Here is a 42,179-nt window from a genome sequence, read left to right on the forward strand (position 1 = left end):
ACAATCTCCATTAGTTGAATTATTTTTTTGGCTCATTAACTATCCTCCTTTCTTTGAAACTTTCTTACCCTCTATAGTATTCTGCATACGGCATTCGTGTATAGGCGTATATAAAGTCATATAAAAGATTTTTTATAACAAAAATGGAGTGAAGTAACCGTATTGCTAACTGAACTGCTGTTTAAGTTTATACCATTTTCATCATTCTCATTAGAGGTGTTTCCTTTAATTATGTTGCTATCTGAAGAGGATAATAATAAAATCCCATTAGCCCCATTCTCATTGACGATGCCTCAAGATTGGAAAATTTATAAGACTCAATTACAAAAGCTGTTGGGCAGAAGAAGACTAGACACCGGATGGAAAAAACTAGTTGAATGCAATTATTTGGTTGGATTTAGTTGCTCCATAGAAGGGGAACAAGGAGACTAGATGAAGCATACACACAAGACCAGTTTAATAAGGGGAGGAAAAAACTAAACCAACCAACGTAAAATGAAATGGTCGATAAATGATCTATTGTCACTCACTTTAATTATGCTGGAGAATCCTTTATAATTTTCGCATAGACACACGTATCAATTAACTCATTTGTTTCTTCATTAATCCCATTATTCTCTAAAATTCCGTCTAATCCAAATCCCAATTTTTCCGGAATGGCACGACTTCTATCATTTTTAGTGTCGCAACGAATTTCAATTCTACGAGCATTCAGTACGCCTATCGCAAAATCTGCAATTCCTTCCACAGCTTCTGTCATATATCCTTTTCCACTAAAACGGCTATCAATCCAATAACCAATTTCAAACTTAGGTACATTCCAATCGATTCTATGTAATCCAGATGATGCGACAAATTGACCTGTGTCTTTTAAAAACACGTGCAATCGTAAGTCTTCTCTTGCTAAAAATTTAACATATGAATCTCTTATATTCGCCTCTACTTCTTCTATTGTTTGCTCTTTAGAAGCAAAGGGAAGCCATGGTTTTAGTTCATTTTTTGAAGCATTTATCGCCTCATAAACAACTTCACCATCACCGGGTTTCGCTGCACGTATAAGTAAACGATTTGTCGTAAATTCATCTGGAAAATCAAGTAATAATAGATTCAATGAACATACCCCCACTCTAAAATGATGATCTCAAAAAGCTGAACCAACTTTGGAGACAAGGCAGTTTTGCCCGCTCCAGCTGGTCCGGTGGTTTCATTTGATTACACTATTTTTCATGAACTACAGACTAACTCGCTCTTCACTCCAGTCCCACAGCTCCTCAGCCACCCGCTCATCCTTAGCTTCAGCAGACACATCGGTTTCTTTCATTTTATAAAAATACTTTCCTGTTACATTACTAACCTCATCGCTCGTAGCAAGGTGAATGGCCGTACTCGCGCCTTGAGCTGGTGTGAGGTAAAATGGTTTGAGCATCCGAGTGAACAATCGACCAAACTCCGTTTTACGATCAACACCGATATTCGTCGCAACAGCCCCAGGATGGAGTGCATTTACTGTTACATTCGTGCCTTCTAATCGTTTCGCTAACGCTTTTGTAAATAACACATTTGCAAGCTTTGAACGCCCATACCCTTTGGCTACATTGTATCCCCTTTCAAAATGAGGATCCTCAAAGTCCATTTTCCCCCATTTGTGTGCCCCGGAACTAACAACCACAATTCGTCCCGCTTCTGCCCGTTTGATTTCATCTAACAGCAAGTTTGTTAGTAAAAAGTGTCCAAGGTGATTCACACCAAGCTGCGATTCAAATCCGTCATTCGTTACTTGTCTTTTAAACGATATCAGACCAGCGTTATTCACCAATACATCCAGATGATCAAACTTTTCTTTAAATGCAGCGGCAAATGCTCGAATACTCTCCATTGAACCAAGATCAGCATTCATTAACGTGATTTCCTGCGAACCACTCTGTTCTTTTGCAGAAATCCAAGCCACCTTCCCTCTGCGGGGATCTCTACAAAGCATCACTACATGCATCCCTTGTTTGGCTAACTCTACTGCCGTTACCAATCCCATTCCAGAATTAGCTCCCGTTACTAACGCAATTTTCATTCCAATCACCTCTTGAAATTAGTATACAGGTTTTAGGTAAGAGGTAGAAGAAGGAAACCCAGGAAAAAACACCATACCCTCTTCGTTCAGTCCCCCTAGCCACCAATTGATGAATCTCCTTGAACTCAAAATAAACCAAAGAAAAACAGCCAACCCACCGGCTAGCTGTTCTCATCACTTCCTATAATCCTGCCGCAACCTCATCCACCATTCCTTGCACGGAAGTCAAGCCACCATCCGAATAGTACCAGTAGCTTGCGTCTAGATAAACGATATGATCATCTTGGGAGGCAGTGGTTTGTTCCACAAGCTCATTTTCCAAGTATTGCTTTGCAGAGGATGATTCGCCACCGACAAGTCCATCTTTGTCCACAACGAACAAGTATTCAGGGTTTTCCTCTACAATATATTCATACGAAATATTCTGACCATGCGTTGATTCGTCAATGGTGTCATCCAATGGCTTGAAGCCTAACACATCATAAATCATCCCAAAGCGTGAACCCGCTCCGTACGCACTTATTTTTCCATCGACCGCTAAAGTCACTAACGCACTTTTATCTTCAGCTGCAACTTCCTCATGTAGCTCATCAATCGATGCTTGAACAGCTTCTAACTGGTCTGCGGCTTCCTCTTCTTTGTCAAAAATCCCTGCTACTGTCATCACGTTTTCTTCAAATGACTCCATGTAGCGCGTCGTATCTAGACCCATGTAGATCGTTGGAGCAATGTCCGTGAACTCATCATACATGTCCGATTGACGCCCTGAAATAATGATCAGGTCTGGATCCATCGCATTAATGGCTTCAAAATCAGGTTCCTTCAACCCACCAACATTCACGTACTCATCATCTATATAGTGGGACAAATAGTTTGGGACTTTTTCATTTGGAGTTTTTGGTATTCCAGCCACCTCGACATCCAGTGAATCAAGTGTATCAAGCGTTCCGTAGTCGAATACGACAACCGTTTCAGGATTTTTTTCGACTGTCGTTTCACCCAGCTCGTGTTTAATCGTGATTTCTTCTTTATTATCATTAGTTGCATCTGACCCTGTCGAATCGTCCGTACCACAAGCGGCTAAAGTTAACGTTAGAGCTGCAATTGGTAAAAGAAATGTGTTTTTTTTCATCTTCTAGTTCCACCTTTATTAAGCGTAGTACACGCAAATTTTATTGTTGCATATATTTTCAATCTCGATATCCATCTCATAAATTTCTTTTAATACGTTTGACTGTATGATTTCTTGCACCGTTCCCTCACGCACCACTTTTCCGTCTTTCATCGCAATGATTTGATCGGAATAACACGAAGCAAAATTAATATCATGAATGACAATTGCCACCGTTTTTCCCCTTTCATCCACAAGCTTTCGAAGGACCTTCATCATTTGAACCGCATGTTTCATATCCAAGTTATTCAACGGTTCATCCAGCAAAATATAATCCGTGTCCTGCGCAATGACCATAGCTAGATAAGCTCGCTGCTTCTGCCCGCCACTCAGCTCATTTAAATAGGTGTCCTGCAAATCGGTCAATTCCATGTAGCGAATCGCTTCTTCCACATGCTTGTCATCTTCTTTCGTCAATTTCCCTTGCGAATACGGAAAACGGCCAAACGACACAAGCTCCTTAACCGTTAATTTCAGCGTGACATGGTTAGCTTGTTTTAAAATGGACACTTTTTTTGCTAACTCGTTGCCTCGACATTTCGCCACATCCAGCTCATCAATCGTGATTTCTCCTCCGTCAGACGTAAGCAAGCGACTTACCATGGAAAGTAGTGTACTTTTCCCCGCACCATTTGGCCCGATCAACGAGGTGATTTTTCCTTTTTGAATGGTAATCGAAACATCTTCCACGACCTTCTTTTTACCAAAAAGCTTGAACACATTTTTCGCTACAACCATTTACGATCGCTCCCTTAGTAATAAATAGAGGAAATACACCCCTCCGACGAAATTGACAATCACACTGAGTGTCGTGGCAAAAGTGAACACTCGTTCCACAAGCAGCTGTCCACCTACTAACGCAATGATGCTGATAAAAATGGAGGCTGCAAACAAATACGAATGGCGGTACGTTTTCATCACTTCATACGTCACATTCGCCACTAGCAATCCAAGAAACGTAATCGGTCCCACAAGCGCTGTCGCAATGGAAATGAACACGGCAATAATAAGAAATAAATGCTTCACAACCCGATCGTAATCCACACCTAGGTTGACCGCCTGATCCTTCCCCAATGCAACAACATCTAAGTATTTCAAATAAGGCAACATCCATATGACACCTAGTGCAATCGCAATCAAGCCAATCCACACAAGATCCGTGTGAATGTTATTAAAGCTCGCGAACATCTTATCCTGCACCCTTAAAAACTCATTTGGATCTAACAGCACCTGCATGAAGGTTGAAATACTGGAGAAAAACGTCCCAAAAATCAAGCCAAGCAGCAACAGAAAGTAAATATTCGACTCTTCCCGTTTAAATAAAAGCTTATATAACAAACCAGAGAAGACAACCATCACCGCAACCGTAATCATAAAATTCACATTGCGATTCATAATCATCACACTGCCTGATCCAATGATAAAAACGAGTGAGGTCTGTATCAACATGTAAAGAGAATCTAATCCTAGAATACTTGGCGTTAAAATTCGGTTATTAGTAATCGTTTGAAAAATGACGGTTGAAACTGCAATCGTCCCACCTGTTATGACCATCGCAAGAATCTTCATTCCTCTGCGTGGCATAATGTAATCCCAATTCCCACCAGCGTTTGTCAGCATATAAATGCCAATGAGTACAAGCGACAATACAGCTAAAATAAATACTTTCCATTTAAGATTCATGAGACTTTCTCCTAATCAATAAATAAGCAAATATCCCACTGCCAATGACACCAACCGTCAGGCTAATAGGCAATTCATATGGATAAATCACAATACGGCCAATAATGTCGCACACGAGCACAAAAAGGGCTCCAAGCAAGGCAGTATGCGGAAGATTTTTTTTCAAATGATCTCCTTGATAAATGCTGACGATATTAGGAATAATCAACCCAAGAAAAGGAATCATCCCAACTGTCAGTAACACGGAGGAAGAAACAAACGCCACAATCACAAGCCCAATGTTAACCACCGTTCGGTAATTCAACCCTAGACTCGTGGAAAAATCCTCACCCATTCCCGCAATCGTAAACTTATTTGCAAATATGTAAGCAAGCACCATGACAGGAATACTCGCATACATCAGCTCATATCGTCCGGATATCACGAGTGAGAAATCACCCTGCATCCACACAGTCATGTTCTGAATTAAGTTATTTTTATACGCAAAAAAGGTTGTAATGGAGCCAATTATATTACCAAACATTAATCCAACAAGTGGGACAAAAATGACATCCTTGAACTTAATACGATCAAGAATTTTCATAAATACAAAAGTTCCTAGCAAAGCAAAAAGAAATGCAATACCCATCTTTTGCAATGGGCTAGCTGCTGTAAAAAGCATCAACGAAACAAGAACACCGAGTCGTGCAGAATCCATCGTCCCCGCTGTCGTCGGTGACACAAACTTATTTCTCGTCAACTGCTGCATAATCAATCCGCACACACTCATACTCGCTCCCGCAAGTAAAATGCTAATCAGGCGAGGAATCCTGCTCACCCAAAATATATGAAGCTGGTCTTCTGATAAGCGGAATAAATCAAGCGGAGAAATCGCTGACACTCCAACAAACAAAGACCCAATTGAGAAAAGAACGAGTGCACTGGCCAGATATCGTTTTTTCATAATGGAAACCTAACTTTCTGTAAAAAATAGATTAAACAACGATAAAGAGAATCATTCTCAATAAAGATTAAAAAAAAAGAAAACCTCTCTTTTCTTGCCTACATGTAGATACTAAATGAAAACCATTCTCAGCGCAAGTATTTTTAGAAAAATATTTTTCTCTAGTTCATAATCAAGGTGGATATCGAAGGCTGTGAAGAGGGTATCCGCGGATATGGGCCCGATATCGAAGGTTACTCTACACATATCCGCGGTTCATGATAAATTTCCTACTCAAGTGTAAAGATATCTTTACACCCCCAATAGTTTTTATTATATTAAACGTAAAGATATCTTTACGTTTTGATTGGAGGGGTTTTTAATGCCAGTGATTAACCACATCAAAGAAATCAGGCAAAGAAAAGGCATTACACAAGTAAAAATGGCAGAAGATCTCCAGATCACTCGACAAACTGTAAATGCAATTGAGAAAAACAAATACAATCCTAGCTTGGAGCTAGCACTAAAATTGATCGCATATTTCAACGTGCCTATCGAAGAAATGTTTTATCTAGATCACAGAAAGGAGAAATGAGCGTGAAAAAACGATTTCAAGTGTTGATTTATATATTCATGTATGGAAGCATAGTGGCTGGCGCAATTTTAGGACTTTACCTGGTCGAGAGAGTAGAAGGTCCTGGTTTTGTTGACTATCATTTGGTCATTCCCATGTTAGTAGGGATCATTGGTGGAGCGGGTGTCCCCTTTTGCATTTCACTTTGGAACAAGAAGCGAAATAAAAAAGTGCCTGAAGTAGACGAACGCGTAATTTCACTATTACGAAAATATTTTTTAATTGTTCTTTATATCGTGTTGATCGGCAGCGGATTCGCTTTAGTTACCTTATATAGTCTAGGCGTGCACTCAATTGAAACGGGTATGTTAATAGCGGTCCTGTCCGGGTTGTACTCACTTATAGGGTTGGGTTTCCTTATAATAAAACGTCTATAGGAAGAACTATAAGAACTAAAAAAGTGTTCATTTCACCCTTCAATCTTCACGATCCGGTGGAATAAACACTTTTTACTTTTTTATCAATTAACTCAAACCGCTCACAAACGACCAGGATATCATCTGAGAACGTACGTCCAACTTGTTCCAACTCTTTCTTGAAGAACGTTTCATGCGCTTCTTTCCAATAGCGATACGTACGATCCCCTTCCCCCTCAGCAATCGCGAAGTCTTCAGGAACCTCGTTCATCGGCATAATCGAAACGTCTACTGTTTTGATTATTGCTAACGGCTCATCTTTACTACTCAAAATAATGCTATAGTCATTCACCCTAGGTAGCGGTTCATTTTCCATCTCGTAAAAAATATACCCTGAACATGTTGCTGTTTTAATCCTATCCATCACTAGTTGTGCAAGATCATCTGGCTGCGCGCCAAATTGCCAGGAAGTAACGGATGCTGGTCGTGGTTTCTCTCCCCAATACGTTTCCCAATATTGCTTTGCTAATTCATTCATGGATTTCATCCTCTTTTTTCCATCGTAAACTGTATTCTATCACAAGTGTAATGGTGATTTCTGTATATTAAATTTTTATGTTTTGTTTTATCGGCGTTTAGCCCGCTTTTATCGAAGCTTGTCCGGCATTTATCGAAGCCGCTCCCACACTTATCCGCAGGTTTGCATATTTTATCGAAGTCTATCTACACTTTATCCGCACATCATGACAAAAGACCTATACTCAATCTTCTATTTTTGCAGAAACAATACCAATTAATACGCCTAAAAGTGCACCCGTTGCTACTTCGATTGGTTGATGTCCGAGAACTTCATTCAGCTGTTTTTCACGTTTCACGTATTGTAAACTAGGATAGTCTCCTGAAATTTCTTCAATATTATCGTCCAGTTCATTTACTAGTCTAGCGATCTCCCCAGTATGACGTCTAATGCCCTGCGCATCATACATAACGATCGTCCCAAAAACGACAGCAAGAGCCGTTTCCGTATGTCGTGTTCCTCTATTGGCTGCAACATAAGAGGCAAGCGATGCAACACCTGCTGAGTGTGAGCTCGGCATGCCACCTGTCTCAAAGATCTGCTTCCAATCCCATTTCCCCGTTACTTTTTTGTGTGTGAGTATCTTAAGACCTTGAGCAATCCCAATGGCAGATAGCGCTGTCACAATTCCACGATTCATTATCTTCACCCTCAATTCCTTATACATGTGTTGATACAAATTCACCTTTTTACGTCTAATCCCCAACTCGAAAATAACCAGTCCACATATCAACAATTCATCTCTTGATTATTCCCACGTTAAAAGCATTTTAAAAGGTGGTGGTGACATTTGTTCTATTCGTAAAATGGTGATCGAGGGGATTAATGCGTGTTCTGTTCGTATTTATGCACAATTAAAAAGACACCTGTTCTGGTAGATGGTAAGAACCACATGTACAAGAAAGGTGCCTTCTAATCATCTGATGCAATCATGCGGAACAACGCACGAAAGTGATCAAGGATGCTGTATTATTGATCAATTCAATCACTATATTGGTTGGACAAAGTTGACTTCCATGGCTGCTTACCATGACAACGATCTCATTCTCGCGGAACATGGTGTCTTGCCCATGAAGACAACCGTAAAAATTTTGTCATTTAATTGCGATAACTTAATTTAAACAATCTATCACCAAGCCGGCCCTTAGTCACATTATCTACGCAGCTTCTTTGATGTTTTCAACAGCTTCTTTAATATGCTTAACTGAATATGAAATTCCCATGGCAGCACCGAAAAGTAATACTGATAAAATTAAATATCCTGAACCTGCACCAACAATGTCTATACTGATCGTGAAAATGGCAATTAAGATCACACGGATGACTAGTGAAAGTAAATCTAAAGTTATCATTACTCTCCCCATTAGATTTTTAGGAACTATTTCCATAAAAATAGTTTGACTTATTAATCTAGTTGAAGATACAGTCCACCCCATAAATAAATACACAAGGACAAAAGCCCATCCTTTAAGAATTAAAACCATCCCAATTAAAGATATTGAAAATAAAGTTATATTCGTAATTAGGAAAGTGAATTTACAGATTTTTGTTAATATGCGTGTAACGAGAATCCCAGCTAATACAGCTCCTAAAGCATAAGTTATTTCTCCTGAAGAAAAAACACTTACATTTTCTTGTAAATCAATATTAACAAATGCTGGAGCTAATAGATTTCCAACCATAAAAACAACGAACGGAGTAAAAACAGATAACCCAAAAATTATAAAACCTTTCATATTAATGATGAATTTAAGTCCTTTAGTCAATTCTTTATACGAATTTTTTTTAGTCTTCTTATCTTCGTTAACTGTAAATGAATATTTTAAAGGAATTAATAATAAAAAAGCAATTAAATAAGTTATCGAGGTTATGATAAATACAGTATGTAGACTATACTGCACTAATATAAAGACCGCAAACACACCAGCCATTACTTTTACAACCTGATTTTGTACTTCTAAAACACTATTAATTTTTTGATATTTCTTTGGTTTAAATGTTTCTTGAACTAGTGCATATTGAGCTGGAAAGTATATTTGTCGTATAACCATCGATACTACATAAATAATAGTTAGAACTGATGTAGAATAACTTCCCCAAAATATACCCCAAAGTGAAAAAAAACTAAGGATAACTGCACCTGAAAAATTTGCTGTTAATAATATTTTTTTTCTAGAGTACTTATCTATATATATCCCTATATATGGACCAATTAGGATCATTATTGCGGTAGAGAATAATATAGTTATACCGAGTGGGCTTGCCGTTCCAGTACTCTCAACAATGTTCCAAGAAATACCGATAAGTACCATCCCTTTGCCCACACTTGAAAATAGATTAGCTAATATTAATGTTCTCAAAGTATTATTTGTAAAAATCTCACTCAAACAAAAAACTCCCTATTCCCTCAACATAACAAACTCTACCAACATTTATATAATTATCTGTAAATAAAAAGGCAAACTCCATCAATTTCACTCTCCATCTTCATCACCGATTACATCTTTCTTAATGCCGTCCTAAGTGGGATTAAAATGTAGCAGAAATACCTACATTCCAATGTTAGATAGCGCTAGATTTTTCCGTATCTGCTTGCGATATGTCACTTGGCATTTCTCCTTCAAAGTGTTCGGAAACTGCCCACTCATATTTATTCCAGCACCACATGTGATTAGGAGCTTCACGAACTGTTTCATACGTCGTTTATAGTCGCCGTCAACATAGCTGTCAAAAAAAACCCACAGTATAACCAAAGTTGAAAAGACTTAAAATATACTTTTTCTACTCGTAACTACCTCCATAATTAATGCCTCCTTATTTTTTGGTTTCTTGTTCTCATTCTTATTTGCCACCATTAATTTTTCGTCGACGGTGGTAAGATAAAAAAGAACACCACACAAAAGAAAGCGCTTTCTAAAAACAGTTTAGCACAATTTTTCAACTATTTTCTCATTAAATATCCAAAGATGGATTACATTCCATCATGGAAAAAAACACACTCGTATTCCGAGTGTATTTCCATGGAGTGAGCATAGAAAAGTTGTGGGTACCATTCGTTCACCAGCCTTCGACATATGATTATTTTCGTAGAGATTTTTTGGAAAAACCTTTGCCTTAATCATTTGTTATAAAATACGGAAATCCTCTCAGCGAAACTTAAATTTCCATAAAAAAACACACCCGTATTCCGAGTGTATTGTCAGTAAGCATGACGCCCAACCTCTTTATTTCCCCCTCAATAGCTGCATGCGCTCATTGAATAAAGTCGGATACGATAAAAATCCAAGCATGACACTTGTGACGGCGGCGGTTGTTAATAGTAGAAACATAACAAGTAGTTGGAATTGTACCGCTTGAACAGGGTCCGCACCTGCAATGATCTGACCACTCATCATCCCTGGTAATTGAACAAGACCCACTGTTTTTTGACTTTCGATTGTCGGGATCATGCTCGCTTTTATGGCATTCATCAGCTGTGTGTGAATCGCTTGTTTCGGTGTTCCACCGAGTGAGAGAATTAGTTCTGTTTCATCTTGATGCGTTTCCACTTCTGCTGTGAATCGATTGAGGAACAAAATGGAGAGCACCATGGAGTTTCCGACGACCATACCGCTTATGGAAATAATGTATTGAGCTGTCGCGGGTATAATGTTGAACCCAATCAAAATACTCTGCGTCAGTACTTCAACAAACACTAAGGTTATCCCCACTTTCCAAGTGATCCCTCTAATCGATGCGCCTTTTTTCTGCGCATTATGAGTAGCGACGCCGATCATCAAGGCTACCATTAAAAAGATGTAAACCAAACTTTCAGTGTCAAAAACGAATTTCAGAATGTAACCGACTGCTAGAAGTTGAATAATGGAGCGGATCGTCGCAATGATCGTGTCTTTTTCCAAGTCTAAACGAAGTGTTTTCGATAAAATAATCGGAATAAGAACGAAAATAAGAGTAATGGATAACGTTAAAAAACTCATTCCACTTCTCCTTTCACAAACCGCTTCACTTTGTCATTTACAGGTGATTTCAGCAAGTCACTTTTCCCTGTCTCGATAACTTCCCCGTCCATCATGACCCATGTATAGTTACCAATTGTCAGCGCCTGTTGTAAATTATGAGTAATCCAAATAATAGTCGTGTTGTACTTACGGTTGATTTTTACAATAAGTTCTTCGATTTCCTGCAATGATGTCCGGTCTAGCGAAGACGTGATTTCATCGAGCAATAAGATTTGAGGACGGTTAACGAGTGTTCTTGCAATCGATACTTTTTGCCGCTGTCCACCAGACAAATCCCTGATGTTCCGAGACAAAAACTCTTCATCCAAACCGACATCGTGTAATAATTCCTTTGCCTCATCTTCGGGTAGTTGTTTACCTTGCAGCTCCAAAGGCAATGACAGGTTTTTCATCACGGTGCCGTTAATCATCGGTGCACTTTGTAGTGCCATTCCGACAAGCCTGCGCAATTCCACTGGTTCATAACTGCTAATCATTTTATCCTTAATATAAATTTCTCCCGAATCAGACGACAGGAGACCATTACATAATTTGAGCAATGTGGTTTTCCCTGCCCCTGATGGACCAACCAAAGTAGTGATTTTACCCTCGGGAAAAGATCCCATAATCGTGTTTAAAATAGGTCGACCTTCAACAGAGTAGTTAACATGATTAAAATGAATGGCAGGTTTATAGCTCGTTTTCATCTATTTCACATCCTTATTGGAAACAAAACAGCACACAGGCGCCATTTCTATTTTTCCCATTTTTCGTCGAGCAAATTCTTTATTCGTTTACTATGACGTTTTTCTTATTTATAATAATTATCATTTAATATAATATACCATTAAATAGAATAAAGTGCAACTTAATTGAGAATTAATTGTTTTAATTGAGAATAATAATCACTATTAACCATTTGTTAAAAAGCTTACCGGGTTTATTTATTATACAAACGATAATTATTATTAACAATAAACACCTCCACCATAAACATGAATTCATATAAGGAAAAAGGTTCTTTTTTATCACCTCTAAATACTGCCCAACACCGGAGTTACTTTAATCCTTACGACTGCATACAATCACAGCAAATTAGCCGAACCTTTTTCACGCAGAGACGTAGACTAATAACAAATAGTTTTTATTATCATGATTGTTATTACTTGATGAGGATATTGATGGATAGAAAAAGTGAAATGGTGCGATCGAACTCATGGCTTACTAGCCTGTTTGTTGAACAAATGATATTTTGAAAACTGATTAAGGAGTGATTTGAATGGAAATATGGATTCCCGTTATCGTTGCTATTGTTAGTTCTTTGGTTTCTTATTTTTCCGCTGTTGCCAAAGGAGAAAGTGATTTAAAGGCTTTGGAAATTCAGCATCAATCAGATTTAGCGAGACTGGCTAGAGAACAAAAACATGACTTAGATAATCAAAATGCAAGTGAAATTGAACGGGTTGAAAAAATGCTACAAACTGATCTACTAAAAGAAGTAGTAGAGCAATCTATGAAAATGCCTCAAATGCAAAAAGAGGTGAAAAAGGCACTGCTGCATGAAATGCAAGCGAAGAAGTCATCAAAGAGACGAAAACGAGAATAGCCTCATAGCTATTCTTTTTTATTTTGGGAAAGGACAAATTTGAGATAATGTCTGACTGGAACGACATCAGAAGAAATGTAAGTTTTAATCGCGAAAAAATTTATCCGATTTTCTTCACATCCGCTCCACCTAGTTTTCTGTAGGATGAATCATCGTTGCAATCATACCCATTCGCAGTATAAAGATGAACCGAAACACACTCCGTACCTCTTTTGCCGTCTAAATGAACCCGTTCGATTACTAGTCCATTTCTCACAAAACGCTGATATCTTGCTATCAAACTTCGATATAACAAGAGCGAACGCTGATATCGTATGCACAAACTTCGATAAACACCTCGCATCCTTCGATATCCCTCCGCACACACTTCAATTAAACGGTCTCGTATCCGTTAAACTTCTTTCCATAAAAAAAAGCACCGTCCGTGAAAATAAGACAGTGCTCACAAAATCAATCATATTTTTATTGGGCTTAGTGGTCCAACTACACTCGCTTGTTATCCACTCTCCATTACTTTATCCGCATAAACGATCGCTTGATCTAAAAAAATCAGAATCCGCTCATCAATCGGATATAATCCAAGTTCCTCCGATTTTTCTTTCGATTTACGGACCTCCCAAAACTTTTCCATCAATTCTTCATCACCATTAAACGTTTCGTGAGACAGGATCTCTATATCATCGACGATCAATTGAGCTATTTCAGATTGTGGCGTCTCTCCCGTTTGAACACAGAGTTCTATTCTCTTTAATAGGTTCATCCACTTTTTTGTTGTAAGATCATCGTTTTCTAATTTAGGAAGCTGCTCAGCTAAGATTTGATGCTCTTCTTCACTAAAATAGCTCTGCCAATCGCGCTCCTTTTCTTGATTCACCACAAGAGTAAGTAGCGCTTTCCAATCAATTGTTCCTTCAAGTTCTATCGTATGTATTAAGGAGGTAGTCTGTAAAATTGATTGTTCAATTTCAGCTCGTTGCTGTTCGAGAACTGCTTTATGAGCTGTTACTATAGCATGAGTCGATTTTTCCGATAAAATTTTTTTGCTATCTTCCAATGACAGAGATAACGATTTTAATAATAAAATTTTCTCCAACCTTAAAATATCGTCTTCACTGTAAAAGCGTTTTCCGTTCTCATCTTTTCTTGAAGGCGGCACCAGACCGATCTGATCATAGTAACGCAGTGTTCGCACAGAAACATGTAATTGACGAGCGAGTTCACCCGTTGATACCAAGGTCATCAATCTCCCTTCCAAAAAAAGCTTGCAGATGACGTTACGTCACCCAGTAAACTAATTTTACCATATACTTTGGGAGGGATTACGTATGAAAGAAAACCGTTGGACATGGAAAGAATTTATTGTGCTAGTAAGCATGGCAATGATCTTCGTACCTTTAGTCATCGATTGGCAGTTAGCAAGTTGGCTAGACGCTGTTATGCAAAATGATTTGTATAAAGGAACATTGATCGGGCTGATTTTAGCCATTTTATTTACTGGTAGCACTTATTTCATTGCCCTGCGACCCCACGGATATTCGTGGCAAGCCATTGGAGTTGGTTCAGTAAAAAAATCGCAGTGGAAAACCATCGTTTTTTGGACGATAATCTATATTTTTGTTGGTCTCCTATATGTCATTATTTTAGAAGTGATCGGGTTTGGTTCAGCGAACGCGAAAACTGAAGCTGCCGAAGCCAATCTAACACTGTTCGGGTTCATGATCGGTTTTTTATCCGCCGCAGTTATTTCACCGATATACGAGGAATTGTTTTACCGAGGATTTATCTATACATGGCTGCGAAGCCGATTGGGTATTAGGAGTTCCATGTTGATTAGCTCACTCATTTTCACACTCGCCCATATCCCAACCTACAACACCCTCGTACTGAACTTTCTTGACGGTATGGTCTTCGCGTGGGTGTATGAAAAAACAGGGTCCATTGTGTCGAGTATGGTTGTTCATGCGGTGTTAAATGGGATTACTGTTGTGTTGATATTTTTGTTTTAAAAATTCAAGCGGCTGTGGTCTTCCTTACCTATCAAGTATACGATTGGTATATGAATTAACCTTATGACGACTGGAGGAAAGCAACGTGAGTGAAGATTTAAAAGAATTGATCTATCAACTAGAATGCAGCCACTTAAAACCGTCTGTCCGAACGTCTCAAAAGGAACTTTCAGACATCCTAGCAGACGACTACTTTGAATTTGGCAGTTCTGGAAACGCGTATAAAAGAGAAGATTATTCAGGAAAAGCACCACTATTACCAGATCGTCTACTAATCTCCGACTTCGAGATGAATCAGTTATCTAAAGAGACCGTACTGACCACGTACAAAATTAATAATGAAACACGTAACCAAAAGTCTCTCCGCAGCTCCGTTTGGCGTTTTCGAAATGGAAAATGGAAGTTATTTTTTCATCAGGGAACGAAATCTGACTCATTTTAGCCTTTACCTTCCAAACGCAAGATGGACATATATAGCATGTCGCGCAGAATGGTAATTCCCATACGTGTACCTGGTATCAAATTAGACTGCTTTTGTTTAGGGGAGATCTGATCTATTGTGACCGAATACGGATGCACCCTTTCGTATGAAGTAGTTTCCCTTTAATCGGCTGATCTTTGAAGCAATAAAAAATCGTAACCCTGAAGAAGCTAGAGAAGTCATGCATAGGAACTTAAAAGTTGCCATAGATGGCTTAACAAAAAGTTAGTCTTTGAAACAGCTGTACTGACAGTTCTGTACAGCTGTTATTTATGGATTAACATCTCCACTTACCTGTTCAATCTACTAGTTCATTTTTCACAAAACGCCGATATCTTGCTATCAAACTTCGATAAAACAAGAGCAAACGCTGATATCTTATGCTTAAACTTCGATAAACACCTCTCATCCTTCGATATCCCTCCGCAAGAACCTTTTTTATTACTTTAACCTTCCTCATTTTTTACAATTGCTAGAGTTTGATGATCCTCCCATCTCCCATTAATTCTTACATTTTCTTTTGCTATTCCCTCTTTATGAAATCCTGCTTTTTCTAAAACTTTGATTGAACCTTTGTTATGAGGCATGACCCCGGCCTCAATTCGATGAAGTTCCAACTCTTTAAAGGCATAGTCAACAGCAAGTTTCACTGCCTCTGTCATATACCCTTTTCCATTATGTCGCTTGTCTAAACAGTAACCAATCCAACAACTTTGCAAATCGCCTCTGACAACTTCAGATAATGCGATAGTCCCAACTAATTCTTTGCTATCCAATAGGAAGATCCCAAAAGAGTAACCAGTATACTCTTGTACTTGTAAAATATTTTTATTAATTCGTTCAATTTGGCCCTCAAGTGTATAAAACTTCTCACTTCTTAAAGGTGTATACATCTGAAAAAAATCTCTATTATTTAGTTCGAGCTTTAACAAATCCTCCGCATCAGAAAGTTCTGATAGCTCAATCGATATTTGTTGCCTGTTTAACATTCCTTTTCCCCCTTTAGGATCTACCCTTTTATACCTTTCCAAACTGTCCAGCAATCTTTTTCTACAATTTTTTCAGTCGTTGATAGTTGAACATCTATGTAGCCGACCAACTGATGAAGCTCCTCATCCGAAAGTTCATGAAGAATGGAACGACCGGTTCTAGAGCGGATATCCGTTAACAACTCATCTTTTGAAACATACATTTTTCTTGTTTCCCATAGCTTGATTTCTTCAATTGAAGTAAATCCTACTTTTTCTAGAGCACTTACCACTGTTTGACTATCATGTCTTCTGTCCGTTTCAATTTGAGCTAAATGTGGAAACCGTTCGAATATATATCCTCTTATGTGCGTTTGATTTCCTCTAAGCAAACAGTCCTCAGAGGTACGGTCTTGGACAATAATAAGACCATTCTCTCGCAACACTCGATGGACTTCTTTAAAGCAACTCGTTAAATCTTCTATATGATGAATCAAAGCACGTTCCAATACTATATCGGCAAATTCATCTGGCAAGCGGGTATGATCAGCGGGTCCAATTGCAAAATCAACCTGATCCAAGTGAGAGCTATTCGCACGCGCCTCTTCAATCATCACCTCAGAAAAATCAATTCCTGTTACACGCTTGATCCCCATCTCCGCTAAAGCCTTCGTATATATACCTCCGCCACATCCTATATCCACTGCTTGATTTAGCTCGTTGTCACCAATCCATTGCATCAAACATTGCTCCCAATCTTTACTTACTTCTCTTGAAGAATAACTACTTTTTACGTTTGAGTCGTGAAAGTTAATGGCCATTACAATCCCCCCTTGGTCATTTCACTATACTCAGAAAACATCAATAAGAAAATTATATAATCGTTATGATTTTCAATAAGTATTACTTATGCCATTTGCCTCCAACCAATCTTTGAACAACCTTAATAAATTCACTGCCCTCTTTTGATCCTTTTCTTTTTAGTAAATAAGTTGCCGAAGATGGAAGGTCAATCTGGTCCTTGGATATTTCAAGCATTCTGCCTTCTGCCAATTCTCTTCGAACGACAGAGCGCGGCAAGATCGAAAAGCCAATTCCTTCTTCAATAAATCGTTTTGTGACATGAACTTGGGAGACTTTCATAGTCCGGGTAAAGGGATATCGATTTTTCACTTCTATTAATACTGACTCCCAATATTCAGGGTGATTGTGGGTCAATAAAAGCTCTCGTTCCATTAGTTCCTCCAATTCAATAGGGGGTCCATTTTCTAGTTCTCTGCCATCATGTGGCGCAACAATGACGAGTGGCTCCTCATACAATTTTTCACAAGTCAATCCGAGTAGATTCGCCTTCATACTAGACAACCCAAGATCTGCAACCCCTTTCCCCACTTCCTCACTGATCACATCTGATTCGACCGCTCGAATAATGACTTCCGTCTCCTTATGTCCACGCAGAAATGTCTTCACCCAATATGGTAAGTACGTTGAGGCAATCAGAGGTGAGACCGCTAGCGTAAGGGTCTGTTGGTAGCCCTGTCTCAATCGCTCAATTTGCTTGTTTCCTCTCTCCACCTCTTCAATAATCGATTTCGCATGACTAAGAAATTTCCTTCCAGCCGAGGTAAGCGTGACGACTCTTCCTTTTCGTAAAAACAATTCAATGCCCAATTCTTTTTCCAGCTGTTTGATATGGACCGTTACCGTTGGTTGTGATAAATACAACACCTCAGATGTTTTATGAAAATTTTCATAGGTAGCTGCAGAAATAAATGTACGGAGCCAATTGAGATTCATGAATGATTGCCCTCCCTCCTCAATTGATTACAATATATAATCATTATCACATTAAATGAATATTTTTAATAATCAATTTTATCCTATACAATAAACGTACGATAAAAAGGAGAGTGATTTACATGAATACAACTCAATGGAGTAAAGGGCTTGAGGGTGTGATTGCCGCTGAGACAGCAATTAGCTTAGTGGATGGAGAAAAGGGGAAGCTTATTTATAGGGGATACGACGCCAAAGAGCTTTCACTGAATCATTCATTCGAAGAGATTTGTTTTCTTTTATGGTATGGTCGTTTGCCAAGTCACAAAGAATTAATGACACTTTCAAATGCTTTTCGCAACGATCGAGCGTTGCCTGAGCACCTACTACACATCATGAAACAGCTACCTCCAGAAATGTCAATGATGAGTGTGATTCGAACACTTTTATCTGCACTTGAAGACCCGTCTTATCAATGGCCACCTACAATTGAACAAGCGATCCGACTCACGGCCGTCGTACCCACCATCATTGCTACGCGTACCGCCATCCTTAAAGGGAAAGAACCAACAGCACCGCACCTTTCACTTGACCACATTGCAAATTATTTATATATGATTCACGGTACTTCACCATCTTTAGCACATGTAAAAGCCTTGACTACCTACGCTATCCTCACAATGGAGCACGGAATGAATGCATCCACTTTTTCATCCCGTGTGATTGCCTCTACCGAATCCGATTTGATTTCATCTATGACGGGAGCAATTGGAGCTATGAAAGGACCTTTACATGGTGGTGCACCGAGTGAAGTAACGGAAATGTTACATGAAATTGGTACAAAAGAACATACTGAAAGCTGGCTAACTTCTAAATTAGAAAACAATGAAAAACTGATGGGTTTTGGCCATCGCGTGTATAAAACAACTGATCCCCGAGCCGAGGCACTTAGAGAGATAACAGGAAAATTGTCTGAAGAGGACGTTTGGCTAGAGCTTGCTTATCACGTAGAAGAGACTGCTCTTCGTTTACTCGATCAATACAAACCAGGCCGGAAGTTGTATACCAATGTTGAATTCTATGCAGCTGCTGTCTTGAAAGCAGTGGAAATTCCAAACGAATTGTTCACCCCAACCTTCACCCTCAGCCGAATGGTTGGATGGACAGCCAATGTCATCGAGCAATCCATCGACAATCGGATTTTCAGACCACAGTCCCTATATACTGGAGAGATTCCAACACCATAACATGAAAGCGCCCGTTCTTTTATTATGAAAGAACGGCCGCTTTTTTCGCCTTGGTCAGAATTGCTCCAAGCATTGCTATCATAAACTTCTCCACCACCAAAACAAACATATAAACTTCCTGAATTGCCTAGAGGGAATCTATACAGCCACTACAACGGCTGCTAAGGCATACTTTTATTGGAATGCTCGTAATTGCTAACATTTTTAAAAGTTCTTTTATTATCTAAGTTCCTACTTAATTAGAGTTATAAAATTAATTTTTATAAATTTATCTGGGTAATTAGGAATAGACTCAGTACAATAATTGCAAGTACTATTTTACCCACACGGAATAAATTTGCAATTTTTTTTGTCTTAACTTCACCAATAACAAATATGATCCAAAGTGAAATTATACCTAAAGGAAGCAACAAGTGAATGAAAGGCTCAGGCATAAAAATTAATGCACCTGCGATGTATACTAAACTTACTCCTATTACAATGATACCTGTCACGATATTGATCAACACCATGATCCCTCTTTTTTGTTTATTTACCTTTATTAAATTCAATTCAATTGGTTGATAGATAACCCCTAATAATATTTGCGAAAGAGAAATTAACATTAAAGCCATCATGAAAACAACTAAAGAAACATACAAAAGTTTATTATTATATAATCCATCCATTAAAAGGTATCCATAGAAATAAAGGATGTTTAACCAGATTAATAACAGAATTAAACTTAATCGGTGGTTGGCTGATCTAGAGGGTTTTCGTACAAAATAAAGAATTAATAAACTTGAACCAATAATTATCGTCAGCCAAAGGTACGGAAATATTTGTTGAAATGTTAACAGAGAAAAACTAACGATTACAGAAAATAACATTGATATTAAGCTTAAGCTAACTAAAATTGAATTTCTAAAAGGAAAATAAGCATTATTTAATTTTTGAGCAAATTTCTTCTCATCCCCAAAATCTAACTTCGTTTTTTCTTCTGCCTCTTTTTCATTGAATCCTTGTTCTTGGTAGTAAGATTTTTTATCTCTAAAGTGAGTTGCTAACTCTTGTTGTAAATCTTTTCTAGTCGAAGGATTTAATTCAATAAAACTTATTACCTTATCCAAGTAACTTTGTATACTCAACTCCAATCACTCCTCATTTAGTGTAGAAATAATGTTATTAATATCTATCCAGCTTTGCATTTTGTTATGATGAAGATCTTTTCCTTCTTCTGTTATTCTGTAGTATTTTCTCCGTCCACCTTGAGTTTCATCTCCCCAATATGATTCAATATATCCTTTTCTTTCTAACCTCTTTAGTATGGAATACAAAGTACCTTCGCTTAATTGATAGGCCTCCCTGATTTTGTTTACTGTGTTTATCATCATAAAACCATACATATCCTTTTTTCTTATTAATGAAAGGACTATAAATTCTACGCTGCCTTTCCATTGCTCCTTATCCATAATTTCACTCCTTTGGTATTAATATAATGCGTATTACTACGCATTGCAAGGTAGTTTGAGTTGCGTGGTTGTTATAAGGTTATGCAATTCCTTTTTATAGTGTGAAGGGTCAATAATAAAAAAGGAGGGACATACTATGATTACTAAAGCTTCAGTGGTAAATACAGATGAAATAAAAGCTCAATATATTACGTATTGTAAAAAAACAAGAGATGATAATGAAATTTGTATTCGCTGTCTCAGCTTTTTTGCAACCTATGCTGTTTTTTCAAACGGCCAAGCTAGTTTCCTGCATTGTGGATGTTGATAATTTATAAGAAATAACCTAAGAAGCAGCACCTTTTTATTGTAATTAATAATTACAATAAAATAGGTGCTTTTTTACTCGCTAGTATTTATTTGGCATGGTTATTATTTTAGGTTCCTGGGCTTTGTTTAAGTTTAAGGTTAACTGACACAGCAGGATGACGCAGTTTGGAAAGCAGGTGAAGGATTTCAATGTACAGCCAAATGAGGGTTACAAGCAAACCGAATCCTGCATACCATTCAAAGTACTTCACAATGCCGAGCAGGATTGCTTCAACTTCTAATCAAAATTAAAGACGGTTCTATTTCACACAAATTAGATGTTATACACAAATGTTGAATTCTATACAGCTCTAACGATTTGTTCACCCCAACCTTCACCCTCAGCCGAATGGTTGGATGGACAGCCAATGTCATCGAGCAATCCATCGACAATCGGATTTTCAGACCACAGTCCCTATATACTGGAGAGATTCCAACACCATAACATGAAAAGCGCCCGTTCTTTTTTCACAAAAGAACAGGCGCTTTTTTAACAATCGTTATCCATAAAGCGACTCTTATGCTTTGTTTCTCGACATGCGGTTTGCGATTGCTTGTAAAATAAGGACCACGCCAACTAATAGTATCGACATAGCTGCTGCTGTATAATATTCGCCACGGATGATATTTTGGAAAATCGCCAAACTCATCGGTGCCCACTCCGCGGGTGCTATTAAAATAGATATACTTGTTTCTTTTATAACGGTGATAAAAACGAGCAGTGATCCAGCTGCAATACCCGGAAGCATAAGTGGTCCGATAATCGTGATTGCTGCAGTTAAAGGAGTTGCCCCTAGATTAATCGCTGCTTCTTCAATATCTTGTTTAATTGCCCTCATTGTACCCATCGTCGAACGCACCATATAGGGCAATCGTCGAATGGTATAGGCTAAGATGAGTAACAAGGCCGTTCCTGTTAAATGAAGAGGCGCGGTGTTAAACGTTTGAATCAAGGCAATCCCAAAGGCGATCCCTGGCACCACTAAAGGAACAGAGGTGAGAAAATCGAGCTTGGATGAGTTTTGTCTCACCACAAAATAGGAAACAAACGTGGCAATAATGACACTAAGAATTAACGCACCTAATGCCAAAATGATACTGTTTTGAATATTCCCCATCGACGTGGTAAAAACCGTTTGATAATGCTTCAATGTGTATCCAGAAGGAAGAGCATCTTTCCCCCAAGTCGTTGCAAACGATTGGAGACCAATAGATATAAGCGCAAGTAAAGGCACCATCACAATTAACAACGAATAGAGAGAAAGTGAACGTGTTAATAACTTGTTGTCGTTTAATTTCTGTTTCTTTGGTTTGCCTGAAACCGAACCGTAATTCTTTCCTTTTGTAAATAAATGCTGTAACCAAAAGAAGAAAGCCGCCACTAGCACCATCATTACGGTTAGAATCGCTGCTCCACCCCAGTTATAAAAGCCCGCTATTTCTCGATACGCTTCCACAACTAATAGATTCAAATTTTTCGGTGCCAAAATAATAGGTGTTCCAAAATCTGAAAAACTGACGGTGAAAATAAGCAAAAAACTTGAAATCACCCCAGGTATCGCTAACGGAAACGTAACAAAAAGGAATGTAAACCAATTTTTCGCACCTAAATTTAATGATGCTTCCTCGAGCGTCACATCACTGACTTTAAATGCTGCCACAAGTGGCCATAATGCATAAGGAAAGAAGAAGAACACTTGAACCATCACAATTCCTGTCATCGAATACGGATCGATGAACATCCCCTCTCCACCTAGTGAGTGATAAATTTGTGTGACCCATCCCGTACGACCAAACATGATGATGAAGGCATATGCTGAGATGAATGTAGGAATAATTAATGGAATTATGCACAAAGCAGAAATTGTTTTCTTAAAAGGCATGGTTGTCCGAGCAATCCCATAAGCAAGTGGGATACAAATCGTTGTAACAATTACTGTTACCATAAGGCCTAACCACAAACTATTTTTTAACCCTTCAAAATAACCTTTATTACTAAAGATAGCCTGATAATTATCCAAAGACATATTTTTTAATTTTTCCATCGTCGAGTTAAAAATAGCGGGATCTGTAAGAGCACCAAGTAAGTTAACTGGTTCATCTGTAAAACTAACTAAAAATACCGAAAAGAGCGGGAGCAATAAAAACAGAAAGAAAAATAGATAAATAAGAACCTTTATGATTGTTAGGCCATTCAGGAAATTAGCTATTTTTTTCATATTAACAATACCCTTTCGGAGTCAATTACAAGTTTGACAGGGGTACCTTCCTTCAAGATATTCGCACCTGAAGAATACGTTGCATCGGCAACTAACGTATAATCATTTACCTGAATATCATACCGGACAATCGAACCTAAATAAGTAGATACAAGTATTTTCCCATTCATCGTATTATTGAACTCGTTCGAAACATCCGTATCCATTAAAAAAACTTGAATATGTTCAGGACGGATGATCATATCTACTTCTTCTTTTTTGGGATTAGCAATAGAGCGCAATGTGAATCCATTTCCTTGAACAGTCGTTTCGTTCGTATCTCTTTTTATCACCTTACCTTTCAATACGTTGGAAGTGCCAACAAAGTTTGCAATAAATGACGACTTCGGATGACTATATATATCTGTTGGTGTACCAATTTGAATCACTTCACCGTGATCCATTACTGCCACGCGGTCTGCCATGCTCATCGCTTCTTCTTGATCATGCGTAACAAAAATGGTTGTTATGCCAAGGTCTTGTTGGATGCGACGAATCGTATTTCGCATCGAATGGCGAAGTTTTTGATCCAGATTGGATAACGGTTCATCCATTAACAATACGGCAGGTTCCATCACAAGAGCTCGCGCTAATGCTACACGTTGCTGTTGACCACCCGAGAGCTCACTCGTTAAGCGGTTTACATATGGTGTCAATTCTACATAATCTAAAATTTCCATCACTTTTTCTTCGATGTGTTTAGGTGGTTTCCCAAATTTCCTATTAAGCAATCTTGCATAAATTCCTAACTTCGAGAACACATTGCTGTTGTTTAACTCTTTAATGTTCAAACTGTATGCAACATTTTCAAACACATTGAAGTGAGGGAACAACGCATAGCTTTGAAAAACCATTCCGCAATTTCGTTTATTTGCAGGGATGTCTTTCACTTTCTTGTCGCCAATTAATATTTCTCCCATCGTAGGATTTTCAAATCCGGCAATACAGCGCATCGTAGTCGTTTTCCCACAACCTGAAGGTCCCAAGAGGGCAAAAAACTCGCCTTCTTGGATGTCCAAATTAATATCCTTTAATGCTTTAACATCATTAAATTCTTTTGTTAAATTGTTTATCTTTACTGACCCCATTATCTACACACCCTTATTACTGAAATTTCTCTTTCCATTCGTTACGAACGCTATCATAATTCTCATTCACCCAATCGATATCCAGATCAAGTGCATTTTCTTTTATGTTGTCAAGTGTCAGAGGTGTTTTAGACTCAACTTCAGGATCGATTGGAATATGGTACCAGTCTGCTAGTATTTGTTGAGCCTCTTTCGATAAAAGGAAGTCGATGAATTCTTGTCCACCCTCTTCATTTGGTGCATTATCGACTATCGCAGCAGGATTTGTTAAAATTGGTGTTTTGTCAGGTACAATAAAGTCAATTGTTTCACCGTTTGCTTTCTGCTCGTATGCCATAAAGTCAAAACCGATTCCTATATGAGCTTCACCTTTTGCTACTGCTGTTGTTGGAGCTGAACCTGAGTCAGGTAAAGAGTTCGCTTGTTCAACTAGCTCCTCAAAATAAGCCCATCCCTCTTCTTCTCCTTGCTCCATCATTTGGCTCAATACCATCAATGTGGACGTTCCTGATGCTGCTGGATTTGAGAATTGGATTTTCCCTTCCCATTTTGGATCGAGTAAGTCATCCCATGTTTTCGGTGCTTCCTCCTCTGTTACTAACTCCGTGTTATAGGCAAAGCCCATTACGAAAACCTCTACTCCAACGTAATGACCATCTTGGTGTTTTACTTTAATACCATTTTCCACGACATCCCAGTCTTTTGAAGCATCTGGCTCATACACACCAATAATTCCTTTATCAATAGCTTCCTCGAAAGATAAGATACCACCACCGCCGTACCAAACATCTCCTTGAGGATTATCTTTCTCCGCCATCATTTTATTGACCAAAATGTTCGTTCCTGCATAATGCACGTCAACCTTTTGATCACTCACATCTTCAAACTTTTGAGCTAACTCCTTCGTCAGCTCTGGCGTCTCAGGCGAGTACAACGTAATACGATCTGATCCTGAATCCCCGGCACATCCCACTAAAATTGAGCCCGCTAGCATAACAGAAGCAGCCAAACCTCTCATTTTCATCATGAAACCCTCCTATCAATTATTTTATTGCTTGCACAAATAACAGAAAAAAAGAGAAAACCCGCAAATGCAAACCCGTGTAAGGGTTTACATTTGCGGGTTTTCTCTAATTTCTCTAACCACTTATTTGAATACTTCTTATTATATCAACTGTATGTTAAATAGCAATTAATAGTTTTAAATATTATGAATATTATTTACTTTTATTGAAATAGCTGTTTTTTCCCTGTGCTATTTCTTACATTTGTGAAGAGAATGTTAAAACTCACCCGCAGTCTCTTTATCTCGGAGGAAAATTAAAGCGCCAGTTCTTTTTCACGGAAGAACTAGCGCTTTTTTCACATATCTATTAAGAGACGATCTGACTGTTATTTGATGTACCTCTTTCTCTCTTTCATTCTTCTAATGATAAAATTTAAACGTGCTCACTCGCCCTTTTCTCCGCTGGCCTCACAAGACCAAAATAAGCAGACAGTGCTAGAAAGCTAGTAGAAAACATAATCACACCCATAGGAACGGCTGTATCTTCTCCAGCTATCCCTACTAGTGGAGCCGTAATCGATCCGAGGAGAAACGGCAATAAACCGAGCATAGCAGACGCACTTCCTGCAATATGCCCTTGGCTCTGCATAGCGAGTGTGAATGATGCAGTTGCGACCATGCCGATTGACATAACAAAAAAGAATAAAGGAATGACTAATGACAGCAAAGGTCCATCAAGTAGCACAGCAATGACAAGTGCCGTAGTCACTGTACCTGCCAACGACAACCCTGCCATCAAAAAACGTTTCTCAGGTACAAGGTGCGATAACCGAGCAACAAGCTGTGTCCCCATAATCAGTCCAAATCCATTCATACCAAATAACAAACTAAATTGCTGTGGTGATACTCCATAAATATTTTGATACACAAATGGAGTACCAGATACATAGGCAAAAACACCCGCAATCATGAAGCCTTGTGCTAAAGCATATCCAGCAAACTGGCGATTTTTAACCAATGATAGAAAATTTTTCAACGTTTGAGAAATTGTACTCGGTACACGATTTTCAGGTGGTAATGTTTCTTCTAATTTTAACGATACAACTAAAAATAAAAGAAATCCTACAGCACCTAACACAACAAAAATCCCATTCCAGCTTGTGAAAAGAAGGATCCCACTCCCTCCAATCGGTGCAAGAATTGGCGCCAAATTACTAACGAGCATAAGCATCCCAAAAAATTTCGTAAGCTCTCGTCCGCTATACATATCTCGAACAATGGCGCGTGAAATGACAATACCAGCAGAAGCTGCGAAACCTTGAAGAAAACGCGCTCCGATTAAAAAACTAATATTAGGTGACAAAGAAATAGCTAACGATGCAAATAAATATGCCATGAGAGCGATAAGTAACGGTTTTTTACGTCCAATCGCATCACTCATTGGACCCATAATAAGCTGCCCCGCACCTAAGCCGAGAAGACACGCCGTTAAACTCAGTTGAACGGATGACGCACTTGTTTGCAACTCGCTCGCGATAGTAGGGAATGAAGGCAAATACATATCAATCGTAAGAGGTCCCATTGCTCCAAGCGCTCCAAGTAATAAAGCCAATTTAATTCGTCTCTTTCCAGTCATTGCTTCCATCCTTCATAACGACCTTTCTTAGTGAAATAAAAAAAACGATAAGGCTGACACCATAGAGGTATCAGCCTTTAAATGATCCTACTTAATTCAAAAGAATTAAACACTCTCAACTTATACACTTCTATTGAAGTAGCATCCTCGCTACTATTTTTTCGGTATTCTTGGGCATGACTCATCTGCTTCAGCATCTGACCCATGTCGAATACGTATTTCATTTAGATAAACGAAACTTTCCACCTATCATATCAAAGTAAATCTTCGAAGTCACCCAACCAACCTCGATCAGCTCAGATTAATATGGCACTTACTATTTCAAGAAGTTAATAAAGTACAAGTAAAGGCGCATGAATGATCATGCGCCTCTTACAGTCCATACGTGCAGGAATATACAATTTACTCAGCTTCTTTTTCCATTAATTTTTTATCAAATTCCACAAGCAATGTACTCGTTTGGAATAGTTCCATCACTTTTAACTTTAAAACGAAAGGAGCATTATTTTTTTTGAGCCAATCATGGATCTGCACTTCATTCATCTTTTCATGCCTCCTTCACATATTAGGTAAAAAACACTGGTCGTAACGCCACTTTTTAGATGAACATCATTTGTGTCACGCCGACCAGTGTTCTTCTTAAATATAGTTTATGGGATTGGTTTCATGTCAATAAGTAAATAAAATTGATTTTGGTATAAAAATTATTTGATAGAGCATACAACCACCCTAAGGATGCTAAGAGTGATCAATTACAAATTTCAGGTGGATTACTACGGCCACATTTATTCCCTTTGAAATTGTTAGGATCTATGATATTTTGATCTTCGATATCGAAAAAAGGAAACATCCCATTACCGAACGCACGATTAAAGAAAACATCATTGTCGTTAGAAAATTCATTTAATAAAATACCGTCGTCACCATTACCATTAGCTCTATTCCCTTTAATAAGGTTTCTATCTGAACCGGCTAAGATAATACCATTATCAACATTACCTTTAACGTTATTCCCTTTCATCATGTTGCTATCTGAATTATTGGCTAAAAAAATACCATTACCCTCATTCTTATTAATGGTATTTCCTTTCATCAGGTTACTAGTCGAAGTGGATAATACAATACCATTACTACCATTCTCCTTAACGTTATTCCCTTTCATCATGTTGCTATCTGAATTGTCTATGGTAATACCCTCAACAGTATTCTCATTAACGGAATTCCCTTTTATCATATTGCCATCTGATTCGGTTAAATCAATACCGTCAGTACTATTATCCTTAACGATATTCCCTTTCATCAGATTGCTAGACGATTGGAATAATTCTATACCAACATCAAAATTTTGAATGATGAAATTCTGCACTAACACGCCAGACCTGTCAGAAAGATCCATACCTGTACCTGCTCCTCCATCTAATACAGGTATCACTTTTCCTATCCCAATCTTGATATTATCTTTATTAATGGTGACTGCGTCATAAGGACCACCACTGGCTTTTACTAATATGATATCTCCTGCATTGGCATTATCGACTGCCAGTTGAATCGTTAGAAAATCATCAGGAACGACGATTGTTTTTTCGTTAAAGAAAAGGATTCCTGCCACGATGACGACACCTACGAAAAGTACCCCAACAAACGTATTTTCACTTCACTTATACTTTATGATGAAGACCTCGTTATATGTTGTTGATAGAAAAAAGGCTACCAAGTTCAACAAGAACGGTATTCGGTGTGTGAAATAAAAAAATACCCCTCCGCCAAATGATATGACCCCCCTATAGTAGACAGAAAAAAGAAACCATCTTAATCAACTGACCTAGCGATATGAGACACCTATAAAACACCCCTTTAGGGTGCTAGCGCTCCAAACTCTTTTGGAGTAAGGTAGCCTAATTTTTCTTGGATTCTTTCTTTATTGTAATATTCCATATACTCATCAATTTTTGATACGACCTGATCAAAGCAATCGACTTCGCTTCCATATAAAAAAAACACCCCGAAGGATGATAAGAGTGATCAATCACAAATATCGGTTGGGACACTAGTGCCACATTTATTTCCTTTGAAATTGTTGTTGTTGCTAAGAAGTTGATCTACGATATCGAACGTATTATCGAACGCACGATTGAAGAAAACATCATTGTCGCTAGAAAATTCATTTAATAAAATACCGTCGTCACCATTACCATTAGCTCTATTCCCTTTAATGAAGTTTTTATCTGAACCGTCTAAGAAAATACCATTATCAACATTATTATTAACGGTATTCCCTTTAATGAGGTTGCTAGTTGAATTGCGAAATTCTATACCCTGACCACTATTACCATTAATGTTATTCCCTTTCATCATGTTGCTAGTTGAATTTGATAATAAAATACCATCACTCACATTCTCATTAACCTTATTTCCTTTAAACATATTGTTATCTGAGCTGGATAAGAAAATACCAAGAGTACCATTCTCATTAACCTTATTCCCTATGACCGTGTTGTTAGCTGAAATGTTTAGGTGAATACCCCGTCTACCATTCTCATTAACCTTATTCCCTATAATCATGTTGCTATCTGAAATGTCTAAAGTAATACCTCGTTGACCATTCTGATTAACGTTATTCCCTTTGATTATATTGCTATCTGAATCGTCGTCTAAGAAAATACCTCGTTGAACATTCTCATTAACGTTATTTCCTTTGATCATGTTGCTATCTGCACCGTTTAAGAGGAGAATACCCCGGGTACCATTCTGATTAACGTTATTCCCTTTGATCATGTTGCTATCTGAACCGTCTAAGGTAATACCCCGGGCATTATTCTCATTAACGTTATTCCCTTTGATCATGTTGCCATCTGAACTGTCTACGAGAATACCATTATTAGTAAAGTTTTTAACAATAAAATTATTTACCAACACGCCAGGATTATTAATAGTTATACCATCAGGACCTAACGCAGCTGTCCCATCTAGTACAGGCTTCTCTTTCCCTATCCCAATCAGTTTGATATTTTCTTTATCAATGACGACGTTTTCCTCATAAGGAGTCCCATCTTCTTTTGCTTTTACTAAGATAATATCTCCTGGATCGGCTGCTATGACTGCGGATGAAATCGTAGGAAATTCATCCGTCGACACCATGAGTATTTTTTCGTTAAAGAAAAGGATCCCTACCACGATGACGACACCTACGAAAAGTACCCCAACAAACGTGAGAAGGATAGCCGTCACTAAACCCTTGTTTTTTGACGTTTTCAATCCTTCTTCAGTGACACTTTTCATCTTTCAAGCATTTGAACACAAACTTAGCAATAAGAAATAGGGTAATGACTGCAAATATAATCCCTATAATAAGGACGATAATCGCGGGGATGACAACCACAGCAAACCATATTTCTCCGAAACCTAATACGATCAATGCTGTAGCGATAATAATAGCGTTCGATAAGGCAGCCCAACAAAGAGCCGTGCCCACTCCTTCACATGCACAACAAGATTTTACTTCACTCACGGTTTTCCACCTCTTTTTGGTTATTTTTACTGATCATCTAACTCACCTTATACCTTATGACTGACGACACCTAGTTATGTTTTTTAATAGGATCCACTAACAGGAATGCTCTTCAAAATAAAAAGCACCCCAAAGGATGCTCCGCTTGATCAATTACAAATACCGAATTGGTTACTATTATCACATTTATTCCCTTTGAAATTGTTGACACCGAAATTGCTAATATCGTCACCCATATTACCGAACGCACGATTAAAGAGCACATCATTGTCGTTAGAATTTGCAGATAAGGTTATACCATCAAGATCATTATCATTAGCTGTATTCCCTTTAATTGTGTTGTTACCTGAATCGTCTTGCAATACAATACCATTACTATTCCCATTAACAGTATTCCCTTGAACCAAATTTGTATCCGAATTGTCTAATTCAATACCAATAGAATTATCACTACAAGTATTCCCTATAATCATGTTGCTATTTGAATCGCCTACAAAAATTCCGTCAATACTACCATTACAAATATTCCCTTTAACCATATTGCCATCTGAATTAGATACGCTAATACCAGTAATAGTAAAATTTTGGATAATAAAATTCTTCACCCGCACGCCAGAAGTATTCATAATAGTTATACCATTAGGATCCACATTATTACCATCTAGTACGGGTTTCTTTTTCCCTATCCCAATCAGTTTGATGTCCTCTGTATTAATGGTGACGCCCTCATAAGGACCACCACTGGCTTTTACTACTATGATATCTCCTGGATTGGCGCCATTTACTGCCTCTTGAATCGTATCAGCATCATCAGGTACAACTATTGTTTTTTCGTTAAAAAAAAGAAACACTAATACAGTGACGATACCTAAGAAAAGTACCCCAACAAAAGTAAGAAGTATAGCCGTCACTAAACCCTTGTTTTTTGATGTTTTCAATCCTCCACCTCCCTACACTCGAGAAGAACTGTCATATAAGGCTTCTAAACTGTAACTGTGTTTTCAGTGATACTTTGTATCTTTTAAGAGCCACTCTTGTTAAATATTTTTGCGTCATTTTTGTATTCACACTTATACTTTATGGGAGAACACATACTTATGTTCCGAAAAAAGAACCTACTAACAAAACGAGGAAAACACATATACATTAAGATACTTTCTGAAAGAAATCAGCTTTATTACTATTGGCTAAGAAGATAAAGAGAAAGAGAGCCTTATAGCTCTCTCGTCATTACATCAATCCATACAGATAGTAGCGGGAAACGATGTTCCACACTTATTTCCTTCAAAGACATTATTAGTACCATCATCTTGGATATCTAAGTCTGCATTACGTAATATCCGATTAAACAAGAACTGATTATCATCAGAATCGACGTCTAAAAGAATACCTTGTTTGCCATTTTTATCAATCTTATTTCTTTGAATCTTGTTACCATCGGAGTTGTTGAAGAAAATGCCCTCCTCTTCATTGCCAACAATCTTATTTCCTTTAATCGTGTTATCATGGGCAAAATCACCCACTCGAATACCATCTCGCTTATTTCCCGTAATGACATTTCTTGAAATGACGGAATCGGAACAAAATTACTAAAATCTGCGTTGTACTATCTTTTTTCTTTTAGTGAAAATAATGAGATTACGCTATGTGTTGGACTGGATAATGAAAAAGCAATCCACCTTTATAAAGCAGCAGTATTCAAAGTTGAGCATGAATTAGTTAACTATGAATGCATGTAAAATTGGACTTGGATCGATTACACTTATCTCTTTGACTACAAGCTAAAAACCACATGATCCATGTGGTTTTTTACGTTGATTTTCTTTTAATCAGCTCTAATTCTATTGTGTTATTGAAAGGAACATCTTGATTCTGAATCATACTATACAATAGGTTTGCTGCTGTCTCTCCAGCTTCTATCATCGGATTAATGGATGTAAGTTCTACGATCTTAGAAATAGGTTGGTTGCCAAAACCGATGATCGCTAATTCTTCCGGTATCTTTATCCCCTGTTTTTTTGCTTCATAGATTATTCCGGTAGCTACGTGATCACTTCCCACAACCATTGCAGTCGGGCGAGATGGTTGCCCAATAATTTCTTTTGCCACCTCAACTCCATCTTCAATCGTATATCGTTCCTCAAAATACCAGTCATCTCTCCAATTTAAATGATATTCCTTTTGAAGGTTAAAAAAGGATTTTTTTCTCGTTGTCCCCACACCACTTTGGGGACTACCTATACACAAACCAATTTCTTGATGTCCTTGATCTCTCAAGTGATCAACTGCCATCTTGATGCTAGATTCATGATTAGCATACACCTTGGCAATCTTATTACTTTTAGAGTATTCACAGGAAACAATTTTCCCAAAATAGGAAAGTTCATCAATCACACTGGTGGGACTCACACTTGACCCTAAAATAAGACCATCAATCATCTTGTACTTCAACATGTTAAAGAACTCTAACTCTTTTTTCGGATCGTTATTAGACTGGTGTACGAGCAAACTATAATTATGCTTATCGAACTCTTTCCCGATCCTTTCGATTAGATCACTAAAATAAGGATGATTAATTTTGTGTACGATAATACCAATTACATTTGTCTTTCCTCTGGATAGGTTTATCGCATTCAAGTTAGGGACATAATTTAGTTCTTTTATTGCCTTTAATACAGCCTCTCGTTTTTCAGCATTGACATAGGAATGATGATTAAGAACTCTAGATACAGTTGTTCGAGAGACTTTCGCTCTTTTCGCTATCTGTGTAATATTACTCATCCGTACGATCCCTCACTATTCCTCAACATAAGAGAATGTGGCATTCTAGCTTATGCAAGAGTTGATCAAAAAACCTACAAGTAATCCAAGACACAGTACCACGATAATCGTTCTAAGACCATCAGGCGCCCATTCAATACAATAGCAAGAAGAAAAGCGATCGCTTAAGCTCGTAATAAAAAGGAATTTGAGCACTTTATCTAAAGCTGAAGTACATAATGTCATGTGGTTTTTTACGTTGATTTTCTTTTAATTAGTTCTAATTCTATTGTGTTAATGAAAGGCACAGTTTGATTCTGAATGATACTATGCAATAGATTTGCTGCTGTCTCACCAATTTCTATAATCGGTTGATTGATTGATGTAAGCTCTACTACCTCAGAAATAGGTTGGTTATCAAAACCGATGATTGCTAATTCTTCTGGTATCTTTACCCCCTGTTTTTTTGCTTCATAGATCATTCCAGTAGCTACGTGATCATTCCCCACAACCATTGCAGTCGGGCGAGATGGTTGCCCAAAAATTGTTTTTGCCACCTCAGCCCCATCCTCAATCGTATATCGTTTATCGAAATACCAATCGTCTCTCCAACTTAAACGATATTCCTTTTGAAGGTTGAAAAAAGATTTCTTTCTCGTTATCCCTACACCACTTTTGGGGTTTCCTATACATAAACCAATTTCTTGATGCCCTTGATCTTTCAAATGATCAACTGCCATCTTAATACCAGATTCATGATTAACAAACACCTTGGCAACTTTACTGCTATCAGAGTATTCGCAGGAAACAATTTTCCCGAAATGCGAAAGTTCGTCAATCACACCGGTGGGACTCACACTGGATCCTAAAATAAGACCATCAATCATCTTGTACTTCAACTTGTTAAAAAACTCTAATTCTGTTTTAGGATCGTTATTAGACTGATGGACGAGTAAACTATAATTATGCTTATTGCACGCTTTCCCAATTCCTTCTATTAGATTACTAAAAAAAGGATGACCAATTTTGGGTACAATTACTCCAAATACATTTGTTCTTCCCCTGGATAAGTTTATAGCATTTAAGTTAGGGACATAATTTAGTTCTTCTATTACCTTTAATACAGCCTCTCGTTTTTCAGTATTGACATAGGGGTGATTATTGAGAACTCTAGATACCGTCGTTCGAGAGACTTTCGCTCTTTTTGCTATCGCTGTAATGTTACTCATTCACACTACCCCTCACTATTAAAGCACGTGGCATTCCTACCTTATGCAAAAGCTGATCAAAAACACCTACGAGTAATCCAAGACACAGTACCACGATAATGGTTCCAAGTCCAACAGGTCCTTTCAACACAATGGCAAGAACAAAAGCGATCGCTTCTGTGATCGTTTTAGTAATATTGATTCCCCACCCTGTACGGTCAGTAATCGCTAGCATAAGTTCATCATTAGGAACAGATGGAAAGGAAGCTCGTAAATAAATCGTGATTCCAAAAGCCAATATACTTAACCCTCCAAAAAATAAACACCACTTGATCCACAAACTATCCACTTGCACGAAGCTAAGAAGCTTTAAATTCAAAAGGTCAACAAACACGCCAATAATAAGAATAGGAATAAAACCGGCTACATTTGGGGCACTCCTTTTAATTGTACTATTCACAAAAATTAATACTCCACCAACAATAAAGACCCACGATCCAATTGTTAATCCAATTTTTTCTGATAACGCAACATTTAATGCATCCCATGGAGCGATTCCCACATTCGATTTGATCGTGAGAACAACCCCTAAGGATAAGACAAAGAGCCCCGCTAAATACATGAGACATCGAAAAAAGAAGTTGTTCATTTTTACTACCTTCCCGTGAGACCGCTACTGACCATCTCATTCTCTTGTATATACTTGTTAAAAGCGTACGCCACACCACATTCATTATTTGATAACGTCTTAAAGGTGGCTATCTTAATGAGCTCTTCTTCTGCATTTCCCATAGCTATTCCCATTCCCGCTACATGGAACATGGGCATATCATTTAGATTATCTCCGATCACTACCGTATTCTTCACCGTCGTTCCATAATAGTCGCAAAGTTTGTGTAAGCCTATCCCCTTATCTACACCTACACTCATAATTTCTAGATTAAATTCTCCTGAACTAGAGACGACACAGCCACCAAGTTGATTAAAATATTCCTTTGCGCGTTTAAGTTTACTTGTGTCTGGAGAAACGACCATTAATTTAACAATTGAATCATAATCTGTAGGATGAATCGTACCTCTCACTTCTTGTAAACCATTTTGTTCGATTGTAACTTTAATGGATTCCCAAAAGTGATCTTTGTTAAAACTAGGATCTTGTTTTACTACTTCGTGCAGTTCTTCTTCCAGATGATGTATTCCTCGATCTGATACAACAATTTTATCCGATAAATATGGTTGATAATACGTATTCTCCTCGTTCAGCCACTGGATAATCGGTTGAGTGATATGTGGATCCATGAATTGTTCATCTATTTTTTTATTATCTACATAGATTTGAGCCCCGTTTGATGCAATGATCGGGCAATTCAACCCATATTTCTCTATAATATTCTGAGCATCAAACAGCGCCCTACCTGTTGCAATAGAAATAATACTACCTTGCTGTTGTGCTTCTCTTATAGCTCTTACATTCTCTTCATGAATCGTTAAGTCCTCTGATAAAAGCGTACCATCTAAATCAATTGCGACCACTTTCATGTTGTTTACCTCATTTCGTGGATTTTAAAGTGCATCGCCATTATAAAATATGGTACGCGTTTCATGTCAAACAGTCTTTGTTTTTCATTAAGATTCATCATCGCATTTGTTAACTACAAAGCAGGTGGACCCTTCAAACAAACGTTTGATTAGTGTCACCGGTATCGTGTTTTTATAGGCTGGATTCATGCTGAAAAGACATTAAAAGAGGGACTTGGAAATAAACGAGTGGGTAAATCAATTTCGATTATCATCGTTAATGTCGTGGTATGGTTTTTTCTATTTTGTGATATTCATCGATTTTTAACACATCATGACCACATCCTACATAATTGAACTGTGATCACCTTTCATCTGTGTAGCTGACCTTTAAAGTTTCTCCATGGAAAGTGTATTTATGTATGGCGATGAACGTATCATGTTCAGCGCGATTAAAATGAAGGAAACCTTCTTATGTATAAAAAATCCCGACAAAGCCACCCTAATACGTAAACTATACATCACTAGGAGGTATTTTGATGGGATTCATTTTTTATTTAATCGTTGGTGGACTGATTGGTTGGCTAGCAGGAGTGATTTTAGGCAAAGACATTCCAGCTGGGATTTTAGGAAATATTGTAGCTGGTATCATCGGCGCTTGGTTGGGCGGAGTGCTGCTTAGTGACTTCGGTCCAATCATTGCAGGAATCGCAATCATTCCTGCACTTATCGGCGCCATCATCCTAGTCTTCATTGCCAGCTTCATCTTAAAAGCACTGCGGTAAGTATGTAAAGAAATCAAGCCATTCCCTTACAAATAGGTAATGGCTTTTTCTACTTTCTTTATAATACTGTTTTCTGATAAGCTCTTTGGTAGAGTGTCTCACTATTAAGCCAAAGGAGTTATAAAAATAATGAAAAAAACAGTGAATGTAGTTGGCGCCATTATTCAAAATGAAAACAAGGACATTTTATGTGCGCTTCGTTCTCCAGAAATGTCATTACCTAACTATTGGGAGTTTCCTGGCGGGAAAATTGAACAAGATGAAGCACCTGAAGAAGCTTTAAAAAGAGAGATTCAAGAAGAACTTGGATGTGAAATTGAAGTTTTCAACAAAGTAGAGAATACTACATACGAATACGATAAAATCATTGTTCAACTGCACACCTACAAATCTAAGATTGCAATCGGCACACCAAAAGCCAAAGAGCACGCTGAATTAAAATGGGTGCCCACCTCCTTACTACACGAGTTAGAATGGGCACCCGCTGATATTCCTGCGGTCGATAAACTATTATCGGATGAAATCAATAAATAAGTCTTCTGGAATTGGCTGGTGAAGCTCCCATATAATGTTCATCGGCTTATCTCCATGACTTTTCCGGTAATCAATTTCACCTAAATACGTAAATGGTAGAGTCATACCATGCATCTCGGTAAATTTTCTAACAAATAAATGTATATGGATCTCACATTTTTTGTGATTAATATAGTCTTGACCCACCGAAGAAGTATGAGATGTCTGGTTCTGACTTTGCCAATGAAAGTTCTTAGGATCAACGAAATAGTCTTTATAAAGAAGATGTTCATCGACTTTTTCTGATTTGTTCAGGGTAATAAACAACAAGTAATGATTGTCTACTTTGCTAACACCCTCACGCCATGTTCCTTCTTTTGCGCTTGCTTCAAATAAAAATATTAAATCATTTCGAGTATAATTTTGATAGATTTCTAACTTCTTTTCTTCTTCTAATACGTGATTCAATTTATAAGACCTTCTAAATTCAGTCAAACCGTACTCTAGTCGATCTGCATAATACTGTGAAACATCCTTTTCTTCATATAAAGCTATAATTTTGGAATCCACATTAAACATCTCATCCTCAACAGAACCAAATCTTAATGTCTGTTTTTTATACGGTTTAGAAAGTCGGTCCATGGCACGGACAATAATCGTTCTATGTCCCTCACTAGATAGATTAATGGAGAATTTCTTCTCTAAATAATGAATTACATCATCGACTGTAACTGTATGTTTTGTTCGAGCAAAATCTAGTATCGCAAATTCATATGGCCACTTCAAAGGTAGTTGCTGTTCTAGTCTTTCAAATACTTCACTTTTTAACGTATCCTTTATATAAGCTTCCTCTTGTTCGTTTAAATCTTTCATCGCTTTTTTCGTTTTCAGCCATGATTTGTACTTATAGATGAAATAGGTCAAGCTAGGTGATTGGTCAGAATATAAAAAGTCCATAATTTCTGGTGATCGCCCAATCTCTTTTTTAAATTGATGATATAGGTTTTTAAGCATTTCACTAGAATTCATACGAATAGCGTCAATTCGATCAAGAACTTCTCTTTGAGTGACTGGATCTAAATCAATATATGAACCTGCTGGAGCATCGGCAAAACCGTGAAGAACTGAAATTCTTAGTGAATCTTTATCGAAACCTTTAGCATTTGTTTGTCCAGATAAGGCAAGCGGAACAACAAATGACTTTTGGTAATTTCCAATGAAATCTAATACAGTCACAAATTCTTTTCCTGTAATCCTCCTTAAACCACGACCTAATTGTTGAATAAATATTGTGGAAGATTCCGTTGGACGCAAGAACAATAATAAATTCACTTTAGGAATGTCTACACCTTCGTTAAAAATATTGATCGTAAAGATGATTTGCAGTGGATCATTAGGATCTTCTAAACGAGCAATAATTTTCGAACGATACTCTACAGAATCTGCACCTGTTAAATAGGTAGTGTTATACCCTCTAAGATTAAATTCTTCGCTCATAAATTGTGCATGTTCAATTGATACACAAAAACCTAGACAATGCAGTGTGTCGCCATCATAACCATATGTTTTTACCTTTTCGATAATGTACTCAACCCTCTGGTGTGTTGACAGAGCTTTCGTTAACTGTTTCTCATCATACGTGCCATTGCGCACAGTAATTACTGTGTAGTCAGTCGTTGTATCTGAAACACCAAAATAGTGAAAGGGTACAAGAAGCTGAGCTTGAAGCGCATCTCTCAATCTGATTTCATATACCACATTGTTATCACACAAGGCTAATACATCTTTACCATCCATCCGTTCTGGTGTGGCGGTTAATCCTAGCAAGAATGATTGGTTAAAATAGTTTAATACCTTCAGATAGGTCGCGGCTTCAGCATGATGAAATTCATCGATAATAATGTAATCGAAAGCATCCCGCTCAAAACGTTCTAGAACATGATCTTTATGTAATGATTGGATTGTACTAAATAAAAATGGACGATCAAACTCTTTTGATGTACCAGCTAATTTCCCAAACAAACTTTCATCTTTGAAAAGAGTATTAAACGTTTTAATCGCACCATCCAATAATTCTTCACGATGTGCAATAAACAATAAACGTTTAGGTTTAAAAGCATAAACATCAAAAGCAGATAAGAATGTTTTACCCGTTCCTGTCGCCGCGATAATAACTCCTTTTGTATTGCCATTCTTACGCGTCAAAGCAAGGTTTTTAAGTGCTTCTTTCTGCATTTCGTTTGGTGTAATTTCAATTGAAGTGGCATATGGTGCCTTCTCTTCTTGAACAAACATTTGATTTTTCTTATTTAAAGATGACGTAAATTGTTCGTATTCAACTAAGAATTCTTCCGTAGGGATGATAGCTTTATCATCGTGCCACATATTTTTAAAAAATGCTTGTGTTTGTTTATATGCGGGTAAATGTTCTGAATCTGGAATTTTCACATTCAGTTCATGACCATTTATTAAGGCAGAATGTGATAAATTGGACGATCCTATGATCACTGAATTCAATTCAGTATGACGTTTAAACAAATAAGCTTTGGTATGGAATGATTCATTTTTTACAGGAAGTACCTTTACCTCTACATTTTTAAATTGAAGAAGATGGCGGAGAGCTTTTGCCTCCGTAATCCCAAGATAAGTCGTTGTTAAAATTCGAATAGGAATCTGACGTTTTTCTAGTTCGATCAATGCTTGTGTTAACAACTGAACACCTGACATCCGAACAAAACTTACCATAAAATCAATCTGATCAGCCGTAAGCATCTCATGTTTTAAAGTCTTAAAGAAATTCTTTATCGACTGACGATCATTATGTAAAACGTCCACGCGAGACAAGTATAAGTCTTCTTTTAGAGGGATGGCTGGTAAATTATATGAATAGGTAATCATCGATAAGGGCATTGATAAATCTTTTTTATCATTGCCAAGTAATTTATGAATTTGACCTGTTAGCTTAAAGATTTCTTCATATTTATCTTAGGATGCCAACGATTTGAATTTTTGTCCAATCGATCGTGAAGCATGCATAGTTAATACTTCAGTGTATTCGTGAGGAGATAAAGATTGTACTTGCTGACCTTCTGGGTATTGCTTATGTAATTGTTGCAACTCTTCCATAATTCCTGTCTTAGTCATTTGGCACTCCTACTCTAATCATTTTGGTGAAATGTTAGCATATACAAAGGATATAACACAAATCATCTCTAGCCGAAAAACTGTCGTTTTACGGACAATTATTTCGGTTTTGATTTAAACACACCATCCCCCTATATGAATACATTATTAAATCCAATATTTTTTTAAGGGGGGTGTAAAATTGAGTAATTCTCATTGCTCAAAAGTTAATTGGTTTAAAATTGGCATTCTCTTTTTTCTAGGTGGATTTTTACTCCTTGGGTTATTCTTCGTCCTATTTTTTGGTGAAAAAGTAAATCAACAGCCTAATGAGGATTGGAATTTTATTCCTGTTAACTTTACAGAAGTGGATCAATCACATACTGTGTATGAAAACAAAGGAGGATCTCAACCTGTTCTTGCTTCGTTTTTCTTCGCGACAAACCCGAACAATGCGGATTTAACTTCTGACGCTTGTACCGCTGAAGTTACAATGGAAACGAAAAGCGGAAACCTTTCGAAAACAATCACATTCGATCCTGGTCCTGACATGCTTGGTAATGGTAAGCATCTACCTGCAATATTAGTTGGTAAAAAAGTGAATAAAGTGACCGTAAAAGCTACCGAGATAGAAGATGGTGAATTTAAAGTATGTAGAATGATTTTTAATGGAGTTAATGGAAGTGACCTTGATTGATTGGACTGTTGGATCGAACAATTCTTATAGAAATAACAAAGACCGCCTTGTACAATAGCTTACTTGGTGGTCTTAGCTTTGGGCTGGTTATACCGTTTTTAACTACAATAGCTGATATTTTTCACATCAGCCCCCTATATGAATACATTATTAAATCCAATAATTCTTTTTTGGGGGTGTAAAATTGAGTAATTCTCATTGCTCAAAAATTAATTGGTTAAAAATTGGAATTCTCTTTTTTCTAGGTGGATTTTTACTCCTTGGGTTATTCTTCGTCATATTCTTTGGTGTAAAAGTCAATCAACAGCCTAATGAAAATTGGTTAAATATTCCAGTAAACTTAACGGAAGTGGACCAATCACATACTGTGTATGAAAACAAAGGTGGATCTCAACCTGTTCTTGCTTCGTTTTTCTTCGAGACAAACAATTTCGATGAGAATTTAACTTCGGACGCTTGTACCGCTGAAGTGACAATGGAAACGAAAAACGGAAACCTTTCGAAAACGATCACATTCGATCCTGATCCTTTTCCTGGTAATGGTAACCACCTACCTGCAATATTAGTTGGTAAAAAAGTGAATAAAGTGACCGTAAAAGCTACCGAAATAGAAGATGGTGAAGTATGTAGAATGGTTTTTGAGGGCGCTAATGGAAGTGACCTTGATTGATTGGACTGTTGGATCAAGAACCGTTCTTATAGAAATAACAAAGACCGCCTTGTACAATCGTTTACTGAAGTGACCCCAAAAAGTTAGACAGGTTATATCATTAGGCAACTTGTTGGGTAT

The 42,179-nt window shown here is 37.7% G+C and carries 44 protein-coding genes and 3 pseudogenes; 13 read left to right on the forward strand and 34 right to left on the reverse strand.

Annotated features, from left to right (window positions below):
- Window positions 1-535: 535 nt before the first annotated feature.
- The 6 genes from AB1471_RS14190 to AB1471_RS14215 all read right to left on the reverse strand — a co-directional run bounded on the left by AB1471_RS14190 (window position 536) and on the right by AB1471_RS14215 (window position 5,862).
- Window positions 536-1,111, reverse strand: coding sequence for a GNAT family N-acetyltransferase (locus tag AB1471_RS14190; RefSeq protein WP_367780430.1), 576 nt, complete (start codon window positions 1,109-1,111; stop codon window positions 536-538).
- A 120-nt stretch (window positions 1,112-1,231) separates the two neighbouring features.
- Window positions 1,232-2,071, reverse strand: a complete 840-nt coding sequence (locus tag AB1471_RS14195) for an SDR family oxidoreductase (protein WP_367780472.1) — start codon at window positions 2,069-2,071, stop codon at window positions 1,232-1,234.
- 175 nt (window positions 2,072-2,246) lie between these two features.
- A complete protein-coding gene (locus tag AB1471_RS14200; RefSeq protein ID WP_367780431.1) occupies window positions 2,247-3,197 on the reverse strand; it encodes a siderophore ABC transporter substrate-binding protein in 951 nt (316 codons plus the stop codon).
- Between the two features lie 18 nt (window positions 3,198-3,215).
- The gene (locus AB1471_RS14205; protein WP_367780432.1) at window positions 3,216-3,974 is read right to left on the reverse strand and encodes an iron ABC transporter ATP-binding protein; all 759 of its coding nucleotides are present in this window, start codon (window positions 3,972-3,974) and stop codon (window positions 3,216-3,218) included.
- Window positions 3,975-4,919, reverse strand: a complete 945-nt coding sequence (locus AB1471_RS14210; protein ID WP_367780433.1) for an iron chelate uptake ABC transporter family permease subunit — start codon at window positions 4,917-4,919, stop codon at window positions 3,975-3,977.
- On the reverse strand, window positions 4,909-5,862 hold the full coding sequence (locus tag AB1471_RS14215) for an ABC transporter permease (protein ID WP_367780434.1): 954 nt from the start codon (window positions 5,860-5,862) through the stop codon (window positions 4,909-4,911). The genes AB1471_RS14210 and AB1471_RS14215 overlap by 11 nt, the downstream gene beginning before the upstream one ends.
- 361 nt (window positions 5,863-6,223) lie before the next feature.
- On the opposite strand from AB1471_RS14215, the gene AB1471_RS14220 reads away from it, so the two are divergent.
- A complete protein-coding gene (locus AB1471_RS14220) occupies window positions 6,224-6,436 on the forward strand; it encodes a helix-turn-helix transcriptional regulator (RefSeq protein ID WP_367780435.1) in 213 nt (70 codons plus the stop codon).
- A 2-nt stretch (window positions 6,437-6,438) separates the two neighbouring features.
- A complete protein-coding gene (locus AB1471_RS14225; protein WP_367780436.1) occupies window positions 6,439-6,852 on the forward strand; it encodes a hypothetical protein in 414 nt (137 codons plus the stop codon).
- A 46-nt stretch (window positions 6,853-6,898) separates the two neighbouring features.
- On the opposite strand, the gene AB1471_RS14230 is transcribed toward AB1471_RS14225, so the two are convergent.
- The 5 genes from AB1471_RS14230 to AB1471_RS14250 all read right to left on the reverse strand — a co-directional run bounded on the left by AB1471_RS14230 (window position 6,899) and on the right by AB1471_RS14250 (window position 12,113).
- Entirely contained in the window at window positions 6,899-7,369 is a 471-nt protein-coding gene (locus tag AB1471_RS14230) for an ASCH domain-containing protein (protein ID WP_367780437.1), read from the reverse strand.
- 223 nt (window positions 7,370-7,592) lie between these two features.
- Entirely contained in the window at window positions 7,593-8,057 is a 465-nt protein-coding gene (locus AB1471_RS14235; RefSeq protein WP_367780438.1) for a divergent PAP2 family protein, read from the reverse strand.
- Window positions 8,058-8,565: 508 nt separating this feature from the next.
- On the reverse strand, window positions 8,566-9,795 hold the full coding sequence (locus tag AB1471_RS14240; RefSeq protein ID WP_367780439.1) for an MFS transporter: 1,230 nt from the start codon (window positions 9,793-9,795) through the stop codon (window positions 8,566-8,568).
- An 837-nt stretch (window positions 9,796-10,632) separates the two neighbouring features.
- Window positions 10,633-11,385, reverse strand: coding sequence for an ABC transporter permease (locus tag AB1471_RS14245; RefSeq protein ID WP_367780440.1), 753 nt, complete (start codon window positions 11,383-11,385; stop codon window positions 10,633-10,635).
- Window positions 11,382-12,113 carry an ABC transporter ATP-binding protein gene (locus AB1471_RS14250; protein ID WP_367780441.1) on the reverse strand — a complete coding sequence of 244 codons (732 nt, stop codon included), beginning with the start codon at window positions 12,111-12,113 and terminating at the stop codon, window positions 11,382-11,384. The genes AB1471_RS14245 and AB1471_RS14250 overlap by 4 nt, the downstream gene beginning before the upstream one ends.
- 572 nt (window positions 12,114-12,685) lie before the next feature.
- Between AB1471_RS14250 and AB1471_RS14255 the strand changes: the two genes are divergently transcribed.
- Complete coding sequence (locus tag AB1471_RS14255) at window positions 12,686-13,012, forward strand: hypothetical protein (protein WP_367780442.1); 327 nt, start codon at window positions 12,686-12,688, stop codon at window positions 13,010-13,012.
- Window positions 13,013-13,508: 496 nt separating this feature from the next.
- Here the strand turns inward: AB1471_RS14255 and AB1471_RS14260 are convergent, their stop codons facing one another.
- Window positions 13,509-14,252, reverse strand: coding sequence for a MerR family transcriptional regulator (locus AB1471_RS14260; protein ID WP_367780443.1), 744 nt, complete (start codon window positions 14,250-14,252; stop codon window positions 13,509-13,511).
- An 85-nt stretch (window positions 14,253-14,337) separates the two neighbouring features.
- On the opposite strand from AB1471_RS14260, the gene AB1471_RS14265 reads away from it, so the two are divergent.
- Complete coding sequence (locus tag AB1471_RS14265; protein WP_367780444.1) at window positions 14,338-15,018, forward strand: CPBP family intramembrane glutamic endopeptidase; 681 nt, start codon at window positions 14,338-14,340, stop codon at window positions 15,016-15,018.
- Between the two features lie 85 nt (window positions 15,019-15,103).
- On the forward strand, window positions 15,104-15,460 hold the full coding sequence (locus AB1471_RS14270; RefSeq protein ID WP_367780445.1) for a nuclear transport factor 2 family protein: 357 nt from the start codon (window positions 15,104-15,106) through the stop codon (window positions 15,458-15,460).
- A gap of 485 nt (window positions 15,461-15,945) precedes the next feature.
- Here the strand turns inward: AB1471_RS14270 and AB1471_RS14275 are convergent, their stop codons facing one another.
- The 3 genes from AB1471_RS14275 to AB1471_RS14285 all read right to left on the reverse strand — a co-directional run bounded on the left by AB1471_RS14275 (window position 15,946) and on the right by AB1471_RS14285 (window position 18,264).
- A complete protein-coding gene (locus tag AB1471_RS14275) occupies window positions 15,946-16,488 on the reverse strand; it encodes a GNAT family N-acetyltransferase (protein ID WP_367780446.1) in 543 nt (180 codons plus the stop codon).
- Window positions 16,489-16,508: 20 nt separating this feature from the next.
- Window positions 16,509-17,288 (reverse strand): class I SAM-dependent methyltransferase, encoded by a 780-nt coding sequence (locus AB1471_RS14280; protein WP_367780447.1) that lies wholly within the window; start codon window positions 17,286-17,288, stop codon window positions 16,509-16,511.
- Window positions 17,289-17,370: 82 nt separating this feature from the next.
- The gene (locus tag AB1471_RS14285) at window positions 17,371-18,264 is read right to left on the reverse strand and encodes a LysR family transcriptional regulator (RefSeq protein WP_367780448.1); all 894 of its coding nucleotides are present in this window, start codon (window positions 18,262-18,264) and stop codon (window positions 17,371-17,373) included.
- Window positions 18,265-18,386: 122 nt separating this feature from the next.
- On the opposite strand from AB1471_RS14285, the gene AB1471_RS14290 reads away from it, so the two are divergent.
- A complete protein-coding gene (locus AB1471_RS14290; protein WP_367780449.1) occupies window positions 18,387-19,490 on the forward strand; it encodes a citrate synthase/methylcitrate synthase in 1,104 nt (367 codons plus the stop codon).
- A gap of 260 nt (window positions 19,491-19,750) precedes the next feature.
- On the opposite strand, the gene AB1471_RS14295 is transcribed toward AB1471_RS14290, so the two are convergent.
- Both AB1471_RS14295 and AB1471_RS14300 read right to left on the reverse strand, forming a co-directional pair.
- Window positions 19,751-20,617, reverse strand: a complete 867-nt coding sequence (locus AB1471_RS14295) for a permease prefix domain 1-containing protein (RefSeq protein WP_367780450.1) — start codon at window positions 20,615-20,617, stop codon at window positions 19,751-19,753.
- 6 nt (window positions 20,618-20,623) lie between these two features.
- On the reverse strand, window positions 20,624-20,941 hold the full coding sequence (locus tag AB1471_RS14300; RefSeq protein ID WP_367780451.1) for a PadR family transcriptional regulator: 318 nt from the start codon (window positions 20,939-20,941) through the stop codon (window positions 20,624-20,626).
- 136 nt (window positions 20,942-21,077) lie between these two features.
- Here AB1471_RS14300 and AB1471_RS14305 point away from each other — a divergent pair, with 136 nt between their 5' ends.
- A complete protein-coding gene (locus tag AB1471_RS14305; RefSeq protein ID WP_367780452.1) occupies window positions 21,078-21,248 on the forward strand; it encodes a hypothetical protein in 171 nt (56 codons plus the stop codon).
- A 109-nt stretch (window positions 21,249-21,357) separates the two neighbouring features.
- On the opposite strand, the pseudogene AB1471_RS14310 reads toward AB1471_RS14305, so the two are convergent.
- A pseudogene (locus AB1471_RS14310) lies at window positions 21,358-21,507 on the reverse strand (Bax inhibitor-1/YccA family membrane protein); the annotation flags it as partial.
- A 131-nt stretch (window positions 21,508-21,638) separates the two neighbouring features.
- On the opposite strand from AB1471_RS14310, the gene AB1471_RS14315 reads away from it, so the two are divergent.
- A complete protein-coding gene (locus AB1471_RS14315) occupies window positions 21,639-21,734 on the forward strand; it encodes a hypothetical protein (protein WP_437342371.1) in 96 nt (31 codons plus the stop codon).
- A gap of 73 nt (window positions 21,735-21,807) precedes the next feature.
- Here AB1471_RS14315 and AB1471_RS14320 read toward each other — a convergent pair whose 3' ends face one another.
- From AB1471_RS14320 to AB1471_RS14370, 11 genes and pseudogenes are all read right to left on the reverse strand, one after another.
- Window positions 21,808-23,508: an ABC transporter permease gene (locus tag AB1471_RS14320; RefSeq protein WP_367780453.1), complete on the reverse strand. Its 1,701-nt coding sequence runs from the start codon at window positions 23,506-23,508 to the stop codon at window positions 21,808-21,810.
- Complete coding sequence (locus AB1471_RS14325; protein ID WP_367780454.1) at window positions 23,505-24,635, reverse strand: ABC transporter ATP-binding protein; 1,131 nt, start codon at window positions 24,633-24,635, stop codon at window positions 23,505-23,507. Before AB1471_RS14325 ends, AB1471_RS14320 begins: the two co-directional genes overlap by 4 nt.
- 16 nt (window positions 24,636-24,651) lie before the next feature.
- On the reverse strand, window positions 24,652-25,653 hold the full coding sequence (locus AB1471_RS14330) for an ABC transporter substrate-binding protein (protein WP_496350335.1): 1,002 nt from the start codon (window positions 25,651-25,653) through the stop codon (window positions 24,652-24,654).
- Between the two features lie 421 nt (window positions 25,654-26,074).
- Window positions 26,075-27,286 (reverse strand): Bcr/CflA family multidrug efflux MFS transporter, encoded by a 1,212-nt coding sequence (locus AB1471_RS14335; RefSeq protein WP_367780456.1) that lies wholly within the window; start codon window positions 27,284-27,286, stop codon window positions 26,075-26,077.
- Window positions 27,287-27,679: 393 nt separating this feature from the next.
- Window positions 27,680-27,820 (reverse strand): hypothetical protein, encoded by a 141-nt coding sequence (locus tag AB1471_RS14340; RefSeq protein ID WP_367780457.1) that lies wholly within the window; start codon window positions 27,818-27,820, stop codon window positions 27,680-27,682.
- A 205-nt stretch (window positions 27,821-28,025) separates the two neighbouring features.
- The gene (locus AB1471_RS14345) at window positions 28,026-28,886 is read right to left on the reverse strand and encodes a right-handed parallel beta-helix repeat-containing protein (protein ID WP_367780458.1); all 861 of its coding nucleotides are present in this window, start codon (window positions 28,884-28,886) and stop codon (window positions 28,026-28,028) included.
- A gap of 245 nt (window positions 28,887-29,131) precedes the next feature.
- Window positions 29,132-29,278 (reverse strand): IS3 family transposase, encoded by a 147-nt coding sequence (locus AB1471_RS14350; RefSeq protein WP_367780459.1) that lies wholly within the window; start codon window positions 29,276-29,278, stop codon window positions 29,132-29,134.
- A 21-nt stretch (window positions 29,279-29,299) separates the two neighbouring features.
- Window positions 29,300-30,532: a right-handed parallel beta-helix repeat-containing protein gene (locus tag AB1471_RS14355; RefSeq protein WP_367780460.1), complete on the reverse strand. Its 1,233-nt coding sequence runs from the start codon at window positions 30,530-30,532 to the stop codon at window positions 29,300-29,302.
- A gap of 7 nt (window positions 30,533-30,539) precedes the next feature.
- Window positions 30,540-30,785: a hypothetical protein gene (locus AB1471_RS14360; RefSeq protein ID WP_367780461.1), complete on the reverse strand. Its 246-nt coding sequence runs from the start codon at window positions 30,783-30,785 to the stop codon at window positions 30,540-30,542.
- Window positions 30,786-30,934: 149 nt separating this feature from the next.
- The gene (locus AB1471_RS14365) at window positions 30,935-31,723 is read right to left on the reverse strand and encodes a right-handed parallel beta-helix repeat-containing protein (RefSeq protein ID WP_367780462.1); all 789 of its coding nucleotides are present in this window, start codon (window positions 31,721-31,723) and stop codon (window positions 30,935-30,937) included.
- Between the two features lie 297 nt (window positions 31,724-32,020).
- Window positions 32,021-32,356 (reverse strand): annotated as a pseudogene (locus tag AB1471_RS14370) (NosD domain-containing protein); the annotation flags it as partial.
- Between the two features lie 3 nt (window positions 32,357-32,359).
- On the opposite strand from AB1471_RS14370, the gene AB1471_RS14375 reads away from it, so the two are divergent.
- A complete protein-coding gene (locus AB1471_RS14375) occupies window positions 32,360-32,524 on the forward strand; it encodes a GNAT family N-acetyltransferase (protein WP_367780473.1) in 165 nt (54 codons plus the stop codon).
- 70 nt (window positions 32,525-32,594) lie between these two features.
- On the opposite strand, the gene AB1471_RS14380 is transcribed toward AB1471_RS14375, so the two are convergent.
- From AB1471_RS14380 to AB1471_RS14395, 4 genes are all read right to left on the reverse strand, one after another.
- Window positions 32,595-33,566: a LacI family DNA-binding transcriptional regulator gene (locus AB1471_RS14380; protein WP_367780463.1), complete on the reverse strand. Its 972-nt coding sequence runs from the start codon at window positions 33,564-33,566 to the stop codon at window positions 32,595-32,597.
- 233 nt (window positions 33,567-33,799) lie between these two features.
- Complete coding sequence (locus tag AB1471_RS14385; RefSeq protein WP_367780464.1) at window positions 33,800-34,774, reverse strand: LacI family DNA-binding transcriptional regulator; 975 nt, start codon at window positions 34,772-34,774, stop codon at window positions 33,800-33,802.
- Window positions 34,767-35,402, reverse strand: coding sequence for a YczE/YyaS/YitT family protein (locus AB1471_RS14390; protein ID WP_367780465.1), 636 nt, complete (start codon window positions 35,400-35,402; stop codon window positions 34,767-34,769). Before AB1471_RS14390 ends, AB1471_RS14385 begins: the two co-directional genes overlap by 8 nt.
- Before the next feature lie 5 nt (window positions 35,403-35,407).
- Window positions 35,408-36,292, reverse strand: a complete 885-nt coding sequence (locus tag AB1471_RS14395) for a Cof-type HAD-IIB family hydrolase (protein WP_367780466.1) — start codon at window positions 36,290-36,292, stop codon at window positions 35,408-35,410.
- A 518-nt stretch (window positions 36,293-36,810) separates the two neighbouring features.
- Between AB1471_RS14395 and AB1471_RS14400 the strand changes: the two genes are divergently transcribed.
- Both AB1471_RS14400 and AB1471_RS14405 read left to right on the forward strand, forming a co-directional pair.
- Window positions 36,811-37,056: a GlsB/YeaQ/YmgE family stress response membrane protein gene (locus tag AB1471_RS14400; RefSeq protein WP_367780467.1), complete on the forward strand. Its 246-nt coding sequence runs from the start codon at window positions 36,811-36,813 to the stop codon at window positions 37,054-37,056.
- A gap of 129 nt (window positions 37,057-37,185) precedes the next feature.
- Window positions 37,186-37,590 carry a (deoxy)nucleoside triphosphate pyrophosphohydrolase gene (locus AB1471_RS14405; protein ID WP_367780468.1) on the forward strand — a complete coding sequence of 135 codons (405 nt, stop codon included), beginning with the start codon at window positions 37,186-37,188 and terminating at the stop codon, window positions 37,588-37,590.
- Here the strand turns inward: AB1471_RS14405 and AB1471_RS14410 are convergent.
- A pseudogene (locus tag AB1471_RS14410) lies at window positions 37,567-40,713 on the reverse strand (DUF3427 domain-containing protein). The gene AB1471_RS14405 and the pseudogene AB1471_RS14410 sit on opposite strands and share 24 nt — an antisense overlap.
- A 181-nt stretch (window positions 40,714-40,894) precedes the next feature.
- On the opposite strand from AB1471_RS14410, the gene AB1471_RS14420 reads away from it, so the two are divergent.
- Together AB1471_RS14420 and AB1471_RS14425 are read left to right on the forward strand one after the other, a co-directional pair.
- Complete coding sequence (locus AB1471_RS14420; RefSeq protein WP_367780470.1) at window positions 40,895-41,389, forward strand: hypothetical protein; 495 nt, start codon at window positions 40,895-40,897, stop codon at window positions 41,387-41,389.
- A 184-nt stretch (window positions 41,390-41,573) separates the two neighbouring features.
- Complete coding sequence (locus tag AB1471_RS14425) at window positions 41,574-42,059, forward strand: hypothetical protein (RefSeq protein WP_367780471.1); 486 nt, start codon at window positions 41,574-41,576, stop codon at window positions 42,057-42,059.
- The last annotated feature ends 120 nt before the right edge of the window (window positions 42,060-42,179 follow it).

This window comes from Jeotgalibacillus marinus (genome assembly GCF_040801915.1).
GTDB classification, from domain to species: Bacteria; Bacillota; Bacilli; order Bacillales; family Jeotgalibacillaceae; genus Jeotgalibacillus; species Jeotgalibacillus marinus.

Excerpts from the sequence above, each read along its gene's own strand:
- AB1471_RS14200 (WP_367780431.1), bottom strand. The coding sequence starts at position 3,197 with ATGAAAAAAAACACATTTCTTTTACCAATTGCAGCTCTAACGTTAACT.
- AB1471_RS14205 (WP_367780432.1), bottom strand. The coding sequence starts at position 3,974 with ATGGTTGTAGCGAAAAATGTGTTCAAGCTTTTTGGTAAAAAGAAGGTC.
- AB1471_RS14210 (WP_367780433.1), bottom strand. The coding sequence starts at position 4,919 with ATGAATCTTAAATGGAAAGTATTTATTTTAGCTGTATTGTCGCTTGTA.
- AB1471_RS14215 (WP_367780434.1), bottom strand. The coding sequence starts at position 5,862 with ATGAAAAAACGATATCTGGCCAGTGCACTCGTTCTTTTCTCAATTGGG.
- AB1471_RS14220 (WP_367780435.1), top strand. The coding sequence starts at position 6,224 with ATGCCAGTGATTAACCACATCAAAGAAATCAGGCAAAGAAAAGGCATT.
- AB1471_RS14230 (WP_367780437.1), bottom strand. The coding sequence starts at position 7,369 with ATGAATGAATTAGCAAAGCAATATTGGGAAACGTATTGGGGAGAGAAA.
- AB1471_RS14245 (WP_367780440.1), bottom strand. The coding sequence starts at position 11,385 with ATGAGTTTTTTAACGTTATCCATTACTCTTATTTTCGTTCTTATTCCG.
- AB1471_RS14250 (WP_367780441.1), bottom strand. The coding sequence starts at position 12,113 with ATGAAAACGAGCTATAAACCTGCCATTCATTTTAATCATGTTAACTAC.
- AB1471_RS14255 (WP_367780442.1), top strand. The coding sequence starts at position 12,686 with ATGGAAATATGGATTCCCGTTATCGTTGCTATTGTTAGTTCTTTGGTT.
- AB1471_RS14260 (WP_367780443.1), bottom strand. The coding sequence starts at position 14,252 with ATGACCTTGGTATCAACGGGTGAACTCGCTCGTCAATTACATGTTTCT.
- AB1471_RS14265 (WP_367780444.1), top strand. The coding sequence starts at position 14,338 with ATGAAAGAAAACCGTTGGACATGGAAAGAATTTATTGTGCTAGTAAGC.
- AB1471_RS14275 (WP_367780446.1), bottom strand. The coding sequence starts at position 16,488 with ATGTTAAACAGGCAACAAATATCGATTGAGCTATCAGAACTTTCTGAT.
- AB1471_RS14280 (WP_367780447.1), bottom strand. The coding sequence starts at position 17,288 with ATGGCCATTAACTTTCACGACTCAAACGTAAAAAGTAGTTATTCTTCA.
- AB1471_RS14285 (WP_367780448.1), bottom strand. The coding sequence starts at position 18,264 with ATGAATCTCAATTGGCTCCGTACATTTATTTCTGCAGCTACCTATGAA.
- AB1471_RS14290 (WP_367780449.1), top strand. The coding sequence starts at position 18,387 with ATGAATACAACTCAATGGAGTAAAGGGCTTGAGGGTGTGATTGCCGCT.
- AB1471_RS14300 (WP_367780451.1), bottom strand. The coding sequence starts at position 20,941 with ATGGATAAGGAGCAATGGAAAGGCAGCGTAGAATTTATAGTCCTTTCA.
- AB1471_RS14305 (WP_367780452.1), top strand. The coding sequence starts at position 21,078 with ATGATTACTAAAGCTTCAGTGGTAAATACAGATGAAATAAAAGCTCAA.
- AB1471_RS14315 (WP_437342371.1), top strand. The coding sequence starts at position 21,639 with ATGGTTGGATGGACAGCCAATGTCATCGAGCAATCCATCGACAATCGG.
- AB1471_RS14320 (WP_367780453.1), bottom strand. The coding sequence starts at position 23,508 with ATGAAAAAAATAGCTAATTTCCTGAATGGCCTAACAATCATAAAGGTT.
- AB1471_RS14325 (WP_367780454.1), bottom strand. The coding sequence starts at position 24,635 with ATGGGGTCAGTAAAGATAAACAATTTAACAAAAGAATTTAATGATGTT.
- AB1471_RS14330 (WP_496350335.1), bottom strand. The coding sequence starts at position 25,653 with ATGAGAGGTTTGGCTGCTTCTGTTATGCTAGCGGGCTCAATTTTAGTG.
- AB1471_RS14335 (WP_367780456.1), bottom strand. The coding sequence starts at position 27,286 with ATGGAAGCAATGACTGGAAAGAGACGAATTAAATTGGCTTTATTACTT.
- AB1471_RS14340 (WP_367780457.1), bottom strand. The coding sequence starts at position 27,820 with ATGAATGAAGTGCAGATCCATGATTGGCTCAAAAAAAATAATGCTCCT.
- AB1471_RS14380 (WP_367780463.1), bottom strand. The coding sequence starts at position 33,566 with ATGAGTAATATTACACAGATAGCGAAAAGAGCGAAAGTCTCTCGAACA.
- AB1471_RS14385 (WP_367780464.1), bottom strand. The coding sequence starts at position 34,774 with ATGAGTAACATTACAGCGATAGCAAAAAGAGCGAAAGTCTCTCGAACG.
- AB1471_RS14390 (WP_367780465.1), bottom strand. The coding sequence starts at position 35,402 with ATGAACAACTTCTTTTTTCGATGTCTCATGTATTTAGCGGGGCTCTTT.
- AB1471_RS14395 (WP_367780466.1), bottom strand. The coding sequence starts at position 36,292 with ATGAAAGTGGTCGCAATTGATTTAGATGGTACGCTTTTATCAGAGGAC.
- AB1471_RS14400 (WP_367780467.1), top strand. The coding sequence starts at position 36,811 with ATGGGATTCATTTTTTATTTAATCGTTGGTGGACTGATTGGTTGGCTA.
- AB1471_RS14405 (WP_367780468.1), top strand. The coding sequence starts at position 37,186 with ATGAAAAAAACAGTGAATGTAGTTGGCGCCATTATTCAAAATGAAAAC.